Genomic DNA, 55,208 nt, shown 5'->3' with positions numbered 1-55,208 from the left:
AAATGGGTCGCCAGTTGCAGTCCCTCATGCACGAAGATCAGCGACAGAAGCAGGCGGCCGGCCAGCAGGACCGCGTCCCTGGCGTGAAGTTTTCCGGCAAGTTCGATCGGTGTCATGGTCGGCTCCAAACTTTGGAAAACGGGGGGCGCCGCGCGTCCATATCGACGCGCGCGTTGAAAGGTCGGAGCCGGCGCGAGGGAGAGGAACGCCGGCTCCGGTTTTCGGGCGCTACCGCCGTGGCGCCCAAAAGGCTGACGAGCCCTTATGGGCCGCCTACTTCGTCACCTTGGTGTCGATGGCCTGCTTGAGGTCCGAAAGCTCCTCGCAGCCGGCCGGGCAGAGTTTTTGCAGCGAGGCGAGCTGCTCGTTCGCTTTGGCCATGTCGCCGGTCTCGACATAGAGCTCGCCCAGATATTCATGCGCGGCCTTGTGATCGGGCTGAAGTTCCAGCGCCTTGGTGTAGTAGGTGAGCGAGGTCTGGTAGTCGCCGGTCTTGCGCAGCGTGAAGCCGAGCAGGTTGTAGACGTCGGCCTGCTGGGTGTCCTGCGCAAGGTCGCGCAGGTCGGTCAGCGCGCCCTTGTAGTCCTTGGCCTCGATCTTGGCCTTGACGGCCGTCAGGTCCGGCGCGCCGGCGCCTTCGATATCGTCCACCGCATAGGCCGGGACGGCGATGGCGATGGGGGCCGCGGTCAGCACCGCAATGGCGCCGAGCACCGCGAAAAGTGCGTGTTTCATTGGAGTTGTCGCTTTCTGTTCAGGATCCGATTCAGATCAGATCTGGGTTGGGGTGAAGGCGTAGGCGTTGCCGTCCTTGACGAAGCTGCCTGTGCCGGGGAACGGGAAGTGCGAACCGCAGATGCGGACATTGTCGGCGATCACCTGGTCGATGATCCGGTGGCGCGTGGTGATCGCCATCGGCCCATCCTGGTCATAAGCGCCCTGCCATTCGGGATGCGGGGCAAGCAGCGCCGGCACGTACATGGTGTCGGCCGAGACGAGGAACTGCTCGGAGCCGGCATCGACATGGTAGACGGAATGGCCGGGCGTGTGGCCGGGCGCCGCCATGAGGCGGATGCCGGGCACCACTTCCGCGCCGTCGTCGACCAGCTTCCAGTTCTTCCATTTCGGAAAGTTCTCGGCGATGCGCTTGCCCGCCGGCTTGCGGCCCTCGGGCAGCTTGGCGAGGCGGCTCGGATCCGTCCACCAATTGTATTCGGTGGCGTTGACGATCAGCTCGGCATTCGGGAACACCGGATTGTTGGTGCCTTTCTCCATCAGGCCCCAGACATGGTCGGGATGGAAATGCGAGATCGTGATGGTGTCGATCGCCTTGTAGTCAATGCCGGCGGCCTTCATGTTGGCCGGAAGATGCGTGGCGTTGGCCTGCCACTGGCCGACTCCTGAACCGGCGTCCATCATCATGGTGCGGCCGTTCATCTGGAGCACCACGACGGTGAGCGGGATCGGCATGAATTCGGTGGTCAGTCCGGCCTTGGCGAGTGCCGCCTTGGTGTCGTCGACCGACACATCCTTGATGAAGGCCGGGTCGTGCGGCTTGCGCCAGATGCCGTCATAGACGGCGGTGACCTCGAGCGAGCCCACCTTGTATTTGTAGAAGCCGACCAGCGGCTCGACCGGGGTTTCGGCGTAAGCCGCGGGCGCGAATTCCAGCTTGCCGGCAATGCCGAAGGCGGCGGCGGCGGCGGCGGAACCGAGCACCATGCGGCGTGTCATGTTGAACATCGGAAATCTCCTCTTGTGGCTTGGGCGTTTGCTTCAGGTTTCAGGCGGTATGAGAGGTTGGCGGAGGGCCCGGTGCGACCCTCCGCCGGCTGCGGAACCGGAGCCGGCCGGTCCGACTGAAGACCGGCCGGCTCCGGGGAGATCGGGACGTCTGGTCGTTGACCCAGGGCGAGGCGTGCCTTCCTCACACCGGCATCAGGACCTTCGATCCCGCCTCCTGGGCGAGGACCTTTCGGTCCCGCCGGCTCAGCGACCCCAAGTGGCCGGGCTCTTCCGCAGCAATCCTGGCCGCCGGCTTCATGTCGTGGCGGTCCATGTCGGCTTCGCGATGAAGCGGTGGTGGTGGTGTCGACGGCCGCGGCCTGCTGGCCGCCATTCGTCCAGGGGAAGCGGTCGCTGCCGGTAAAGGCGCTGCCGGTGGCAACGAGGATGGCGAGAGCGATGAAGACGGTTCTGTTCATACGCGTAGTCCTTCCGGATTGGTTGATGCATGCCTTGGGAGGACGGCCTCGCTACAGCCAAGACCCGGAAGGCCCGGGCTTTATTCCCGGACGCGGAAGATTCTTTTGGGAGCAACGGGAAATCGCGATTTTTGCGGGATGAACGGCCCAGTTGGCCGGCGTTAATCATGGCTTGAGTTTGTTGGCTCAAGGCAAGCCTCCAGGCCGCGAACGGCGCAATTTGAGGCTGGCATGGAAGTTCTAATTTAAGCACTTTCCTTTAACTCCGATCGATGGGGCGTCGTCCTCCGATCGATGGAGCGTCGTCCAGGAAAGCTATTCGGGTTGAATTGACCGGGAAAATTTTCAATATCGGCCGCATCAGGCAGGCCGTTTTCTCTTCCGCCAACGTGCCGGCGGCGATTGCTTTCGTCGTGCTCTTGATCTGCGCGATCTTCGTCGACCAGCAGAACAAAACGGTTTCCGATCAACTCACGCGCGCGGACGTCCTCTACAAGGTCAATATCATCCGCGCCAAGCTGGAAGGAAACATCAACGGCAATCTCCAGCTGGTTCAGGGCCTCGTCTCGGCCATCGTCACCGAGCCCTATATGGGGCAGCAGAGATTTGCCTCCCTCGCTGCCAATCTCTTCAAGCAGAAATCGCAGTTGCGCAACGTTGGCGGCGCGCCGGATCTCGTCATTTCGCTGATGTATCCGATGGAGGGCAACGAGAAGGCGATCGGGCTCGACTACCGCAAGAACGAGGCGCAACGCTTGGCGGCGCTCAGGGCCCGCGACCAGCGCATATCGGTCCTTGCCGGTCCCGTCGACCTCAGGCAGGGCGGGCGCGCCTTCATCGGCCGGATCCCTGTCTTCGTGCCGACAGCGGGGGGCGGCGATCGCTTCTGGGGCCTTGTCTCGGCGGCTATCGATATCGATCGGCTCTACGCCGCAAGCGGCCTCACCGACCCTGATCTCGATATAGATGTGGCGCTTATCGGAAAGGATGCGCTTGGCGGTGGCGGCCAGCGCTTCTTCGGCAGCGCCGACATCGTCAAGAACAATCCGGTGACGGCAGACGTGCAGCTGCCGTTCGGTTCCTGGCACATATCGGCAATCCCCAAGGGCGGTTGGCCGACCGTGCCGAAGAACGAGCGGGGCTTGCAGGCGCTCATGGCGCTCGCCGCTGTGCTGGTGGTGCTGCCCATCCTGGTGGCCGGACGGCTGTTCGGCGAAAGGCAGAAAAACTATGCTGAATTGAGGCGCCTGTCCGGGAGACTGGAACTGGCGCTGGAGGCTTCAGGCATCGGCGTGTGGGAGCAAGACCTCTTCACCGACGAGCTGCTGTGGGACGATCGCGTCAATGAGATCTACAACAAGCCCGCCGACGGGAAGCCGCGCGGCTATGACGACTGGGCACTGGCGATCCACCCCGAGGATGTCGCGCGGGCACGGCGCGAGTTCGACCTTGCCGTGGGTGCAAAAGGTCCCTACTCGTCGCAGTATCGACTGCTTCGCCCAGACGGCACCGTCCGCCATGTGCGCGCGCGCGCAAGCTACTTCCAGGACAGCGACGGCACGCCGAAGATGGTCGGGGCCGAATGGGACGTGACCAGCGACGTTCTGCTCAACGAGAATCTGGTGCGTGAACGGCAATTGTCGGAATCGAAGAATGCCGAACTCAAGACCGCCAAGGCGCGCATCGAGCATGTCGCGCTGCACGATTCACTTACCGGCCTGCCCAATCGCCGTTACCTCGATGAGATGCTGGCTAATTCGCCCGAGGATCGCACTGCGCTGCTGCATCTCGACCTCGACCGCTTTAAGCACATCAACGACACGCTCGGCCATGCGGCGGGCGACGCCATGCTCATGCATGCCTCGAAGGTCATCAAAGCAAACGCCCGGGCAGGCGACTTCGTGGCGCGCATCGGCGGGGACGAGTTCGTTGTGGTTTGCCAGGGGCGCGATGACAATGAGCTCGCCGCGCTAGCGGATCGTATCATCGAAGAAATGCGCCAGCCCGTCGACTATAAAGGCCACCAATGCCGTTTTGGGGTCAGCATCGGGATTGCGGCGCTTAGCGGCGTCGATGCGAAGCAGTTGCTGGTCAACGCCGATCTCGCGCTCTATCGAGCCAAGAGCCGCGGTCGCAACCGCTATGAGTTCTTCAACGAAGAGCTGCAGAGCGAGATCGTCAGGACCAAGCAGACCGCTGACGAGATCCTCAGCGGGCTGGAGCGCAACGAGTTTATCGCCTACTATCAACCACAGTTCGATGCCAAGACGCTCGAGATCGTCGGCGTCGAGGCGCTGTCGCGCTGGCGCCATCCACGGCGCGGCATCCTCGCCCCCGACATCTTCCTCAAAGTGGCCGAGGAATTGAATGTGGTCTCGCTGATCGACCGCACGATCCTCGAACAAACGCTGGAGAATTTCCAGCGCTGGTCGCGCGACGGCCTCAACATTCCGCGCTTTTCCGTCAACGTCTCAGCACGAAGGCTGGAGGACAAAGACCTGATCAACGGCCTGCGCATGCTGGCGATCAAGGAGGGAACCGTCTCGTTCGAGCTCGTGGAATCCATTTTCCTGGACGAAAATGACGAGCTTGTCGCCTGGAACATCGAGCACATCAAGGAGTTCGGGATCGACATCGAGATCGACGATTTCGGCACGGGCCATGCATCCGTCGTCAGCCTGCTCAAACTGCAACCGCGCCGTCTCAAAATCGACCGGCAGCTCGTCACGCCGATAACGGGCTCGGCGGCGCAGCGGCGGCTGGTGTCGTCAATCATCGAGATCGGCAAATCGCTCGGCATCGGGGTCGTGGCGGAAGGCGTCGAGACGATGGAACACGCGCGCATCCTGAAAGAGCTTGGCTGCGACATCCTGCAAGGCTACGCTTTCGGGCGTCCGATGGACCCAAAATCTTTCAGGACCTTCGCGATGTCGCGCAAATGGCTGGCGACTGGATAGGCAGGCGAAGCGAGCTGCCGTTTGATCGCAACGCCACGGCTGCGCAGCCAGTTCGGCCAACGATAGGACGGCTCTGTCGAGAGTGGCTGCAGCCGTAAAGACGGTCACCAAACTGTCACACTGGGCGGCAATCGCCATGGTAGGTTTGCACTGGCCGCCCCCCGCGACCCCTGACCGCACCAAGAGCCGGCGAAGCCGCCATGAACATCGCCCTCCCCGCCGAAGGCACCGACCTCTCGCCCTATCTGCCGGACGAGCACGGGCTGTTCTTCATCTATCATTTCAAGGCCGATGGCTCCCGCACCAAGGATCCCGCCGAGGCGCATTGGAGTTGGCGCAGCTACCAGATCACCGACATGCGCGCCCGCCAGGAGATCGGCGCCGAGCAGGCCCTGCCGCAGCCGGTGCGCGATGCCTTCCTGTCGCCCAGCCATGGCTGCCAGATCGATTTCGAGGACGACTTCCTCTATGGCGACCTGCCCGACCTCAGGCATGACTTCGCCGAGGCGCGCGGGCTCACGCATTTCCGTTTCGCCTTCAACGACAAGATGCTGGTCGGCGCCCGCAAGCAGCCGCTGGAATCGGTCGATAAGATCCGCAAGCTGGTGGAGGGCGGCACGCGAAAATTCCGCACGCCGGCCGAGCTGATCGAGGCGGTGATGGGCCAGTCGCTCGACGGCATGGCGGCCGAGCTTGACAAGATGGGCGATACGCTGGACGGCATCGAGGACCGGATCGTCGTCGATGCATGGCACAGCGAGCGCCAGGCGCTGGTCGATGCGCGCCGGCAGCTGGTTCTGATCCACCGGCAGATGGCGACGCTCACCAACCTCTTCCGCCACCTCGACCATTCGCATCGCAACGAGCTGCCGGACCCGATCAACGACATGGCGACGCGGCTATCGCACCGAGCGCACACGCTGCATCACGACGGCGAGCAGTTGCAGGCGCGCACGCGCCTGTTGCAGGACGAGCTGATGGCCAAGCTCACCGAACGGTCGAACCAGTTGCTCTATATCCTGTCCGTCATGACGGCGGTGCTGTTGCCGATGACCATCATCTCCGGCCTGTTCGGCATGAACGTCGGCGGGTTGCCGCTGGTCGACACGCCGCTGGGTTTCTGGGTGGTGACGGCGATCTCGGTCGTCATCGCCGGCATCGTCTATACGATCGTGCGGCGGCTGGGGCGGGTCTGAAGCAATCGCGTCAAGCGGTTGCCCGCAGATCCTCGACGATGGCGCCGGCGGCGGCGACTTCGGCTTCGTGGTCGGGTTCGCGCCACGTCTCGGCAAGTCCGGCCGCGTACCATTCGCGCATGGCCGGCAGGTCGAGCAGCCGCGACGGATAGGCGGCGGCTGCGCCTTCGAATGCCAGGCCATAGGACTGCGCCCTGAACGCGATGGGGGCGAAGAAGGCATCGACGGCACCAAAACGGTCGCCGGCCAGGAAAGGTCCGCCGAAACGCGCAAAGCCATCGTTCCACAAGTCTCCCATGCGGAAGATGTCGTACTTCAGCGCGCCGGACATGGGCGAAAGCTTTACCCGCACGCCGCAGCTCATCGGGCAGTCATTGCGCAGCGCGGTGAAGCTCGAATGCATCTCGGCGGCGGCCGAGCGCGCCCAGGCGCGCGCCTTCGTCTCCGACGGCCAGACGCCCTGATGGCGTTCCGCAAGGTATTCGACGATCGAGAGCGTATCCCAGACGGCCCAGCCATCATCGACAAGACAGGGCACGCGTCCATTTGGCGAGAACTGCCGGTAGAGGCCGAAACTCGATCCGGTCGGGAACGGCGTCAGCCGCTCCTCGAAGGGAATACCAAGGACACGCATCAGCAGCCACGGGCGCAGCGACCAGGACGAATAGTTCTTGTTGCCGATATGCAGAACGTACATCGGGCGTCCTCTGCTTCTTGTTTACGCATTCCGGACGGAAAACCGTCTCGCACTGTGCTTATCTCGTCGCGGGAGCCGGCGGGCGGACCTCGCGCCCCCTGAACATCGACCAGCTATACATGGCCAGAGCTGCCCAGATCAGCGCAAAGGCGACAGCCTGGGTGCCGCCGAACGGCTCGTCGAAGATCAGCACGGCGATCAGGAATACCATGGTCGGCGCGATATATTGCATGATGCCGATGGTGGACAGGCGCAGCAGCCTGGCGCCGAAGGCAAAGAGCAGCAGCGGCACTGCGGTGACCGGGCCGCAGCCGATCAGCAATGCGGTGTCGGCGCCTGTGCCGGAAATCAGATGATCCTGGCCGGTGGCGATCAGGTAGACGATGTAGCAGAGCGCCGGCACCGACAGCAAAAGCACTTCGAGCAGGAACCCCTGGCTCGGGCCGATCGGCAGTGTCTTGCGGAAGAAGCCGTAGGCGGCGAAGGAGAAGGCGAGCGCCAGCGACACCCAGGGCAATTTGCCGGCCTCGATTGTGAGCACCATCACCGCGACCGCGGCCAGCGCCACCGCGGCGATCTGCAACCGGTCGAGCCGCTCGCCGAGCAGCACCGCACCGACAACGACGACCACCAGCGGGTTGATGTAATAGCCGAGCGCGGTTTCGACGGTGCGGTCGACCGCGATCGCCCAGACATAGATGCCCCAGTTGATCGAGATCAGCACCGCCGTCAGCGCCGCCATGGCAAGGCTCTTCGGCGAGCGGATCGCCGCCTTGGAGTCGGCGGTGCGGCCGGCCCAGATGAGCACCGCCGCCGCGATCGGCACCGACCAGACGACGCGGTTGGCGATCACCTCGGCGAGCGGCAAATGCGCCACCGCCTTCATGTAGAAGGGCAGCAGCCCCCAGAGGAAATAGGCGCCGAGCGCCAGGAGGAAACCGCGGCGGGCCTTGGCATCCTGATCGAGATCGGCTGTAGCGGTGACCATGGCCTGACGCTATGGCCCAGCGGATCGCCCAAGACCATCACAAAATTATGATGGATCAACGGACTTTTCGTGATGGTTCAAACGCCTCGCGCAAGTTCCTCGCCCCACGCAGTGGGGAGAGGTGGCCCGGCGAAGCCGGGACGGAGAGGGGTTTTCGCAAAGTCTAGAAAATGGGGAATTAGCGACCCTGCTGCGCCCTTTCCTTCTTGGACCCTGGCTTCGCGCAGGTCGCTCTCCCGCTGCGTCCCGGCTGCGCCGGGCCACCTCTCCCCCGCTTTGCGGGGGCGAGGAAAGGAGCCCTATTCCGCCGCCACCAACCCCGCCATGTCGCGGTTCTTCATCAGCTTGTAGACGATCGAATCCATCAACGCCTGGAAGGAGGCGTCGATGATGTTTTCCGACACGCCGACGGTCCACCAGCGGGCACCGGTGGAATCGTGCGATTCGATCAGAACGCGGGTGATCGCCTCGGTGCCGCCGTTGAGGATACGCACCTTGAAGTCCGCGAGCTCGAGATCGGCGATCTCGCTCTGATATTTGCCGAGGTCCTTGCGCAGCGCGATGTCGAGCGCGTTGACCGGGCCGTGGCCTTCGGCGACCGACATCTTCTCCTCGCCGTCGACCTCGACCTTCACGATCGCCTCGGAGACGGTCTTCAGATTGCCGTTGGCGTCGAAGCGGCGCTCGACCATGCAGCGGAACGAGGTGACGTTGAAGAACTCCGGCAGGCCGTGCAGCATCTTGCGGGCCAACAATTCGAACGAGGCGTCGGCGCCTTCATAGGCATAGCCTTCGGCCTCGCGCTCCTTGACCACGGCGATCAGCGCGTCGAGCCGGTGATCGTCCTTCGGCACGTCGATGCCGCGCCGCTTCAGCTCGGCGAGGAAATTGGCCTTGCCGCCCTGGTCGGAGACCATGACGCGGCGGCGGTTGCCCACGGCTTCCGGCGGGACATGCTCATAGGTCGCCGGCTCCTTGGCCAAAGCCGAGGCATGGATGCCGGCCTTGGTGGCAAATGCCGATGAGCCGACATAGGGCGCCTGCGCTTCCGGCGCGCGGTTGAGCAATTCATCGAACGCACGGGAAAGCCTCGATATTCCGGTCAGTGCCTCGGCCGAAATGCCGGTCTCAAAACGATCGGCGAAGGCGGGCTTCAGCGCCAGCGTCGGGATGATGGAGATGAGATTGGCGTTGCCGCAGCGCTCGCCGATGCCGTTCAGCGTGCCCTGGATCTGGCGCACGCCGGCCTCGACCGCGGCAAGGGAATTCGCCACCGCCTGTCCGGTGTCGTCATGGGCATGGATGCCGAGATGATCGCCAGGAATGCCGTGCGCGATGACCTTGCCGACGATTTCGCGCACTTCCGAAGGCTGCGTGCCGCCATTGGTGTCGCACAGCACCACCCAGCGCGCGCCGGCTTCATAGGCCCTCCTAGCGCAGGCCAGCGCGTAGTCCGGATTGGCCTTGAACCCGTCGAAGAAATGCTCGCAGTCGACCATGGCTTCCTTGCCAGCCGCGACAGCGGTTTCCACCGAGGTCTTGGTCGACTCCAGGTTCTCCTCGTTGGTGCAGCCGAGCGCGACGCGCACGTGATAGTCCCAGCTCTTGGCGACGAAGCAGATGGCGTCGGACCTCGACTGCACCAGCGCCGCCAATCCCGGGTCGTTGGAAGCCGAGATCCCTGCCCGCTTGGTCATGCCGAAGGCGACGAATTTCGCGCGCTCAGTCCGCTTCTTCTGAAAGAAAGCTGTGTCGGTCGGATTGGCACCCGGATAGCCGCCTTCGACATAGTCGATGCCGAACTCGTCGAGCATTTTGGCGATGGCGATCTTGTCCTCGACGGAAAAGTCGATGCCCGGCGTCTGCTGGCCGTCGCGGAGGGTCGTGTCGAAGAGATAAAGGCGTTGCTTTGTCATGGCTGCGTGGGTGCTCAGCACCCTCCTCTGGCCTTGCGGCCGGTAATATCATCTCTTGCCGGCGAACCCATCCGTCGCCCGGATCAGCCGATCCAGAATCCCCGGCTCCGAATAGGCATGGCCGGCGCCTTCGATCAGGTGGAAGTCCGCCTTCGGCCAGGCCTTGTGCAGCGCCCATGCATATTTTGCCGGACACGGCATGTCGTAGCGGCCGTGGACGATGGTGCCCGGAATGTCCTTCAGCTTCCAGGCGTCGCGCAGCAGCTGGCCTTCCTCCAGCCAGCCGGCATGGACGAAGTAATGGTTCTCGATGCGGGCGAAGGCCACCGCGTAGTCGTCCTGGCCGAACGGCGTGCTGGTTTCCGGCTCTGGCAGCAGCGTGATCGTCTCGCCTTCCCAGAGGCTCCAGGCAAGGGCTGCCTGAACTTGAGCCTTGCGGTCGGACCCGACCAGCCGCTTGCGATAGGCGGCCATCATGTCGCCGCGCTCGGCCTCAGGGATCGGCGCCAGAAAACGCTCCCATTTGTCGGGAAACATTTCCGATACGCCGAACTGATAATACCATTCGAGCTCGGCGCGGGTCAGCGTATAGATGCCGCGCACGACCAATTCGCTGACGCGGTCCGGATGCGTCTCGGCGTAGGCGAGCGCCAGCGTCGAGCCCCAGGAGCCGCCGAAGACAAGCCATTTGTCGAAGCCCGCCATTTCGCGCAGGCGCTCGATATCGGCGACGAGATGCCAGGTGGTGTTGGCCTCGAGCGAAGCGTTGGGCGTCGACTTGCCGCAACCGCGCTGGTCGAACAGGATAACGTCGTAGAGCTTCGGGTCGAACAGACGCCGGTGTTTCGGCGAGATGGTGCCGCCCGGGCCGCCATGCAGGAACACGGCGGGCTTGGCGCCCTTGGTGCCGCAGCGTTCCCAATAGATGGTGTGGCCGTCGCCGACATCGAGCATGCCTGACTCGAACGGCTCGATCTCCGGATAGAGCATACGCAACGAACTGCCGTGGATCGTCATAGTTTCAAGCCCTGCTGCGGCCAGTTGGCCGTCTCGTGGTCGGGATGCTGGAAGGAAATGATCTGCTCCTGCCGTCGATAGAAGTCGGGATCGTCGAGGATCGGCGCCTCGAAGATCTTCTCCACCCAGGGCAGCCGAACCGCGTAGTTGACCTGGATCTGCGGCGCGAGGTCGGAGCGGTCGTCGAAGGCGCCGATCGCGATCTCCAGCGCGCCGGGCTGGCGATAGGTCAGCGGCGTGCCGCAGCGGGCGCAGAAACCGCGATCGATGTTGACCGAGGACTGGAAATAGCTCGGCTCCTCATGGGTCCATTCGACGCCGTCCTTCGGCACCGTCACCAGCGCGCCGAAGAAATTGCCGAACTGTTTCTGGCACATGCGGCAATGGCAGATGGAGGGGCGCCCGAGCTTGCCCTTGATGCGGAAGCGCACGGCGCCACACTGGCAGCCACCGGTTCGAACGTTTTCGGTCATCATCTTTCCTCCGGTGGCCATTGGTCGGTGTCGTGATCGGGATGCTGGTAGGAGACGAGCTCGGCGAGGTAAGGCGCCGAGGCGATATCGGCCATCGTGTCCTCGGACGGCAGCTTGGGGATGCCGTCGACATAGGGAAGTTTTGCCTCTGTCCCCCACTGGATGGTTGGCGCGATGCCGGTCGGGTCATCGAAGGCGGCGATCGCAAGCGCCACGCCGTCGGGGGCCTCGAAGGTCAGCGGCGTGCCGCATTCAGCGCAGAAGCCGCGCCAGGCGGCATTGGACGAGCGGAAGCGTTTGGGCTCGCCGCGCGTCCAGTCGAGCATGGCGCCGCGCACCGAGACCAGCGGCAGATAGAAGTTCCCGCTCGCCTTCTGGCACATGCGGCAATGGCAGACAGAGGCTTCGCCCAGCGCCCCTTCGACGCGGAAACGCACGGCGCCGCACTGGCAGCCGCCGGTGTAGACAGGCCGGTTGTCAAGGCTCATGACACACTCCCGATCATGGGCTGCTTTTGGGGCTCACTCCGGGTCATGGCAGACCGCCTCGACATTGTTGCCGTCGGGATCGAAGACGAAGGCGCCGTAATAGTTGGGGTGGTAATGCGGGCGCAGACCCGGTCCGCCATTGTCCTTGCCGCCGGCCGCAAGTGCTGCCGCGTGGAAAGCGTCGACCTCGGCGCGGCTGCGCGCGCTGAAGGCGACATGCTGGGTGGATCTCGGCTTGTCCGTGCTGTCGCTCAACCAGAACACCGGCCGGTCGCGGCCATAGCCGCCTACCTTGGCGCCGCCGGTATATTCCTGAGGCACCATGTAGAGCAGCGATGCCCCCAGCGGCGCCATCGCCTTGTCGTAGAAGGTCTTGGATGCGTCGAAATCGGATACGTTGATGCCAAGATGGTCGATCACGAGACGAGCTCCTCCGTTGGTGGCGCGGGCGCGACGGCCAGGCCGGCCACGATGACGATGTGCTGGCAGACATTGTCGATATCGCGGATCACGTCGTCGTTGACGATGTGCTGGCAGACATTGTCGATATCGCGGATCACGTCGTCGTTCCAGAAGCGCAGGATGGTCCAGCCAGTGGCGGCTAGATAGGCAGTTCTCTCCTCGTCGCGACGGGAGTGTTCCCCATCGCCATGCTGGCTGCCATCGACCTCAACTATGAGGCGATGCGCAGAACAAGCGAAGTCAACAATGTAAGGTCCAATCGGCACCTGCCGCCGAAAGCTCATGCCCATGAGCCTGTGCGCACGCAATTCGTTCCAGAGCTTCAGCTCGGCATCGGTCATCGCACGCCGCATCGATTTGGCGTTCTTGCGCTGATGAGAGGGAACGCGGTCGTGACCCATGCTCAGGCCGCCCTACGCTGGAGATTAGCGAAACCGCACGCGACATCTGATCTCCCCCCTTGCGGGGGAGATGTCCGGCAGGACAGAGGGGGGTGCTGTCCCGCCGGCGTAGCAACTAGGGAGCGCTGCACTCTCAGGAAATGGCTGGCATGAGAGTGGGGAAGTTTGAACGCTGGCGTTCCTTCACACCCCCCTCTGTCCTGCCGGACATCTCCCCCGCAAGGGGGGAGATTGGCCGTCGCCGATGGTTTCGCCAATCGCCGAAGTTGTCTCATCGCTTGATCTCCCACGTCGTCACGCGCTCGCCGGTGGCGGGGTCCTTGCCGTCCTTCAACTGCACGCCTTGCGCCAGCAACTCATCACGCAGGCGGTCGGCTTCGGCCCAGTTCTTGGCGGCGATCAGCGCGAGCCGATCGGCTATCGCCTTGGCGATCGCTTCCTCGTCCACCTTGGCCGTGCCGACGTCGAAGCCCAGGAAAGCCAGCGCCGCCTTCAAGGACCCGGCGGCTTTCTCGCCGCCGGCATCGCCCGCCTCGCCGGCAAGCTGCGTGAGCCGCTGGAAGGCCGTATAGGTGGCGAGGTCGTCGCACAGCGCTTCCACCACCTCGGCGGGAAGCTCCTTTGCCGCCGCCGGCGCAAGGTCCGCCGCGCGCTTCCATTTGCGCAATGTGTTTTCCGCCTCCTCCAGCTTGCGCACGGAAAAGTCGATCGGTTCGCGATAGTGCGTCATCAGCATCGCCAGCCTGAGCACCTCGCCAGGCCAGGTGCGGCCGCCGAAAGTGTCCGTCTCCAGGAGCTCGTGGATCGAATAGAAGTTGCCGAGGCTCTTCGACATCTTCTGGCCTTCGACCTGCAGGAAGCCGTTATGCATCCAGACATTGGCCATGACCTTGGTTCCGTGGGCGCAGCGCGACTGGGCGATCTCGTTCTCGTGGTGCGGGAAGATCAGGTCCAGCCCGCCGCCATGGATGTCGAAGACCTCGCCGAGATAGGCGGCGGACATCGCCGAGCATTCGATGTGCCAGCCGGGCCGGCCCCTGCCCCATGGGCTCTCCCAGCCGGGTTCCTCAGGCGAAGACAGCTTCCACAGCACGAAATCGCCGGGGTTCTTCTTGTGCGCGTCGACGGCGATGCGCGCGCCTGCCTGCTGCTCGTCGAGATTGCGCTTCGACAACTCGCCATAGTCCGGCATCGAAGCGGTGTCGAACAGCACCTCGCCGCCGGCGACATAGGCGTGGCCGCGCTCGATCAGCTGCGAAATCAGCGACAGCATGTCGGCCTTGCCGTCGGCCCGGGGCGCGACGAACTCGGTCGCTCGCGGCTCGTAGGTCGGCTGCAGGCAGCCAAGTGCGGCGACATCCTTGTGATACTGGTCGGCGGTCTTTTCGGTGACCTTGCGGATCGCATCGTTGAGCGAGAGCTTGCCGGCCGCGATCGCCTCGCCGAAGTCGCGCAGCGCCCTGGCATTTATCTTGTCGTCGACATCCGTGATGTTGCGCACATACGTGACATGCGTTTCGCCATAGACTTGGCGCAACAGACGGAAAAGCACGTCGAAGACGATCGCCGGACGCGCATTGCCGATATGGGCAAAGTCGTAGACGGTCGGGCCGCAGACATACATGCGCACGTTCAACGGATCGATCGGGATGAATCGCTCCTTCGTCCGCGTTAGCGTGTTGTAGAGGTTGAGGCCCTTCGATGCGTCAGACATGCGGTCCCGGTCCTTAATTTGTGTTTGCCGGAACCAACTTCGCGCCGAAGGCACAAATCAGGCTCCAGCCTGCTGGCCGGGGCGTTTTTCCGATCTGGGGAAAGATGAGGCGAAAACGTCCGGACCAGCGCGAGGCTAGCCAATAATGCAAATGCCACAAATGGCGAAAGACGTTTTCATGGGCGGCTTTATCGCGCTGGCAGGTGTTGCCGTCAAGTCGCTCAGCTGAGGAAAGATGTGGCTGAATCATAGGTAAAGACAGGACGAAACATTTTATTAAACATGTCGGCACAGTGATGAAACATTCGCCGGCTAGACCGTCAGATGTCACGATTTGGTCGGAATCGGCCGCCAAACGCTGGACACGAAACCGTTACCAGGGAAGAGAATCATGGCTCGCACCAAGCAGGAACAGAACCGACAAACGCAGCCCGCACTGGCCAGCCACTACCGCGCGATCGGCCCGGCAGCAATCGTCGCGGCCCTCCTCCACACCGCGAAGAAGAAGAAGCCCGCGCAGAAGATCGTTTCGCCGCGCGTTGCCTGAAAGGGCACGACCGGCACGGTCCCCGACAATGGGGACGCCGGCGATGAGGGCGCCAGAGAGCGCCCTGGAGATGAAGGCCTCCGGAAGCAGCCTCGCAAGGCTGATAACCTTCGCTAGAACAAGCTCATCTGGTTTTCGTCCGCGCCAGGCTTCTGGCGCCCGCGTTTTTCGGCCTGCGGCGAAACGATGCCGCGCTCCTGAATCTCCGGCCCGGTGTTGGCGACCTTGTTGACCAGGCCGGAAACCGGAATCGCCTCGAAGAAATCGGGTTCGGCGGGCTTCAGCAGATCGAGCACGTCGCGCGGCTCCTGCGTGCGGCAATCCAGCCAGCGGGCGAAGTCGCGTTCCTCGATCACCACCGGCATGCGGTCGTGGATATGGGCGATGCCGGCATTGGCCTCGATCGTGACGATCGCTCCGGTATCCATCTCCGAGCCGCCGGGCTCGGAAAAAGTTTCGATCAGGCCGGCGAAGGCGACCATGCCGCCGCGTCGCGGGCGGATCCAGTAAGGTTGCCCCTTGCCGCTGCCCGACTGCTGCCACTCGTAGAAACCCGATGCCGGCACAAGAGCGCGGCGGTGACGCATCGCGGTCTTGAAAGAAGCCTTTTGCAGCACACCCTCGGAGCGGGCGTTGATGAGCAGCGGAAACGCCTTGGTGTCCTCGACCCAGGCCGGAATCAGGCCCCACCGCACCAGCATCGCCTGGCGGTCCGGCAGATTCGAGCCCGGCTCCCGCTGCGGCCCGGCAAGCGCCATCAGCACCGGCTGCGTCGGCGCGATGTTGTAGCGCGCCGGAAATTCCTCCAGCTCGGCCAGGCCGAGGAAGGCGGCGGTCTGGTCCGGCGTGGCGGTCAGGGCAAAGCGTCCGCACATGGATCTGGCTCTTCGATTGACGTGCAATGAAAGTGGCGATGGAACCGCCACGCCGCAACGGCTAAAGCTTGTTTCACCCAATCGGTCCACAAAAGGCTGCGGAAAGATCGACACGCATGGAACAGCGCAAGCTCATACCGGCCGTTTCCGTCGCCGTCGTGCGCGGCGAGACGGTGCTTCTGGTCAAGCGCGCGCGGGCGCCATCGCAGGGGCTCTACGCCTATCCCGGCGGCAAGGTCGAAGCGGGCGAGACGCTGGCCCAAGCCGCGGCGCGCGAGTTGCAGGAAGAGACCGGGCTCGAAGCGACAGGTTACCGGCCGCTGCGCGACATCCATATCGACGGCAGCAGTGAAAACCACGCGGTCGACTATCTGCTGACAGTGTTCGGCGCCGCCTATGCCGGCGGCGAGCCCGTGGCCAGCGACGATGCCGAGACGGCGGCGTTCTACACGCTGGCGCAAATGACGCAGATGCCGCTGGCGGGCGACGTGTTCTCGGTCGCCGAGGAATTGCTCCGGCCCGCCGCAGGCGCGTAGACGCTGAAAAAAATCGCCTTGCGGGCGACAAAATGTTTCGCCACAAAGCTTTAACTCCCTCACGCCAAGGCTTTGATGACCCGCGCTTCTGCTCTTCTTGCCGCGTGCCTCGCTGTCAGCATGATCGCTGCGGCATCCCCGACCCCCGCCGCCGAGGCGCCGTTCGAGCCCGGCCTGATGCGGCTGGCGGAAGTGCTCGGATCGCTGCATTTCCTGCGCAACCTGTGCGGCGAGAAGGGCGACCAGTGGCGGGCCGAGATGGAAAAGCTGCTCGAATCGGAAAATCCCGATCCCGACCGGCGCGCCCGCTTCATCGCATCGTTCAACCGCGGCTACCGCTCCTTCAGCGGCACCTACACCCAATGCACGCCGTCGGCGACCGAGGCCATCGCCCGCTACATGAAGGAAGGCGAGACGCTGTCGCGCGACATCGCTTCCCGCTACGGGAATTGAGGCCGGCTCGGCCGCTGCGCGTTTTGCGCAGATTTTTTGCGGGCAATCGGCGCCAATGTGACGCGCCTTATTGTGTCCTGTCCCGCTCTGGTGCAACCATGTGTTGCACTTGCGCAACAGCGTTAATGAAACGTTAGCGCGCGATTGTGGAATTAACTCAAACTGAAGGTTTTGATGCCCCAAGCAGGTCTAATCGGCTAAGCTCGGCATCGATTGAGCGCAGTCCCGATCGGAATGTAGATTGCGACCGTAAAAATGTCGTATTTACAAAGACTTAAATGAGGCTGCGGACGAACTGACAGACCAAGCCTGATCCCTCGTCGGATCGATGCTTGCAGAAGTGGACATCGCAATGGAACATGGCGTCAGCGACATCGACGCGTTGGTCAGGGAAGAAAAGCGGCTGACTGCCGTGGAGAGTCACAGCGAAGCGTGGGCCGAAGGCCTATCGGCCGGCATCGAGCCGGAAATCATCGCCGAGGCAGCGCTGGAGACCGCTTTCGGCGAGATGTTGCGCGCCAATGGCGAGACCTCTGCGCTCGCGCTCCTCGACCGCATGCGGGAAAAGGTGATCGCCGGCGCCTTCGAGCCGGAACGGCTGAAGCACTAGCCACCTGTTTTGACAGCGACTTTGACCACGAGTTTTTGACGGCGACACGCCATTTGGGCATCATGCCATGCGCCTGGACGCTCGGAGCGCCGGCCGGGGCCGAACCCGGGAACCATGGAGAGGCAAGCGGTGAGATTTTCGATGTCAGGCCGGCCGCGCGGGCTGGCCCTCAGCATCCTGATCGCCGCTTCCTGCCTGACGCTGCCCCTGTGCCTCACGAGTACGCCTTCCTACGCGCTGAGCGAAATCCAGCGCGAGGACCTGCCTTCGCCGGGCACCCCGCCCGCAACTGGCGACAGCGCCGCGCCCGGCACCACCGTGCCGATGCCGGAGGCGCCCGGCACCAAGCCCTCGGACCAACCTGCCGACGATACGGACAAGTCGGAGCCGGAGACGCCGCCCGCCAATGGCGGCATCACCAGCCCGCGCACCGATCCGGACGCTCCGCCGCCTGCGGTCGTCTACGACCTCAACACGCTTCCCGAACCGGTCAAGCGCATGCATGGGCTGATCATCGAAGCCTGCCGGACCGGTGACATCGAGAAGCTGAGATCGCTGATCGGCAAGGGCGATTCCATGACGCAATTGTCGCTTGGCGACATCGACGGCGACCCGATCACCTTCCTCAAGAGCCTCTCGGGCGACGGCGACGGCCAGGAAATCCTCGCCATCCTGGAAGAGGTGCTTTCGGCCGGCTATGTCCATGTCGACACCGGCACGCCGCAGGAACTCTATGTCTGGCCGTATTTCTTCGCGCTGCCGCTCGACAAGCTCGATCCCAGGCAGCGTGTCGAGTTGTTCAAGCTGGTCACGGCCAGCGATTATGACGACATGAAGCAGTTCGGCGCCTACATCTTCTACCGCGTCGGCATCACGCCGACCGGACAGTGGCTGTTCTTCGTCGCCGGGGATTGAGACGCAACAGGTACGGCAATGTTGGCGGGACAGCGCAACGACAGCGGCTGGGATTGTCGCTACGGCTCAGGCTGTGGTCAGAAGGATACCGTGGCCAAATTCGTCGGCCAATTTCATGATAAGCAGCTTCTCCCGCGCCGTAAGGCGCTTTTGGTCGACAAAGCGTCAGTTGCGTTCGTAAAGCGCAAAGGCCTCTTTAGCGGGGATAGGACACGTGACATCGCGGTTCCAGGCGAGCGCCTGGAGTTCAGGAAACTCCGCAGGAATGATCGGCGCAATATTCGCGGTCATGGTGCATCCAAGATAATGCAGAGCGCTTAATAAATCCAATTCTTGGCAAGGGCCTAGGCCGGCAGCGCCTCGGAAAACTCCACCGCCCTGCCCTGGCCGGGCGTGACGATCTCGCCTTCCCACATGACGCGTGTGCCGCGCACGACCGTGCCGACCGGCCAGCCGGTGACCTCCCTGCCGTCATAGGGCGTCCAGCCGGCCTTGGAGCCGGCCTGGGCGTTGGTGATGGTCTCGCGGCGCTTCAGGTCGACGACCGTAAAATCGGCATCGTAGCCGGCGGCGATGCGGCCTTTCCTGGCCATGCCGAATATGCGCTGCGGACCATGGCTGGAAAGGTCGACGAAGCGCTGCAAAGTGAGCCGGCCTGCGTTCACATGATCGAGCATGATCGGCACCAGGGTCTGCACGCCGGTCATGCCCGACGGCGAGGCCGGATAGGGCTTTGCCTTTTCCGCCAGCGTGTGCGGCGCGTGGTCGGAGCCCAGCACATCGACGATGCCTTGCGAAATGCCATGCCAGACGCCGTCGCGGTGGCGAGCGGCGCGCACCGGCGGGTTCATCTGGATCAGCGTACCCAGCCGCGCATAGTCGTCGGCGCTCAGCGTCAGATGGTGGGGCGTCGCCTCGCAGGTCGCGACATCCTTGTGCTGTTCGAGGAAGACGATCTCCTCGGCTGTCGAGATGTGCAGCACATGGATGCGCGCGCGCGTCTGCCTGGCGATGCGCACCAGCCGCTCGGTGCAGCGCAGCGCCGCGATCTCGTCGCGCCAGACGGGATGGGACGACGGATCGCCCTCGACGCGCTCGCCGAGCCGCTCGCGCAGGCGGAATTCGTCCTCGGAATGGAAGGCGGAGCGGCGGCGGGTGTTGCGCAGGATCGAGGCGACGCCTTCATCGTCCTCGACCAGCAGGTCGCCGGTGGACGAACCCATGAACACTTTTATGCCGGCCGCTCCCGGCAGCCGTTCCAGTTCGCCGACATCGCCGGCATTGTCGCGCGTGCCGCCGACCCAGAAGGCGAAGTCGCAATGCATGCGCCCGGTGGCGCGGCGCACCTTGTCGGCAAGTGCTGCCTCGCTGGTGGTCAGCGGATTGGTGTTGGGCATTTCGAAGACGGCGGTGACGCCGCCCAGCACCGCGGCGCGGGAGCCGGTCTCCAGATCCTCCTTGTGTTCCAGCCCCGGTTCGCGGAAATGCACCTGGCTGTCGACGACGCCCGGCAAGATGTGCAGGCCCGTGCAGTCGATGGTTTCGCCGGCAGAAGCCTGGCCGAGATCGCCTATCCGCGCGATGCGTCCGGCCTTCACGCCGATGTCGCGCCGGCCCTCGCCGTCATGATTGACCACCGTGCCGCCTGTCAGGATGAGGTCGAAGGTGGTTGCCATGGCAGGTCCAATCTCTTGCGGGGGGAGTGTGGCCGGCTTACGTAATGGCCGAACGTTTTGCAAGATCAGGCCCGCCCATGCCCTTTGCCCAGCTCCAAGACCGCGCGCTCATTTCCGTGTCAGGCCCCGATGCCGAGCATTTCCTGCAGAACATCCTCACCACCGACCTCGACGCGCTTCGGCCCGGGGAAGCCAAACCCGGCGCGTTGCTTTCGCCGCAGGGCAAGATCCTGTTCGATTTTATGATCTCGCGCGCCGGCGAGAATGGTTTTCGCCTCGAATGCCGCACCGATATCGCGGACGATTTCGTGCGCCGGCTGATGCTTTACCGGCTAAGGGCGAAGGCCGATATTGCCAAACAGGATCAGGCGCTTGTCACGGTCGCGTGGGGCGATGATTCAACCGCCTCACCTTCCGATTCAATGGCGCTTGCCGACACGCGCTTCCGCGATGTGTCGGTGAGGCGCGCTTACGAAGGCGAGGCAAAGGACGGCGGCGACTCAAATGCCTGGCTGGTGCTGCGCATCGGCAACGGCATCACGGAGAGCGGTTCCGACTACCAGCTCGGCGATGCCTTTCCGCATGACGTGCTGCTCGACGAAACTGGCGGCATCGGATTCAAGAAGGGCTGCTATATCGGCCAGGAAGTGGTCTCGCGCATGCAGCATCGCGGCACCGCGCGGCGCCGTGTGCTGATCGCGTCGGCCGATGGTCCCCTGCCCGCTGCCGGCACCGAGCTCACGGTCGCCGGGCGGCCGGTGGGCACGCTCGGGTCTGTCGACGGCCGGACCGGTCTTGCCGTTGCCCGCATCGACCGTGTCAAGGCGGCGGTCGACGCCGGCGAGGCGATCATGGCGGGCGAGGTTCCGGTAAAGCTCGCGATTCCCGCCTGGGCGAAATTCGCCTTCCCTGAAGGTGCGGTCAGCGCGGAGGAGGCCTGATGGCGGCCGACCGGGCCGGAGCGCCGCCGCGCGCCTGGCAACGCATGCTGTCCGGCCGGCGGCTCGACCTGCTCGATCCCTCGCCGCTCGACATCGAGATCGCCGACATCGCGCACGGCCTTGCCCGGGTCGCCCGCTGGAACGGCCAGACCAGCGGCGACCATGCCTTCTCGGTGGCGCAGCATTCGCTGCTGGTCGAGGCGCTGTATGGCGAGTTGGCGCCGGAGGCGACGGCCGAAGCACGGCTTGCGGCGCTGCTTCATGACGCGCCCGAATACGTTATCGGCGACATGATCTCACCGTTCAAATCGGTGATGGGCGGTTCCTACAAGGATTGCGAGCTGCGCCTGCAGCGCGCCATCCATCTGCGTTTCTCGCTGCCGGCGGAGCTCGCCGCCTCCTTGCGCAACGACATCAAACGCGCCGACCAGATCGCCGCCTATTACGAAGCGACGCTGCTGGCTGGCTTTTCGACCGCTGAGGCGACCGAGTATTTCGGGCGGCCGCGCGGCTTCTCCGCCGACCGCTTCGACTTCACGCCAAAATCCGTGACCTGGGCGCAAACGGCTTTTCTCAAGCGTTTCAAGACGCTGGAAGCCAAGCGCCAGTCTTCGCTTGCCGTGAATACAACCCCATAAAAGAACGCTAAATTAACCCGCGACCGCGACAGTATTGCGTTCGGTCACGGTCCGAAGGCGTGCTCATGCCCGGCGCACATGTCAAGACTGCTTCCACCGCCGGCAAGCGAAGAACGGCCGCCATTGGTCCGGCACGGCGGATCGCGGAAGAATTGCGGGCTCAGAACGAGCGCTTCGCGGCGGCTGTCGAGAACATGTCGCATGGCCTGTGCATGTTCGATGCCGATGAGCGGATGATCATCTGCAACCACAACTACCTCGAGATCTTCAGCCTGGACGCCAAGGTGGTGAAGCCCGGCATTCCTTTCTTCGACATCCTGCAGCACAGCGTCGACATCGGCATCGCCTCGCAGAGCGCGAGCGAGCTTTATGCCATCCGCAAGCCTTACATCGACGGCGCCAAGGCCTCGACCTATGAGGAAGTCCTGTCGGACGGGCGCATCGTCGTCATTTCGCACCGGCCGATCGCCGTCGGCGGCTGGGTGTCGATCTACGAGGATGTGACCGAGGAACGGCGCGCCGAGGCGGAGTTGAAGGAGCAGCACCGCCGCTTCGACGCCGCGTTGGCCAACATGTCGCAAGGCCTGCTGATGTACAGCGCCAAGGGCCGGCTCATCGTGCGCAACCAGCGCTTTCTGGACCTGTGCAACGCCAAGGCGTCGGATTTCGCGCTGGGCATGACGCATCGCCAGATGCTGGACAAACTCATTCGCCTCGGCATCTTCGCGCCGCTGGAAATCGACGTCGAGGTCGGGAAGACGAGGGCCAGCCTGGATGCCGGCCAGTCGCGCTCCAGCTATCGCGAACTGGTCGACGGCCGAACGCTCTTCGTCTTGCGGCGGCCGCTGGCCGGCGGCGGCTGGGTGGCGACTTTCGAGGACGTCACCGAGCGCCGACGCACCGAAGAGCGCATGACGCATCTTGCGCATCACGACACGCTGACCAACCTGCCCAACCGCTCGATGTTTCGCGATCGGCTGGACCAGGCGCTTGGCGAGGCCAAGCCGCTGGCGATCTTCTCGCTCGACCTCGATCGCTTCAAGGCCGTCAACGACACGTTCGGCCACCCGGCCGGGGACTGGCTGCTGCAATGCGTCGCCAAGCGGCTGCAGCATTCGGTGCGCAGCAGCAAGGACGTGGTGGCGCGCTTCGGCGGCGACGAGTTCGCCATCATCCAGTTCGGCATCAGGAGCGTCGCCGACGCCGAAAAGCTCGCCAAGCGCATCGTCGAGATCGTCGGCAAGCCTTATCGCGACAAAGGGCGCGAAATGCATGTGGGCGTGAGCCTCGGCATCGCGCTCTATCCCGGCGACGGGCACGACGCCGACACACTGCTCACCAATGCCGACATGGCGCTCTACCGGGGCAAGAGCGAAGGACGCAATGTCTATCGCTTCTTCGAGCCGGGCATGGATGCGCTGATGCGCGAGCGCCGGGCGCTCGAGGCCGATCTCGAGGCGGCGCTCTCCAGGCGCGAATTCGAACTCGATTTCCAGCCGATCCTCGACATCGGCTCCGGCAGGATTGTCGGCGCGGAAGCCCTGATGCGCTGGCGCTCGCCGTCGCGCGGCCTGGTGTCGCCGGAGAACTTCATCCCCGTCGCCGAGGAAACTGGATTGATCGTGCAACTCGGCGACTGGGCGCTGCGCAAGGCGTGCAACGTGGCGGCGAACTGGCCGCCGGACATGCGCATGGCCGTCAACGTCTCGGCCGCGCAGATCAAGAGCGGCGGCTTCGCCCGCAGCGTGATCGCGGCACTTGCCTTCTCCGGTCTGCCGGCCAACCGACTGGAGCTCGAAATCACCGAAACGGTGATGATGGACGAGAGCGACGCCGTGCTGAAGACGCTAAGCCAGTTGCGCGGTCTCGGCGTGCGCATCGCGCTCGACGATTTCGGCACCGGCTATTCCTCGCTCGGCTACCTCCGGCGTTTCCCCGTCGACAAGATCAAGATCGACCGCTCCTTCACCAGCGATCTCGACAAGCGCGACACGGCGGCTATCGTGCGCACGGTGATCGGGCTAGGCGCCGAGCTCGGCATCACCGTCACCGCCGAAGGTGTGGAGACCGAGGCGCAGCTGGACATGCTTCGCAAGGCCGGCTGCGGCGAGGCGCAAGGCTATCTGATCGGCGTGCCGGCGAAGGCCGCCGAGGTGAGCCGGCTGCTGCGTGCGCAGGCGCTGCTGCGCCAATCGGGCTGATTTCCCGAGCACGTGTTGAGATTCGGGTTAGGCCGCGCCGAAAATGGCGGATTCCGAGAACCGGAGCGGAGCGTACTTGAAGTACGTGAGCACCGGAAGCGCAGGAAGCCGGCATTTGCAGGCCGGCATCACCTGAATATCAATACGCGCTAGCGCAGCGTCTCGATATATTTCTCATGGAAGCTCACATAGCCGGGCTCGACCACCTTGAGGTGCCGCTCGATCAGCCGGTGGAATTGCGGCAACTGGTGGAACGGCACGCCGGGATAGGCGTGGTGCTCGGCATGGTAAGGCATGTTCCAGGCGAGCTTGCGCACGAACCAGTTGGTCAGCGTCGTACGGGTGTTTTCCAGCATGTTGGCGACGAAGGGACAGCGGCCATGCTCGGCCAGCAGATAGAGCCTGAGGAACGGCTGGCCGAGCAGCGCCGGCACGATCCAGACATAAAGCAGCACCGATGCCTTGAACCAGACCGCAAGCGCCAGCAGGACGACATAGAAGGCGATCATCGCCCGCGCCTCGGCCTTCACCTTCGGCAAGCCCTTTGGCGGCACGTAGCTGTCGCGGCAGCGCCCCATTGCATTGGTGTAGAGCGTCTTGAAATGGCCCCACCATACCGGAAGACCGGAGACGTGAACGATGTATTGCCGCATCGTCTCGGGCTTCGGAAAGGCCAGTTCCGGATCGTTCTCGGGGTCCTGGGTGAAGCGGTGATGGGCGAAGTGGAAATAGCGGAACCAGTCGGCCGGCAGCGCGATCGCCAGGCTGCAGAAGCGCGCGACCATATCGTTCAGCCACTGTGTTTCGAACGCCGTCCTGTGGACCGTTTCATGCAGCAGCGTGAACAGGAACACGATCAGGGCGCCCTGCGGCAGCATCAGGACCGGCCAGAACGGCACCTTGGCCGCGATCAGCGCGCCGAGGAGGATGATCGCGCCGAGATGGAGCGCGAACTGGACAAGACCCGGCCCATCCGATTTTCCGGTCAGCCGGCTGCGCTCCTCATTCGTCAGCGAGGCTATCACGGAACGGTGGTCGATGGCTGCGTCGTGGTCGATTGCGTTCATGAGGCCACGATACCCAGAAATAAACCTTTCGAAAAACGAGGATTTCTGCGAAATAGATAAGGTAGACTTATCTTTCGGATTGCCATGGTCGCTCTTCCCTCCTTGCGCGGACTTCAGGCCTTCGAAGCAGCGGCGCGCACGGGCAGCTTCGCGGCCGCGGCGGAGGAACTGTCGATTTCAGCGGCGGCCGTCAGCCAGCTTATCCGCACCGTCGAGGAGCAGATGGGACGAAAGCTGTTCCATCGGGTCAACCGGCGGGCGGTGCTGACCGAGGCCGGGGTGGAGATGCTGCCGCGGCTCAGCATGGCTTTCCGCGAAATCGGCAGCGTCGCACGCGATGTCAGTGGCGATGCGTTCCGGCCGAGGCTCGTCGTTTCGGTGCCGCCCTCCATGGCGATGGGCTGGCTTTCCGAGCGCATCGCCGGCTTTGTCGCATCGCATGGCGCCGCCGACATATCGCTGAGAGGCGACGACGATCCGGTGCCGTTCGATCATGAACTGATCGACATCCGTCTCTCCTACGGTCCGCACTATCGCGAGCATCCGACCGAGGAGATCGTCAGGGATGCCGTCTATCCCGTCTGCGCGCCGACGCTGGCCGGCGCGACCGGATCCGACGGCCTTGCCGGTCTGCCGCTCATTCACACCGACTGGGGACCGACGGGGGCAGCCTTTCCATCCTGGCGCAACTGGTTCGACGCGGCGGGAAGCGAGTCCCGCGCGGCACAGCGCGGGCTTTCGGCCAACTCGTCTCGGGCAGCGCTCGATCTCGCCATTTCAGGACTGGGCGTGGCGCTGGCGCAAGGCATCTATTGCGCCCAGGCGCTGGAGGATGGCAAGCTGGTGCGGGCCGCCGCACAATCCCTGGAACTTCGCCAGCCCTATTGCCTGACGATCCCCGAACGCAGCGCGAGGCGCGATGCCGTGGCGGCGTTCCGGGAATGGCTGATCGGGGAATGCATGCGCGCGGTCGGCTCCCCGGCGCTGGTCACGCCGTCAATCTGACGGCCCGCGAAACATGCGTTCACAGATGCCCGGCCAACGCCGCTACCATGTCCTTGCTGTTGGCCACCGGAACGATCTCGAATTCGACCAAATCCGCCCATTCGATGACCCAGCGCTGCAGCACCGTCGCATCGTCGGCTTCCACCAGCATGAAGCAGCGGCTCATGTCGCCCGCGATCCAGCTGTGATGCACGACGAGCTCGTCGGGCTTCAGCCGGCCCTTGTCGCGGAAGCGGCGGTAGATCCCCTTGCGGTCCGAGCCGTGGAAATCCTCGATCACGAAAAACAGCATTTTGTTCCCTCCGCTATTTGTCCGGCCGCTACTTGTCCGGCCTCTCCAGGCGCTCCAGGAACCATTGCGTCAGCCGCACCCACAGCTCGTCCTTCTCGCCCGAATCCTCCCAGCCATGGTCGAGATTGGGATTGTCGTTGACCTCTATGACGAAGACGCCGTCCTTGGTCTCCTTGAGGTCGACGCCGTAGAGCCCGTCGCCGATGCATTTTGCGGCCTTGACCGCCGTCTCGACGACATGAGGCGGCGTCTGCTTCAGCGTGAACGTCTTGATCCCGCCCTGGTCGGGCTTGCCGCTGGCCTTGTGGTTGACGATCTGCCAGTGCTTCTTCGCCATCAGATAGTGCACGGCAAAGAGCGGCTGGCCGCCGAGCACGCCGACGCGCCAGTCATATTCGGTCGGAATGAATTTCTGCGCGATCAAGAGATCGGAATCGTCCAGCCATTCGGTCGCGAGCTTGGTCAACTCGGCCATGTTCTCGCATTTCTTGACGCCGCGCGAGAAAGACGAATCCGGGATCTTCAGCACCAGAGGGAAGCCGAGCGTCTGCGCCGCCACGTCGAAGTCGGACGTGCCGGCGATCATCACCGTCGGCGGCACCGGCACCTTGTTGTAGGTCATCAGCTCATTGAGATAGACCTTGTTGGTGCAGCGGATCATCGACAGCGGATCGTCGATCACCGGCATGCCTTCCTGCTGGGCGCGGCGCGCGAAGCGGTAGGTGTGGTTGGAGATCGAGGTGGTCTCGCGGATGAACAGCGCGTCGTAGTTGGCGAGCTTGGCCAAGTCCTTCCTGGTGATCGGCTCGACTTCGACGCCCATCTTCTCGGCAATCCTCGCCCAATAGCGCAGCGAGGAGATTTCCGACGGCGGCAGTTCCTCATGCGGATCGACCAGCGTGGCGAAAGTATAGCGCGCCGGCGTGCGGCCCTTGGTGTCGCGCCACTCGCGGTTGGTGTAGGTGTCCAGGCATTGCAGGAAGAATTCTTCCTCATCCTCGGTCATGCGGGCGAGCGGCAGGAAGCCGATCTTGCGGATCGAGGCCCATTCGGCGCTGTCCTTGATGTGGACCTCGAGCGCCGGCGCGCGGAACCAGTCGAACAAAAGCTTGGCGAAACGGTCCCAGACCTTCGACGGGCCGATGCCGAAGAAGATCGCGACCTTGGCCGGGAAAGTCCCGCCGAGATCCTTCCTGCATTTGTTCAAGGCAAGCTCTAGTTCCGGCAACGCGTGCTCGTAAAGCTTGCGCTCCGACAGGTCGATCATGGTCTCGACGGTCGGGATCACCCGGTGGCCGCGCGAGCCGGCCAGCAGCGAGGCGTAGTAGCCGCGGCTCTGGTAGCCGTAGTTGTTCGACAGGTTGATCACCTTCGGCCGTTGGCCGCGGAACAGCGCCGGATGCGCGAGATAGTCGCGGTTGGTGATGATCTTGTGGGGTGTGGCCACCTGATCGATGTCGTTCTGCCTGCCTGTGAGGATAACCCAGGTCATTGTCTCAGCGTTTTCCCAGAGTGATGGCGGCGCGTAAACCGTCGCGGCCGAACTGCGCCATGTTCATGAAAATGTCGTAAGGCACCGGAATGTTCGCGGCATCGAGGATCGTTTCCTGCCTTTCATCCTCCACCCATGGGTCGTGGATCAAGATATGATCGCCGTCGTCGCCGATGGCCAGCACCCAATGCGGCACCTTCTTGCCGAACATCAGGAAGCCGCTGACCAGCACGACCACCAGCTTGCCCTCGGCCAGGGCGTCGCGGATGTCGCCGATGCCGAACGGACGGTAATTGACGGGAATGCCGTAGAGTTCGGCGCGGCGGCGGAAATCGACCTGGGCGAGCTCCATCACCCGGCGCTTGTCCTCGCTCCTCACCGACTGCAGGAACAACGCGCCGTAGAAGGAGACGAATATCTCGGCCGCGAGCCCGCTCTCGTAGCCGGCGACCGCTAGGCCGAAAGGCTCGCAGCCGCCAGGGCCGGACATCATGAAGACCGTGGTCGCCTCGCGCCACAGGCGGATTTCCATGACCGGGTCGGGCACGAAGCCACGGTCGAAATTGGCCATCGCCATCATCAGGCAGCACGGGCCGCAGCTGAACTCGCAGGTCTGTTGGTAGAACGGCACCTTGGTCGCGGTCGGGGTGTCGCCGCGCAGCGTCTTTTCATAGCGCAGCGCCGTCGCGCCATCCTCGTAATAGTCGGGCTCGCGGCCCAGTCTTCGATAGCCGGCCTGCTCGTAGATACGGATGGCGCGGTCGTTGTCCTCGCGCACTTCGAGACGAAGCAGCAGCCGATCGTGCTCGAAGGCCGCTTCCTCGGCGGCCGCCAACAGAAGGCGACCGATGCCGAGCCGGCCGAAGAAGGGGCCGACGGCGATGGAATAGAGCCGCGCGACTCCGCTGCCCTTGCGAAACAGCACCACGGCATAGCCGGCGACTCGGCCCTCGTTCTCGGCCACCAACATCTCGGCGGTTTCACGTTCGATGAACTGGCGGAAAGAGCGGCGCGAGAGCCTGTCGCCCGGAAAAACGGCCTTCTCGATGGCGGCGAGGTCATCGACGTCTGACGCGCGGGCCTTGCGGATCTCGGCAGGCATGCGGGCTTGGGAGAACCTCGATTGGGTTTAAGAAAACGGCCCCGGTGGATGCGTCGCGAACACTGGCCGAAGCGCCGGCATTCATCAAGCGCTATCGCTCCTTGATTAGGGCCGAATTGTGACAGTTTCCGCCACGGCAGGAAAGGGCCAGGCGCTTGAACGGAATTGCCGTTCGACGGGTTGCCGGCCGCCGAAAAACGCAGCCGGTTCAGCTCGATATGCCGGCCACGAGCTGGCCATAGGCGCTCTTTGCGACATCCGACAATCGCTCAGGCGGCAACGAGCCGACGACGGCGCAGGCATAGCCCTTGTCCAGCCAGTAGACCGCCTCCGGACCGCCCGCCTCGGCCGTATAGGTGCCCTTCGATGTTTGAGCCGATTCGGCGGTGACGAAGAGCGAGATGCGCTCGCCCTTGGCGTCCTCGTAGAGCAGCATTGCCGCCTTGCCTTGCTCACCGGCCGGCAGCAGCCGGCCGCCGATCAATTCGAAGCCCTCGGCCGTCAGGTCGGGCGCAACCAGCTTCAGCCCGACGCGGTTCGACAGCCAGGTCTGGAGATGATCCTTGTCGCTCGCCGGAACCTCGACGGCATGACGCTTCTCGGCCGCGTAGACGACATGGGCGGCGATCGCCTGCTCGGCGAGCTGGTCGTCGCCGTCGCCGCCACGGGCGATGCCGTCGATGCCGGCGATATAGCCGCCAAACCCGCCGACGGCGAGCACCACGGCAGCCGCGGCCGAGAGCCACCAGCGCGAGCGCCAGGCCGATGCCTTTGTAGAAGCCTGGCCGAGCAATGCCTGCCGCAGCCTCGCCGGCACCGGCTCGTCCATCACGCCAGCGAAAGCAGCGCGCATGGCGGCGCGATCGGCGATGTAGCGCGCGGACTTCGCCTTCATCTCGGGATTGGCCTCGAGCCAGGCGTCATAGGCCATGCGTTCGTCGCCCGGCAGCTCGCCGTCGAGGGCCATGTGGATATCGCGTTCGGAAAAATCGCGGCGGGTCATTTCTCGACGATCCTCAGCGAGCGGCGGCGCAATGTGTCGTCGAGCAATCCTCGCAATTCCTCGCGGCCGCGCGCGATGCGCGACATCAGCGTGCCGGCCGGCACGCCAAGGATGTTGGCTGCCTCGGCATAGGAAAAGCCCTCGATGGCGACCATCACCAAGGCCGCGCGGCGATCGGGGCTGATCGCCTGCAAGGCATCCATGATCTCGCGCGAAGCGATGGTCTCGACCTGATCGGCGGGCGCGGACTGGGCCTCACCGGCTTCGAGAGGCAATATCGCCGCCTCGCCGCGCCGGTTGACCTTGCGCATCTGGTCGATGAACAAGTGATGCATGATCGTAAACAGCCACCTCCGGGGGCTCTCTCCAGTCTGCCAGTTGTCGAGCCGCACAAGCGCCCGCTCCAGGCAATCCTGGACGAGATCGTCGGCGGAATCGCGGTCGCGCAGCAGCGAGCGCGCATAGCGCCGCAACCGCGGTATTTCGCTCAGGATCGCTGCCTTCTTGTCGTCCATGACCGCTTGTTTCGAGGTCGCTTTCCATCCCGATAGAACGCGCCTTCCAGGCGCGGTGCAAGCAGTCAGCGCGAAGCGCCGAACCGCTGCGATTACCCAAGCAAATGAATAACGAAGGCGTGGGCCGGCTTATTCCCGTTCGAGTCCCAAACCGACTCATTGTTTAATTACGTAAGATACGTATATTGCGTATATCGCGTATGAGGCAATCGATGAAACAATTCACCTTTTCAGACATGAACCGCGTATCGGGCGAAATCCTCGAAACAGCAATGATCGAGCCTGTCGCGCTGACAAAACGCGGCAAGGAAAAGCTGATCATCCTGTCGGCCAGGCAATACCGGCAACTCGTTGGTTCATCTCATGCCGCGGCTTACACGCTCGAGAATGCGCCTGACGAGATCCACAACGAACTGATGTCGGGGTTGGAAGCCATCATAAGTGGCAATGAGCCGGATGTTTAAGCCCGGCGATCTGCTTCGATATTACTATTTGTGGGCACGGCAGGCTGACGCTGGTGAGGAGTCCGGCCGCAAGGCGCGCCCTGTCTGCATCGTGGTCAGAACGCCGACTACGCCGGCAGCGCTGTTCCTGTTCCCGCTCACCTCGCAGCAACCCCACGCGACCCGCACTTATATTGCCATCAGTGAGATCGAGTGTCGTAGGGGCGGCCTCGATTTTCCGTCATGGCTGATCCTCGACGAGTACAACCGTGCGCGTGTTGACGAAGCTTACGACCTCGTGACGACGAAGCCGATCGGTTCCTTCAGTCCGGCATTCGTCCGCAAGATTGCTGGCCTCATCAAAGAGGCAGCCGAAGAGCGCCGCCTGCGCGGCGTTGTCCGGAAATAGTGGCAGCAGTCCAGGAAACCCAGACTTTCACCCTTTCCTCGCCGCCCGCGTCAGCAGCCGCTGGTAGAACAGGCCGATGCCGATCAGCACGGCGCCGAGGCCGATGAAGGAGAGCGCGCGCAGCACGCCTTCCAGCTCCGACATATCGAACAGGAAGACTTTCAGCACCGCGACCGCGATCAGCACCGCGGAGCCGATGCGCAGCACTTGCGACTTCAGCCAGACGCCGGCGGTGAGCAACGCAACGCCGATGACCAGCCAGAGCGCCGAGTAAGTGTAGGTCTCGAGCTGGCCAAGCCCGCTCCACAAGGCGATGAACTCGCCTTTGAACAGGCGGCGCACCGAAAGCGTGGCATAGGCGAAGGCAAGCAGCGAGGCGATCAGCGCCAGCATCGCCGCATACCATCTCGGACGCTTGTCGCGGACATAGAGCGCCAGCGCGCCCGCCGCGATCGCCGGCAGCAGATAGGCGAGGAACAAAAGGTTGAAGACAGGAACCGTGCCGGTCGACTCGTCCGTCAGCAGCGGGTTCAGCACCACGAAATGCTGCACGGCGATCAGGCCCGCCGAGATCACGCCGGCGGCCATCGAGCCATAGCGCAGCACCGAGCTTGGCGAGCGCATGTCGATGGCGACCAGCATGGCGCCGGCGCCGAGCGCGATCAGCGTGTAGATCGCCTGTTCGGCAAGAGTCACGGTGCCGGTGTCGATGACGCCACCATGCATGGCGTGGCGCACCAGCATGGCGATGGTGAGCAGCGCGAACAGCGCCGAGGCTGCCTCCATGGCAAGGCGCGGCCGGCCATTGGTGGTGCGGGCGAGTTGCCAGGCGGCGAAGCCGAAGGCGAGCGCCGGCACGCCGTAGCCAGGCAGCAGCCAGTTGAAGACCGGCGTCCTGGACAGAAACGCCGCGCCGACGATGGTCGGATCGAAGGCGATACGGGCGAGCACGGCGACCGCCGCGCCCACCGCGACCCAGCCCAGCACGGGGTAGGACCGCCAGCGCGTCGCCAGCGCCGGGACGATCGCGGCGGCTCCAAGAAGCACGGTCGTCCAGCCCGAGCCGAAGGCCATGTGCAGCATCAACAGGCCGGCGACGCCGGCGCCGCCAAGCGCGAAGGACACAGCCGGGCCGCCGGTCAACGGCGGCTCCTCGGCGCGCGCGATCCATTCACCGCCGGCGGCAAATGCGAGCACCAGCAACAACGCCGGCAACGCGTAGCCGAGGTCGCGGTCGATATCGCCGAAGGTAAGCCACAGCGCGGTGAGCACCGTCAGCGGAGCAATGACGCCCCAGGCGGCCCAGCAGGCCGCGCGCAGCGAAGCGGTGGCGGCAAAGCGGCGCGCCGCCCAGAAACCGGCCGCGAGGAAGATCAGGCCAAGCGCGATGCCGATGCGGAAAGTAAGCGTGTCGGACGACGCCAGGGGCTGAGCGTCCAGCCCGACATCGAGCGCATTGGCGCCGATCGTGGCGGGCGGGATGATGCCGAGATAGATCAGCACTGTCGCGATGCCGGCGGCGAAGACCAGCGGCAGCGCGCGCGGCCGGTAGAGCGCCACCGCGACCAGCGCGGCCAAAAGGACCGCGCCGTGCAAGGCATCGCCGGCGCTGGCAAAGGCCGGATCGACGGACAGCCCAAGCGCGCTCAAGGCGATGAAGAAGCCGGGCGCGATCGACGGCCAGTCGAAGCCGCGCGCCGCATGGTCGCGGCCAGTAACCAAGAAAAGGCCGAGCCAGACGAAAGCCAGCACGGCGAGCGTCGCCAGGCTGATGAACAGGACGGCGGCAAGATTCACGTCCGGCGCGTCGACCATGTAAAGAATGGTCCAGATTCCGGTGCCGGCGAAAGCGGCGGCAACCAATGCCCTCCAGTCGCGGATGCGGGCGATTGCCGCCGTGGCGGCGAGCACGATCGCCAGATAGACGAACAGCGCCCAGGGATTGGGCGCCTGCGAGGCGACCAGCGCCGGCGTGACCATGGCGCCGACGAGGCCGATGCCGGCCAGCGCCAGGCCATGCAGGAGCGATGCGCCAATGGTCGCGACGCCGATGGCGCCAAGCAGCACGAAGGCCGTCGCCGGGCCGATGAAGCCATAGATGCCGTGCGCGGCGTAGACCGTGCCGAACAGGATGAAGGCGCCCGCCCCGGTCAGGATCGCGGGGATATAGGCGCCGGCGGCGCCTTGCACCGGCACCTTGAAGCCGGTGCGGCGGATGAATTCGGCGCCGCCAACCAGCACCAGGCCGAGGACGCCGGCCATCGTCAGGCGCACGCCGGGGCCGAAGATGCCGGCTTCGATGGTGTAGCGGATCAGGAACAGGCCGCCCAGCGCCAGTGCGATGCCGCCGACCCAGACCGCCCAGCGCGTGCCCAGCGCCGTCTCGACGTCGCTCTGGCGCGCCGCCTTCGCGGGCGCGGGCGGTTCTGCTCCGGGCGTCTCGGTGGCTGAGACAGGTTGCGCCGGGTCGGATGGCCCGGCGGATTGCGCCGCGGCCGCCTGGGCCTTCGTCCAAGGTCCTGCCGCTGCCGCCTGTTCGGTCGCCTCGGGCTTCGCGGCGATCTCTTCGGCCGCGCCATCCGCCGACCGCGCGGCAGGCGCCACGGCTGCGTTGGCCTCCTCGGGAAGATCCTCCTGCGTGGCGTCCGCCGCCTCGGGCGCGGACAGCGAAGCGCCCGACTGCACCAGGCCGCGCAGGACGCCGAGCTCGCGCTCGACCAGCGCGATGCGGTTCTGCTGGCGTGAAACGATGACGAAAAGAGCTATGACGGCGGCAATGGCGATCAGACTGAAAAACATGGCGGTTTCCCTCAAAACCAGACCAGACGTGGCCAACAAATGCGGCAATGGGACGGCTGGCTCAAATCAGCGTCTTGCCGACTAATAAGATCGGCCGACTGACAAGATCGAGCATGTTTCGTCGCCGATTGCCAGCAACTTGCCTGGTTATCCAAGGGCCGAGTTGCCGGCATTGCCGGCGAGATTGGGTGACCTCAGCCGCGAAATACCCATGCTATTCTCGCGCGGACGAAGAAGATGCTGCGAGGTGACCAATGCCGCAGATAAGCGCGGGCCTGCTGATCCACAGGCGCATTGCCGGTGTGTTCGAATTCCTGCTCGTCCACCCGGGCGGGCCGTTCTGGGCAAGAAAGGATGAAGGCGCGTGGTCCATCCCGAAAGGACTGATCGGCGGCAATGAGGATGAGCTGGAGGCCGCCAAACGCGAGGCCGAAGAGGAGCTCGGCGTCGCCGTCGACGGCGATTTCCGGCCGCTCGGCGGCTACAAGCAGCCGGGCGGCAAGATCGTCATCGCGTGGAGCGTCGAGGCCGACATCGATACTGATGCCATCAGGAGCAACATGTTCACCCTGGAATGGCCGCCAAAATCGGGACGCATAAAGGAATTCCCGGAAGTGGATCGAGCCGGCTGGTTTCCATTGCCCGAAGCCGGGCTCAAGATCCTGAAGGGCCAGCGCGCCATGCTCGACGATTTCCTGGAGAAACGCGGCGCGGACTAAGTGCCTTGCTATCCTGCTTCGCCCGCAATCGCCTTCACCGCCGTATGATGCCGGCGCAGCGCGGCCAGGAAGCCGGCGCGGGAGTCGGGCGGCTCGAGGCCCCGCGGCTCGTAGACATGGCGGGTGAAGAAGAAGCCGGTCAGCCGGAAGGCATCTTCCAGTGCTGCAGCATCGGCGCGCAGGCCGGAACCGCGCTGCAGGAAGGCGGGCAGCGCCAGCATCTTGTCATGCCAGGCCGCACCGGCTTCGCGCGACACGGCGCGTCCGGATCTCGGCGAGACATAGGCGAGATCCTGCCTGGAGCCGGTCGCCGCGCACTGGCTGAGGTCGAGGCCGAAGCCCAATTCATCGAGGATGAGCAACTCGAAGCGCGCCACCAGCTCGCCCGCCGCGTCGGCATCGCCCAGATGGGAGATCATCACGGCAAGCGCCTCGTAAAGGCCGCCATGGGCATCGCGCTCGGGCAGGAGCCTGAGATGCGCGGCCATGGTCAGCAGGCCGTAGACGGCGACCGCACTGTCCATCAGCCGCGCGGCGTTCATCTCGATCGCCTCGGCCTGGAAGATACCCAGATGCTCGTCGAGCCGAGCCCGCCACAGAAGGTCGACGCGGTTGCCGGGCTGCAGTACCGGCTGCTGCTTGCGCGAGCGCCCTCCCCGCACCAGTCCGAGATGGCGGCCATGCGCGCGCGTCATCACCTCGAGGATGGCGCTGGTTTCGCCATGCTTGCGAGTGCCGAGAACTATTCCCTCGTCGCGCCATTCCATGGGCGGAGCTTTTCAACTGTTGCGCGGCGAAATCAAGTTGGAGCGACGCAAACCGGCTTACCCCGGAAACTCCAGCCCCATCTCGCGGTAGCGCTCGGGGTCGTCGCCCCAGTTCTCGCGCACCTTCACGAACAGGAAGAGATGCACCTTCTGCTCGAGGATGCCGGCGATTTCCATCCGCGCGGCCTGGCCGATGGCGCGGATCGTCTCGCCCTTGTGGCCGAGCACGATCTTCTTCTGGCTGTCGCGCTCGACATAGATGACCTGCTCGATGCGCACCGAGCCGTCCTTCTTCTCTTCCCATTTCTCGGTTTCGATATGGGAGGAATAGGGAAGCTCCTGATGGAGCCTGAGATAAAGCTTTTCTCGGGTGATCTCGGCCGCGAGCTGGCGCATCGGCAGGTCCGAGATCTGGTCTTCCGGATAGTACCAGGGCCCCAAGGGAAGCGTCTCGGCGAGATAGTCGAGCAGGTCCTTGCAGCCGGAGCCGGTGAGCGCGGAGACCATGAAGGTGCGCTTGAACGGAACGCGTTCGTTCGCTGTCGCGGCCAGCGCAAGAAGCGTTTCCGGCTTGACGCGGTCGACCTTGTTGAGGACCAGAAGCATCGGCTGCCGCACATCCTTCAGCCGGTCGAGGATGGCATCGGCGTCACCCTTGATGCCGCGCTCGGCGTCGATCAGCAGCACCACGACATCCGCGTCCTTGGCGCCGCCCCAGGCGGTGGTCACCATCGCGGTGTCCAGCCGCCGCTTCGGCTTGAAGATGCCGGGCGTGTCGACGAAGACGATCTGCGCGTTGTCATGCGTGGCGATGCCGCGCACGATGGCGCGGGTGGTCTGCACCTTGTGGGTGACGATCGACACCTTGGCGCCGACAAGCTGGTTGACCAGCGTCGACTTGCCGGCATTGGGCGCGCCGATCAGCGCGACGAAGCCGGAGCGGGTGTTGGGGGGCTCGGGGGATTGGTTTGCGGTCATGCCGCGCTCCATACGCCCTCGCGCAGCAAAAGAGTAGCCGCCGCTGCCTGCTCGGCCTCGCGCTTGGAGCGGCCGCTGCCGGTCGCGGGAGCAAAAGAGCCGACCTCGACGCTGACCGTGAACAGCGGATCGTGGTCCGGTCCCTCGCGGCCGTCGATGCGGTAGGCCGGCACGGCGCCGGCGGCCGCCTGGTGCGCCCACTCCTGCAATTCGGTCTTGGCGTCGCGCCGCGCAGCCCCTGTCGCTTGCGAGCGCGGCCGCCAGTAGCGGTGGATGAACGCACGCGCCGCGTCCAGCCCGCCGTCGAGGTAGAGCACGGCTATCAGCGATTCCAGCGCATCGGCGCGTAGATTGGTGCGCTTGCGTCCCTCGAGATTGCGCACATCGGAACCGGCGCGCACGAGTTCCGGCAGGCCGATCTGTTCGGAGATTTCCGAGAGCGCCTCGGCATTGACCAGCGCGTTGAGACGCAGCGAAAGCTCGCCCTCGGCGGCATCGGGAAAGGCCGCGAGCAGCATGTCGGCCACGACAAGGCCGAGAACGCGGTCACCCAGGAATTCGAAACGCTCGTAGTCGACGCCGGCATGGGTCGAACGGGCGCTTGCATGGGTCAGCGCCCGCTGCAGGCGCTGAGGGTCGGCGAAGACATGGCCGGTGCGCTCGACAAGCGCTTCGGCGAGGGCATCGGCGGTCAAACGCTTGCTGGCCGCCATCGCTCTAGTGGACGAAATGGAACAGGCGCCCGGCGCGCATCAGCGACGGCCACTTCCATATCTCGAGCGGGCTCGCCTTGCCGGCGATCGAGAAGAAGATGACGTTGGCGCGGCCGACAAGGTTCTCGGCCGGCACATAGCCGACGGCAAAGCGGCTGTCGGAGGAATTGTCGCGATTGTCGCCCATCATGAAATAGTGCCCGGCCGGCACGACGAATTCGCGCGTGTTGTCGCCGATCGAATCGGAGTTGATGTCGAGCGTGTCGTAGCTGACGCCGTTCGGCAGCGTCTCACGATAGACATCGATCGGCCGGTTTTCCTCGGTGACATCGGGATTGTCGATCTGGCCGGTCTTTACGCGCGGCACGCCGACGTCATTGATGAAAAGCTGGCCGTCCTTCACCTGGATCTTGTCGCCTGGCAGGCCGACGACGCGCTTGATGTAGTCGACCGACGGATCCGGCGGGAACTTGAACACCACCACGTCGCCACGCTTGGGCTCGGCGCCCCAGATACGACCCGAGAAGAGATCGGGGCCGAAAGGCAGCGAGTAACGCGAATAGCCATAGGCCCATTTGGTGACAAAGAGATAGTCGCCTTCGAGCAGCGTCGGGCGCATAGAGCCCGACGGAATGGAGAAAGGCTGGAAGAGCAGCGTGCGGATGACGAGCGCGAGCAGCAGAGCCTGGATGATGACGGAGAAGGTTTCACCAAGCCCGCCGGATTTCTTCTGCGATTTTTCAGCCACGCTCATGTCGTCCTCGATTGTGCGATGTTGGTATAGAGTCTCGGCGGGCGCTGAGCAACGTCATGCCGCTCGTGGTCAAATGGAATCAATGTGGCGCTTGTTCGGCGGGCACTGCCTCGATGATCACAAAGGCTTGAGCAAGCGGGAAATCGTCGGTGATGGTGAGATGGATCAGCGCACAGTGGCCTTTCGGCAGGATTTTCTCCAGCCTGGCCGCGGCGCCGCCGGTCAGCGCCATGGTCGGCGCGCCGCTCGGCAGGTTGACCACGCCCATGTCGCGCCAGAACACGCCCTCGGCCATGCCGGTGCCCAACGCCTTGGCGCAGGCCTCCTTGGCGGCGAAGCGCTTGGCGTAGGAGGCAGCGCGGGCGGCGCGCTTTTCCGACTTGGCCTGTTCGACCTCGGTATAGATGCGCTGGACGAAGCGCCGGCCGTGCCGTTCCAGCGATTTTTCGATGCGTCTGATGTCGATCAGGTCGCTGCCGATGCCGATGATCATTCCGCCGGCACTTCCCGTCCACCCTGCCGCGCTTTCTTCTCGGCGCGCTCGACCATGCGCTTCCTGCGCTGCTCGCGAAACACGGTCATGCCCCAGCGCGTGATGGCGTAGAACACGAGCCCGAAGACGAGGCCAAGCGGCACCGCGCCAATGAGCATCGGCTCCAGAACGGGGTGCCAGAGCTTCGCGAAGGAGAGCTTGTGCATCATTTCGCCCAGATGCTCGGGCGGGCCGTGCTTCGGCAGGTGCTCATGCAGGAGCAGTTTGCCGGTTTCCCAGGACGCGCCCCACAAAAGCGGGAAGGTCAACGGATTGCCGAAGAACACGGCGCCGAGCGCCGCCGCGACCAGATTGCCGGCGATGATCCAGCACAAAACGGCAGCGACGATGAAGTGGAAGCCAAGCGGGAAGAAGGAAGCGAAAACGCCCGCGGCAACGCCGGCAGCGACGGAATGCGGCGTCGCCTTCAGCCGCAGGATGCGTTTGGAGAAATATTGCACGGAACGCGAGAACGAGCGGCGCGGCCAAAGATAAGTACGCACCCGCTCAAGGAGGCCATCAGGCTCTCGGCGTCGAAAAAGCACTCTGTTCCAGTTCCCGGTCCAACATGCGCTGCCCCTGCCACCACCGGGTCGCGCCAAACATATCTTGCGCTTCGATGGCGCAGAAAGGCAACAAGTCTTTGATATAGCGACGGCCAGGCCGCGTAACAACGAAACGCCGCCGCGATGGTCTGCCGCAGGCTGTAACAACGGCTTCATTCTGGCGAAACTGAGGAGAAGAACCAGGATACGGAGCCGATGATCACCATTCGACCGGCGCGGGCCGAGGACGCCGAGGCATTGCCGCCTATCGAACAATCGGCCGGGGAAGCGTTCCGCGCCATTCCGGAACTGGCGTGGCTTGCCGACGCAGACAATGTCAGCCCGGAGCGGCACCGCGCGCTGATCGCCGGTGGCGCATGCTGGGTGGCCGCCGACGAGAAGGACCGGCCGGTCGGCTTCCTGAGCGCCGGGATGGAGGGCGATACGCTGCATATCTGGGAGTTGGACGTTCGCCTCGACCGGCAGGGTTCGGGCATCGGCCGGGCTTTGCTTGAACGGGCGCTTGGGGACGCCAGGCAGCGCGGCCTGGCCGCGATGACCCTGACCACGTTTCGCGACGTCGCCTGGAATGCGCCCTTCTATCAGCGGTGCGGATTTCGCATCCTGGAAGGCGCCGACGTCGACAGGCGGCTGGCCGATCTGCTCAGCGACGAGGCCGATCACGGCATGGCTTTGGGCCAGCGCTGCGCCATGCGGCTCGATCTCAGTCGAGCCGGTACTCGCTGACCTCGACCAGATTATCGTCGGGATCGCGGAAATAGACCGACATCATCGGGCCGCGCGCGCCGGTGCGCAAGACCGGGCCGACTTCGATCGCCACGCCATTGGCTTCGAGGCTGGCCTGGACTTCTGCAAGCGGCACCGCCGCCACGAGGCAGAAATCGCCGGAACCGGGCGTCGGCGTCTTGGCCTTCGGCTCGAACGTGCGGCCGACCTCATGCAGGTTGATCTTCTGCGCGCCGAACAGAAGCGCGGTCGGCCGGCTCGGTTCATCCAGGCGCCGCATGCCGAGCACACGCTCGTAGAACTCGCAGCTCGCTTTCACCGAGCGGACCGTCAGCACGAAATGGTCGATGCCGGCTATCATTGCCGCCTCGGCGCGCGTCGCTGCGAAAGAGATTCAAGCGATGCGCTCAAGTGGTTGGTTTCATACATTTGGGAGTCAGATGTTGCGGCTTCCCGGCTTAACGGCGGGAATGGCGGCGAGTTCCGGCGGCAGGCGGTCGGCGGGATAGGCCGGCACTTCATATTCGGCAAGCGCGATCAGCGGCACGCCGACATCAGTCTTACCGGCCGAGCGGTCGATGATACAGGCGGCCGCCACCACGTCCGCGCCGATCTCGCGCAGGCAATCGATGGTCTCGCGGATCGACAGGCCCGTGGTGACGATGTCCTCAACGATGACGACGCGCGAGCCTTCGGCAATCTCGAAGCGGCGGAGCCTGAATTCGCCCCCTTCCCGCTCGACCCAAATCGCCGGCGCGCCGAGATGACGGGAGGTCTCATAGGCCGGGATCAGGCCGCCGATCGCCGGGCCGACAACATAGTCGATCCTGCCCGGCACCGCTTTCCGGATTTTCTCGGCCAGCGCCTTGCATAGACGCTCGGTCTTGTCGGCATGCATGAAAACCCGCGCCTTCTGCAGGAAGACCGGACTGCGCAGGCCGGACGTCAGGATGAAATGACCTTCGAGAACGGCGCCGGCCTCACGGAAAATGCCCAGCACTTCGTCGGTGTTCATTTTTATCCCCATTCAATCCCTGACCCGTTCCACTTTTCGCGGTCAGGGTCCAGTCATTTAGCCGTTAACGCGCCGCGCATCGCTGACGCTCGAATTGTCCTTCAGCTGCGACAGCAGCCGGTTGAGATGCTTGAGGTCCCAGACCTCGAGATCGATCAGCATCTCGGTGAAATCGGGCGCCGTGCGTACCATCGACAGCGTGTGGATGTTGGCGTCGTTGGACGCCACCACCTGGGCGATGTCGGCCAGCGAACCCGGCGCATTGATGGCAGTGACCGAGATGCGCGCCGGGAAACGTTCCTTGGTGCGTTCGTCGATGTCCCAGCGCACGTCGATCCAGCGCTCGGGCTGGTCGTCGAAGGCCTGAAGCGCCGGCGACTGGATCGGATAGATGGTAATGCCGGTTCCGGGCTGGATGATGCCGACGATGCGGTCGCCGGGCACCGCCCCTTCCGGGGCGAAGCGCACCGGCAGGTCGCCGCGCACGCCACGGATCGGCACCGCGCCATCGCGCGGCTGGTCCTTGTCCTTCTTCGCGGCGCGGGTGCCGGGCATCTGGAACAGCATGCCGGCGGCGTTGCGGATCTTCGACCAGCCTTCCTCGCGCTGCTTGGGCGGCGCGACGGTGACGCGCTCGTCCTTATAGTCGGGGAAGACCGCTTTCATGACATCGGTGGAGCTCAGCTCGCCGCGGCCGACCGAGGCCAGCACGTCCTCGATGTCCTTGCGCGCCAGCCGGTGCAGAACCGGCTTCAGGCTCTCCTTGGTGAAGGTCTTGCCGGCGCGCTCGAAGGCGCGCTCGAGGATGCGGGCGCCGAGGCCGGAATATTGCTTGCGTATCGCATTCTTGGTGGCGCGGCGGATGGCGGCCCGTGCCTTGCCGGTGACCACGACCGATTCCCAGGCGGCGGGCGGCACCTGCGCCTTGGAGCGGATGATCTCGACCTCGTCGCCGTTCTTGAGCTCCGTCATCAAGGGCATGATACGGCCATTGACCTTGGCGCCGACGCAGGTGTCGCCGACATCGGTGTGGACGGCGTAGGCGAAGTCGATCGGGGTGGCGCCGCGCGGCAGCGCGATCAGCATGCCCTTGGGCGTGAAGCAGAACACCTGGTCCTGGAATAGTTCCAGCTTGGTGTTTTCGAGGAAGTCCTCGGGATTGTCGCCTTCGGCCAGTTGCTCGATGGTGCGCCGCAGCCAGGCATAGGCGTTGGTCTCCCTGGAGATCGCGTGGCCGGCGCCGTTCGTCTTGCCGCCGCTGTCCTTGTAGATCGAATGCGCGGCGACGCCATATTCGGCGATCTTGTTCATCTCCTTGGTGCGGATCTGCAATTCGACGCGCTGGCGCGACGGGCCGACGATGGTGGTGTGGATGGAACGGTAGTCGTTCTGCTTCGGCGTCGAGATGTAGTCCTTGAAGCGGCCGGGCACCATCGACCAGGTGGTATGGATGGCGCCAAGCGCGCGGTAGCAGTCATCGACGGAATCGACCACGACGCGAAAACCGAAAATGTCGGAGAGTTGCTCGAAGGACAGCGCCTTGGCCTCCATCTTGCGGAACACCGACCATGGCTTCTTCTGCCGGCTCTTCACGCTCGCCTTGATGGCGCGCTTCTCGAACAGGCCGGAAAGCGCCGTCTCGATCTCCTGCAGGACGCCCTTGTTGCGCTCGAAAATCTCGGCGAGCCTTGCGGTGACGGCGCGATAAGCCTCCGGATTGATGTAGCGGAAGGCGATTTCTTCCAGTTCCTCGCGCATGCCCTGCATGCCCATGCGCCCGGCCAAGGGCGCATAGATGTCCATCGTCTCCTCGGCGATGCGCAGGCGTTTGGACTCGGGCATATGGTCGAGCGTGCGCATGTTGTGCAGGCGGTCGGCGAGCTTGACCAGAAGAACGCGAATATCCTCGGAGATCGCGAGCAGGAGCTTGCGCAAATTCTCCGCCTGCTCGGCCTTCTTCGAGACCAGGTCGAGCTTCTTCAGCTTGGTGAGGCCTTCGACCAGCTTGCCCATTTCCGGACCGAACAGCTCGTCGATCTCGGCTCTTGTCGCCGTCGTGTCCTCGATCGTGTCGTGCAGCAAGGCAACAGCGATCGTCGCCTCGTCCATATGCATGTCGGTGAGGATGGCGGCGACTTCGAGCGGATGCGAGAAATAGGGATCGCCCGAGGCGCGCTTCTGGTGGCCATGCTTCTGCATGGCATAGACATAAGCCTTGTTGAGCAGCGCCTCGTTGACGTCAGGCTTGTAGCGCTGGACGCGCTCGACAAGCTCATACTGACGCATCATGGGCGGGATCTCGCGGTGCTGAAATGATTGATGCGCCGCACTGGCGTGCGACGCACCTCATAGATAGCCACGAAACCTAAGATACGGAAGTCCTGGATGGTTGATCCAACCCGGACAAAAGCTCTTAGTAGTCGTCGCTCTTTTCGGGCGGCACCAGACCTTCGATGCCGGCGAGCAGATCTTCCTCGCTCATGCGGTCGAACGTAACGTTCTCCTCGGCGTCGTCGGTGTCGGCAGCAGCGACGGTCGCGCCGGTCTCGTCGGTGATCGCCTCGCCCTCGGCTTCCGGCTCGTCGACCTCGACATGCTTCTGCAGCGAATGGATCAGGTCTTCCTTGAGGTCGTCGGGCGACAGCGTCTCGTCGGCGATCTCGCGCAGCGCGATGACAGGGTTCTTGTCATTGTCGCGCGGAACGGTGATCTGCGCGCCCTGGCTGATCTGGCGGGCGCGGTGGCCGGCGAGCAGCACGAGTTCAAAACGGTTGTCGACCTTGTCGATGCAATCTTCAACGGTTACGCGGGCCATGGACTGCCCCTTTCATGCGATGGATTTGATGGAAAGCTGGCGCGCTCCATAACGCGGGCGCGGCCGAAATACAAGCTCCATGGCGTCGACGTCAGCTTTGCGGGTCGTTGCCTGGCTCATCACCGCGCTACGCCATGAAACTGCCCATATAGTGGCGATCACAATTGCTTGCAATGCAGGGGCCCGCCCTTGGATATCCACAAATTGCGCGTTATCTCGGATGTGACGGCACCGCGGCCCATTTGTCGGACCTATTCGTCAAACGCTTTTAGACGACAGAAATTTTCGAAAGGAATGTTTTTCAATGTTCGATCCCCGTGAAAAGATCGCTCTTTTCATCGACGGCGCCAATCTCTATGCCACATCCCGGGCGCTGGGCTTCGACATCGACTACCGCAAGCTCCTGTCGAGCTTCCAGAAGCGCGGCTATCTGTTGCGCGCCTACTATTACACCGCGCTGGTCGAGGATCAGGAATATTCATCGATCCGGCCGCTGATCGACTGGCTCGACTATAACGGCTTCAAGGTGGTGACGAAGCCCGCCAAGGAATTCACCGACTCGACCGGCCGCCGCAAGATCAAGGGCAACATGGACATCGAGCTGACCGTCGATGCGCTGGAGCTCGCAGATGTCGTCGATCACTATGTGATCTTCTCCGGCGACGGCGACTTCCGCACGCTGGTCGAAGCGCTGCAGCGGCGCGGCCGCAAGGTGTCGATCATCTCGACCATGGCTTCGCAGCCGCCGATGATCTCGGACGACCTGCGCCGCCAGGCCGATCATTTCATCGACCTGATGTCGCTGAAGAGCGAAGTCGGCCGCGACCCGTCCGAGCGGCCCGCGCGCCGGGCGGAACCTGCCGAAGTCGACGAGGACGATTATTGACGGGCGGTGGCGTTGAGCGCCGCGCCCTCCCCCGAACCCGGCCGTGACTGCCCGCTTTGCCCGCGGCTGCATGATTTCATCGCGGCTTGGCGCGAGCGCGAGCCCGGCTGGTTCAACGCGCCGGTGCCGACATTCCTGCCGCCGGAAGGCGAAGATTCAGTCCGCCTGCTGATCGTCGGGCTGGCGCCCGGCCTGCGCGGCGCCAACCGCACGGGACGCCCCTTCACCGGCGACTATGCCGGCGACCTGCTCTACGGCACGATGATCGCGCATGGCCTGGCGCGCGGCGAATTCAAGGCGCGGCCGGATGATGGGCTCCAGCTTGTCGGCGCGGCCATCACCAATGCGGTGCGCTGCGTGCCGCCGGAGAACAAGCCGGTTGGCGCCGAGATCGCCACCTGCCGGACCTTTCTGAAGCCGACCATCGCGCGCTTTCCCAATCTCAGCGCCATACTGACGCTGGGCTCGATCGCGCATCAGTCGACGGTGCGGGCATTGGGCGAGCGCGTGGCGGCCGTTCCGTTCCGCCATGGTGGCCGGCAGCAGGCCGGCGGCATCGCGCTGTTTTCCAGCTATCACTGCTCGCGCTACAACACCAATACGGGCGTGCTGACACAGGAGATGTTCGTCAATGTGTTCAAGGAGATTGCGGCGTTCCTGAAGACCTAGATTCAAGCGCCCTGGAGTAATCCCGCGCCGTTCATACCGGCAGCAGCGCATCCGGCTTGACCTCGCCGATCGAGGCGTAGGTGTGCGTCTCCTTCACTCCGGGCAACGGTAGGATGACCCGGGTCAGAAAATCCTGATAGGCGGCCATTTCCGAGATACGCGCCTTTACCAGATAGTCGAAGCCGCCCACGACCATATGGCATTCCAGCACCTCAGGCGCCTTGATCACCGCTTCGGCGAAGCGTTCGAAGATATGAGGCGCCGTGTGATCGAGGCGTACCTCGATGAAGACGAGCGTGCCGCGGCCGATCTTGGCGGGATCGAGCACGGCCCTGACCGCTATGATGTAGCCTTCCCGAAACAGCCGCTTCACCCGCTGGCTCGTGCCGGTCGGCGACAGGCCGACACGCGCCGCCAGATCAAGCGTGGTGCGACGCCCATCCTCCTGCAGCAGCCGAAGGAGATTGCGGTCGACGCCGTCGAGATCGCTTGCTTCTTGATTCACTTTAAAACTGCCTTTTTGATGTGAATTCCGCTATCATTTTCGAAAAACAGCGTATTTCAACACAGAGACCTGAACAATAGTCTGCGCTTTCGCCGCAGCGGTGGAGACAGTCTTCACCTCCGACGACCTATGGGTGGCAAGTCGTGGCAGACGCAGATGACGCAGGGAACACGAGACTGGCGATTATCGCCGGCCTCATCATGATCGGCATCTACGCTATCCAATTCGTCGCCGCTCGCTTCAGCCTCCGAGAACACCTGACGGCGACAGATTTGGCCGTTTTGCGCTTTGGCGGCGCGGGGGTGATCTTTCTGCCGATCGTCTGGCGCAGCGGCTTCGCTCCCATGAGGGCGCTGGGCTGGCGACGGGCTCTGGCGTTGGCGGCACTGGCAGGTTTGCCTTATCCGCTGATCATCAATTGGGGCCTGACCTATGCGCCTGCCGCCCACGCGGCCGCGCTCTGTCCCGCCTCTATCGTCTTCTTTTCGTCCCTGCTGTCGCGCGTCTTCTTCGACGACGGCGTTTCGCAACGACGGACAATCGGAGTCGGCGCGATCATCGCCGGGCTGTTGCTGTTCATCGCCGCGGCGCGTGGCGGCACCGGCGGCGCCCTGATCGGCGACGTGCTGTTCATCGGATCGGGCCTCATGTTTTCGACTTATGCCGTTCTCGTGAGATTATGGCGTGCCGATCCGGTCACGGCGACGGCCGCGGTGGTGCTCCTGTCGTGCCTGCCGTTGCCGGTTCTCCATCTCTTGGCGCCAAGCCATATCCATGCCGCGTCGGCTACCGAGATCGTCAGCCAGATCGTGATCCAAGGGATTCTGGCCGGCGCGGCGGCCATGTTCCTCTACACCTACATCGTCCGGCAAATGGGGCCGCAGGCGGCGTCCCTGTTCCTGCCCGGCATACCGATCGCGACGGTGATTGTCGGCATGGCGGTGCTCGGCGAAACGCCGATGGCCATCCAGTTCGCAGCCATCGCGATCATGGCAGCGGGAATGGCCTTCTCGGCGACCGGAAGACCCAGTGCCGGCGCAAGCCTGAATGTACCGGCGTCACGCGGATCATGAGACTTTTCAGCGATATACGAAAAACGCCGCAGAAACAGATTCGAGGCGCCGCCGGGCACTCACGGCGTCGGCGCAAACAACTCCGCCATCGTCCCGCGGCTGCCCTTCAAAACGTTGAGATCGACATCGCCTTCGATGCCGTCGACGCGGCCCATGTTGTGATACTGCCAGTAGATCCAGTCGTTCCCGCGCGGCCTGATCGCCAGTGACCGCAGCCAGTGCTGGCGGTTGAGGATGGTGTCGGAATAGGCGTCGGCCGCCTCGTCGGTCAGATAGAAAATCGCCTGCTTGCCGAACGCCGTCTCGACCGGGCCGAGGAAGGCGGCGAGCTCGGCGTTCAACTGTTCCGGAGACGGACGCTGCGGGCAGTTGCCGCCGAACTCGATGTCGACCACCGGCGGCAGAAGCGGCTCGCCGCGCGGCACCACCGAAATGAAGTTCCTCGCCTGATCGGCGCCGGGGCGGCAGAAGGTAAAGAAATGATAGGCGCCGACCGCCAGCCCGGCCGCGCGCGCTTCGCGCAGGTTGGTTGCGAATTGGGTATCGACATGGGTGCCGCCTTCGGTTGCCTTGATGATCGCGAAGGCGACATCGTCTGCCGCGACGCGTTGCCAGTCGATCTTGCCCTGATGGTGGGAGACGTCGATGCCTCGGATCGGGAACTCCGCGCGGTCCGGCGAAAAGCCACGGAACCACAAATAGGCGCCTGCCGCGACGGCGCAGGCGACAACCACGCCGGCAAGGCCCCAGAAAACAATCCGCTTCCCCAAGACCCGTCCCCGTCGGAAGGTGAGAATTGCGCCGGACCAGAGAGCCCGCCGGTGGCTTTTTTCAGGCGGCCTGTTTCCGCCGGCGGCGAAAGCTCTTTTGTTTTGACGCAATTCAGAACGGAAAACCGCTACGCACTTTTCCTGGAATTGCTTTAGCCGCGTTCTTTCAGCAGCCGGCCCTTTTCGCGCGACCAGTCGCGCTGCTTTTCGGTCTCGCGCTTGTCGTGCAATTTCTTGCCCCGGGCGATCGCCAGCAGCAGCTTGGCGCGGCCGCGGTCGTTGAAATAGATTTTCAGCGGCACCAGCGTCATGCCTTCGCGCTCGACGCTTTGCGAGAGCTTGGCCATCTCGCGCTTCGAGACCAGCAGTTTGCGGCGGCGGCGCGGCTCGTGGTTGAAGCGGTTGGCCTGCAGATATTCCGGCAGATAGGAGTTGATCAGCCAGATCTCGCCGCCTTCGGCCGAGGCATAGCTCTCCTGGATGTTGGCCTGGCCCTGGCGCAGCGACTTAACCTCGGTGCCGGTCAGCACCAAGCCGGTCTCGATCGTATCGAGCACCTCATAGGAAAAGCGCGCCTTGCGGTTTTCGGCGACCGTCCTGTTGTTGGGGTCGGCTTTCTTGACTTGATTCATAATGCGGAGAGGTGGCGCCTCATTCCTAATTAATCAAGCCGGCGTGCTTGAGCGCCGCGTCGATCTTTTGCGCGGTCGAAGCCTCGACCGTCACCAGCGGTGAGCGCACCACGTTCTCGATCCTGCCCAGCTTCGAGAGCGCGTATTTCGACCCGGAAACGCCGGGCTCCATGAAGATCGCCTCGTGGAGCGGCAGTAGCCGATCCTGCAGGTCGAGCGCCTTGGCGCTGTCGCCGGAGAGTGTCGCTTCCTGGAATTCGGCGCAGAGCCGTGGCGCGACATTCGAGGTGACCGAAATGCAGCCGACACCGCCATGGGCATTGAAGCCGAGCGCGGATGCATCCTCGCCGGAGAGCTGGATGAAATCCTCGCCGCAGTGCATGCGCTGATAGGAGACGCGCTCGACCTTGCCAGTCGCGTCCTTGACGCCGGCGATGTTCTTGAAGTCGTGGCGCAGCCTGCCCATCGTCTCCGGCGTCATGTCGATCACCGAACGCGGCGGGATATTGTAGATGATGATCGGCAGCCTGGTCGCCCTGGCGACGGCGGCGAAATGCTCATAGAGTCCGCGCTGCGTGGGCTTGTTGTAATAGGGCGTGACCACCAGCGCTGCATCGGCGCCGGCCTTTTCGGCGTATTGAACCAGCCCGACCGCTTCCTCGGTGTTGTTGGAGCCCGCGCCGGCCACGACGGGCACCCTGCCCTTGGCCACCTCAATGCAGACCTTGACGACCTGACGGTGCTCCTCATGCGACAGCGTCGGCGACTCGCCGGTGGTGCCGACGGGAACCAGACCCTTGGTGCCTTCGGCGATCTGCCATTCGACAAATGAGCGAAAGGCTTTCTCGTCGAAGCGCCCGCTCTTTTCGAACGGTGTCACGAGCGCAGTCAGCGAGCCTCTCAGCATGTCGTCCAAACTCCTTGGAACTTTGTCGGTTTATGCGTGTCGTCGTCCCAAAAACGGTTCCCACTTTTGGGCGACATGCATCGGTGTTCATTAGATCGGTTGGTTGCGCGCCTTCTACCCGAAAGCGAAGCCGCGCACCATAGTCTCGACATGGTTCAGCGGCAAGCATCGGCATAGTGCCAGTGTCGTGGTTTTCGATGTTCGCCAGACGTTGATATCAGGCTCGGGGCGAACATCGAAAACCAAAACGACACTGGATTCGACAGTTGGCTGGTGTCCCTGCGATTCTGAAATTCGCGCCGCGCCCGATATCAAGGTCATGCGAATTTCAGAATCGGGACACCAGCAAGCGCAATTCGAACGGCCTCGATAACCTTTTGTTTACGAGCCCTTCACGACCTAAGTTTAGGCTTCGCATCGGGTTCTCAAATGCCCGCGCCTGCTGACGATGTGCTAGGATCGTAAAATGCCGACGAGGCGGCCCCATCTTTTCGCGCTTTTGGGCGCGATCGTCGCGCTGATGCCCACCGTGGCGATCGGCGGCAGCGTCGATGTGCGCGCGACGGCCTCGATTCCGGTGCCCGATGCGCCGCAGGCGCCGGGCCAGATGTCGACCGCCCCCGACATAGCGCAACTGAAGAGCGGGCTCGATGCGCTCGCCGCCAACAACATCGCCGGCGCGCGCAATGCGCGCGACACGCTGCCCGCCACCTCGCTCGACCGGCACATCCTTGCCTGGGCGATCGCGCTTTACGGCGGCGACCAGGTACCGAGCGGCGAGATCGCCGACGCGGCCAAGATGCTGCCGGGATGGCCCGGCACGATCGCGTTGCGCAAGAACAGCGAGCGCGCGCTCTATCGCGAGAACCCGCCGCCGCAAGTGGTGGTGCAGGCCTTCGGCCGCAGCCAGCCGCTGACGCCCGAGGGTGTGATCATTCTTGCCCGCTCGCAGATGGCGCTGGGCAACCAGGCCGCGGCGCGCGCGGTGCTGGTGCCGTTCTGGCGCACCGAGAAGCTGGAAGCAAAGGACGAGGCGACCGTCATCAAGGAGTTCGGCGCGCTGATCCCGGCGGCCGACCATCGCTACCGCATGGAGCGCATGTTCTATGCCGACCGGCCGTCCTCGGCGCTGAGGGTCGTCGGCCTCGCCGGCGCACAGCCCCTGGCGGATGCCTGGGCGGCTGCCGACAAGGGCGACAAGAACGCCGCCAAGCTGTTGAAGGCGGTGCCCGCGGCGCAGCGCTCCGCCGGCTATTTCTTCGCCGAGGCGGAATATCTGCGCAAGCAGCAGAAATTCGCCGATGCCGCTGCTGTCGTGATGAAGGCGCCGACCGATCGCGATTCGCTGGTCGACCCCGATGCCTGGTGGGTCGAACGCCGCGTGCTGTCGCGTGAACTGGTCGACCAGGGCGACATGAAGACCGCCTACAAGATCGTCTCCATGCACGCCGCCGAGAGCCCGCTGAACGCCGCCGAAGCCGAATTCCATGCCGGCTGGTATGCATTGCGCGGCCTCAACGACCCGGCGACCGCCGCCGGGCATTTCACGCGCATCACCGAATTCGCCCAGGGACCGGTGTCGCTGTCGCGCGCCTATTACTGGCTCGGCCGCGCGGCGGAAGTCGGCGGCCCAGGCAACGCCAAGGATTATTTCACGCGTGCGGCCGGCTACGGCACGACCTTCTACGGCCAGCTCGCGGGCGAGCGCGTGGGCTTGAGAACGCTCAACATCGTCTATCCGAAACCGAGTGCCGCCGACCGACAGAGCTTTGACAATCGAGAAGCAGTCGGCGCGATCAAGCGGCTGCAGGAAGCAGGCTACGACCGCTACGCCGAGACGCTCTACCGCGACCTTGCCGGGCAGCTGACCAGCCCGGGCGAACTGGCGCTGCTTGCGGTGCTGGCCGAAAAGCAGGGCAACCATTTCATGGCGCTGAAGGTCGGCAAGATCGCCGCGCAGCGCGGCATCGATGTCGGCGCGCTTTCGCATCCGCTGGGTGTCATTCCCGATTCGGCCAACATTTCGGGGTCCGGCAAGGCGCTCGCCTATGCCATCGCCCGCCAGGAAAGCGAGTTCAATATCGGCGCCGTTTCGAGCGCCGGCGCGCGCGGCCTGCTGCAGCTGATGCCGGGCACCGCCAAGCAATTGGCGAAGAAGGCCGGCATGACCTTCTCGCAGGCGCGGCTGACGACCGATGCCGGCTACAACGCGACGCTGGGCTCGGCCTTCCTCGGCGAACAGCTCGACCGCTTCGGCGGCTCCTACGTGCTGACCTTCGCCGGCTACAATGCCGGCCCGAACCGCGCCGCCCAATGGGCGGCGAAATACGGCGATCCGCGCGGCAAGAGCATCGATGCGGTCGTCGACTGGATCGAGCGGATTCCCTACACGGAAACAAGAAGTTACGTGCAGCGCGTGATGGAGAATTATGAGGTTTATAAGATGCGTATTTCAGGGAAATACGACATCGTGGGCGACCTCGTGAACGGGCGCAGCTGAAGTTCTTTCCTTCTCCCCTTGTGGGTCTGTTGCGCTCCAGGAAACGCCGACGTCTCACTCCGCTGGAACACCCCTCATCCGTCTCGGCGCTGACGCGCCGATCCACCTTGTCCCGCAAGCGGAGAAGGGAAGAACTCCCTATTTGACGATCCCTGCCCTCGCCTGTAGCTGTCGATCACCCAGCGAGGAGCGGCATTGCGATGGCGAGCGACGAAGGTTTCTCCGACTTCTTTTATCCCGCGCCCGACGGACTGAAACTCCATGCGCGGATCTATGGCGAACCGAATGCCAAGGGCTGCCCGGCAGTCTGCCTGCCCGGCCTCACCCGCAATGCACGCGACTTTCATGAACTCGCGATCCATCTTTCCAGGAAAACGGAGAGCCCACGGAAAGTCATTGCCTTCGACTACCGCGGCCGCGGGCAATCCGGCCACGATCCCGATATCGGCCATTATAATGTCGGGGTCGAAGCCGGCGACGTGCTTGCCGGGCTGTCCGCGCTCGGCATCGAACAGGCCGCCTTCGTCGGCACTTCGCGCGGCGGCCTGATCATCCATGTGCTCGGCGCGTTGAAGCCGGCCGTACTAAGGGCCGTCGTCCTGAACGACATCGGCCCGGTGATCGAGGCGGAAGGCCTCGCCCATATCCGCTCCTATCTCGACCGTGCGCCGAAACCGAAGACCTTCGCCGAGGCGGTGGATGCCCAGCGGCGCGTGCACGGCGCCGACTTCCCCAACCTGACCGACGCCGACTGGGCGCGGATGGTCCGGGCAATCTGTCGCGAGACGGAGGCCGGCTGGGTGCCGGATTTCGATCCGGCCCTGGTCGACACGCTGGCCGGCATCGATTTCAGCAAGCCGCTGCCGGATCTGTGGCCGCAGTTCGACGCGCTCGCCGCCATTCCGCTGCTCGCCATTCGCGGCGCAAACTCAAAACTGCTTTCCACGGCGACACTTCAAGCGATGCAGGAGCGGCACCCCGGCATGGAACAGATCACCGTCGAAGGCCAGGGCCACGCGCCCTTCCTCGAAACCGGCGACTTGCCTGGGGAGATTGCCGCATTCCTCGATCGGGTCGAATATCGAGTAGAAATGAAATAAAGCCCGAGACTATGTCAGTCCCGGGCTTACCATCCAAATATAGATTTGCGCATGCCGGCGGAAGCGATCCGATCGGTCTACTCGCCTTTCGAGTGCTTGCGGGGCGCCTTGGCCGGTTCCGGCCGTTTCGCTTTCCGAGACGGCGAGGCAGAGGTCGGCGTCGTGAGGGGCGAAGCGAAGACGGAGGCTTCGGCCGAGCGGGACGACGATTCGTCGCCGCGCGGTTTCTCGAGAACGACGACACAGCCATCGAGATCGTTGGTGGCCAGATGCGCGTACCGCATGGTCATCGACAAAGTCTGATGGCCCAGCCACATCTGGACGCGCCTTATGTCGATACCGCCCTGGACCAGACGTGAAGCGCAAGTGTGACGCAGGATATGCGGCACCACCTGTTCGTCGGCGCCGAGACCGACTTCCGTCTTCGCCTCGTTCCAGATCGCGCGGTACTGCGCCTGTGTCAGCTTGGTGAACGGGCCTTTCGGCCGGCGTCCTTCCGTGTTCGGCGGCAGCTTGATGACTTCCTTGACGCGCTCGGTCATCGGAATGGTGCGGCTGCGGCCGGATTTGGTGATCCAGAAGGAGACCCGGTGTTCCTGGATGTCGTTCCAGATCAGGCCGAGCGCCTCGCCGAGGCGGCAGCCGGTATCGACCAGGAAGACGGAAAGCCTGTAGGCATCCTCGCTGCGGCTCCTGATCGCCGCGAACAGCCTTGCTTCTTCGTCCCTTTCGAGGAAACGAATCCGTCCCGCCCGCTCCTTCTGGCGGCGGAACTCGGGCAGGCTGTGGATATCTCCCATCTTATGCGCCTTACGCAGCAATTTGCTGAGGGCAGCCATCTTGCGATTGATGGTTGCGTTGCTGTTGCCGCGCTGGCGCAATGTACCGATAAGATTGTCCAGGGTGTTCTGGTCGAAGGTGCTGAAACGCTCTCCCAGAAGGATCTCGTCTATTTCACCGATGAAAGAGCTGACATTGTATTTATGCCGCCCATCATCCCAGAGTATATCTCGATAAGCTGTGAAAAGCTCTCCGATCCTATACGACTTTACTTCTCGGATCTTGTTATAGGTGTATCGAAAGTTCGAATTCTGAGAAGAAAATACCGCAAAATGACCAGAGGGCTCACCCTCTTGAACCGCTTCGTTCGACATTTTAGCCACACCCCCTGTGGTTAAGGGACCAGCCCTAACCGCTTGAGAGTGTCCTTTCAAGAGTTTTCGAATCTTGTCGACGATCTCATCCGCCAGCGCGGAACCCACAAGATCGATCAACAGACTCGATCAGCTTACCGTTTCACCCCCATCCTTTCGTTTGAATTGCCGCAACCGCGGAAAACAAAAACGGCCCGGGCGAGGAAGCGCCCGGGCCGGATTTCACCTGTAGGGTTCCAGCCCTTAGAAGTCGCGCTGGAAGCGGACGAAACCACCGAGGGCGTTCTTCTTGCCGTCAGGAATTTCGGTCCAGTTGAAGCCGTTGTTGTCGTGGTCGTTGTGGGCCCAGTCAAGTTCGGTGATGACCGAGAAGCCGGGAACGATCGTGTAGGCGACGTTCGCCGCAAGACCGAATTCCTTGGCTTCGTCATACGAAACCTGGAGGTTGAACGAGGTCTTCTCGTTGAACTTGTAGGTGCCACCGCCCCACACTGCCCAATTGCCGCCCCACGGCTTGTAGAAGTTGCGGTCGGAGTTCTTATCCGTGCCGTAGCCGCCGATGACGAACAGCGAGAAGGCGTCGTTGACGTTCACATCCAAGCGAACCTTGCCGGCCCACTCTTCCCAGTTGCTGTTGTAAGCGACGACGCCGCTGATGCCGCCCCAGCCCTGCGTCCACTTCACGCCGCCGACGATATGCGGCACGTAGCTGTCGATGAGCTCGCTGCCCGCATCAGGACGGCCGCCATCAATAGTGCGAAGGGTGCGATCGGCGTAGTGATAGCCACCGTAGGAATTGCCCTCTTCGAACGAGACAATGGCCGAGAAGCCGTTGCCAGCATCGAAGGTGTAGCTGATCAGGTTGGTGTCGAAGCCGCCGTAGGGAACGATCGTATCGTTGATGACCGATCCGGCATAGCCCTGGAAGGTGTCGAAGGCCGATTCATCAGCGCCGATGCGCAGGCCGCCGAGCTGAACCCAAGCAAAGTGAGAATTGACAGACGTCGCACCATCCGAGAAGTCGAAACGGGTCTCGGTATAGGTCTTCAAGGTGCCGAGTTCGGTTTCCTGGCCGGTCCAGGTCTTCAGCGCGAAGCGGGCGTTCTTGTGCCAAGAACGCTGATCGTCGCCATTCAAGACGTCGGTGGTGCCGCGGCCCGTGAACGAGCCCTCTTCACCAGCCGAGGCGTCATAACGGATATAACCGCCAACGCGCAGGCAGGTTTCGGTGCCCGGGATGTAGAAGTAGCCGGCGCCGTACACGTCGCAGATCTTGACGTATTCGGCCGGTTCCGGCTCGGCGACGGTCACTGCGTCCGCGGCGCGAGCACCGGAAACTGCGACCAGAGCCGCAGCTGAGCCGAGAAGAAGGCTCTTGATGTTCATTTTCTGACC

At 63.8% G+C, this 55,208-nt stretch carries 57 protein-coding genes and 1 pseudogene (1 of these 58 running past the window's edge); 20 read left to right on the top strand and 38 right to left on the bottom strand.

Annotated features, from left to right (window positions below):
* From FJ424_RS06265 to FJ424_RS06255, 3 genes are all read right to left on the bottom strand, one after another.
* Positions 1–116 carry the start of a DoxX family protein gene (locus FJ424_RS06265; protein WP_140651708.1) on the bottom strand. 367 nt of this gene lie to the left of the window's left edge, so 116 of the gene's 483 nt are visible here — the first part of the coding sequence; the start codon lies at positions 114–116; its stop codon lies off the left edge, out of view.
* A gap of 157 nt (positions 117–273) precedes the next feature.
* Positions 274–735, bottom strand: coding sequence for a tetratricopeptide repeat protein (locus FJ424_RS06260; RefSeq protein WP_140651706.1), 462 nt, complete (start codon positions 733–735; stop codon positions 274–276).
* Between the two features lie 36 nt (positions 736–771).
* A complete protein-coding gene (locus FJ424_RS06255; RefSeq protein WP_140651704.1) occupies positions 772–1,743 on the bottom strand; it encodes an MBL fold metallo-hydrolase in 972 nt (323 codons plus the stop codon).
* 790 nt (positions 1,744–2,533) lie between these two features.
* Here FJ424_RS06255 and FJ424_RS06245 point away from each other — a divergent pair.
* Entirely contained in the window at positions 2,534–5,161 is a 2,628-nt protein-coding gene (locus FJ424_RS06245) for an EAL domain-containing protein (RefSeq protein WP_226891930.1), read from the top strand.
* A 200-nt stretch (positions 5,162–5,361) separates the two neighbouring features.
* Positions 5,362–6,357, top strand: a complete 996-nt coding sequence (locus tag FJ424_RS06240; protein ID WP_140651698.1) for a transporter — start codon at positions 5,362–5,364, stop codon at positions 6,355–6,357.
* A gap of 10 nt (positions 6,358–6,367) precedes the next feature.
* Here FJ424_RS06240 and FJ424_RS06235 read toward each other — a convergent pair whose 3' ends face one another.
* From FJ424_RS06235 to cysS, 9 genes are all read right to left on the bottom strand, one after another.
* Positions 6,368–7,054 (bottom strand): glutathione S-transferase, encoded by a 687-nt coding sequence (locus FJ424_RS06235; protein ID WP_140651697.1) that lies wholly within the window; start codon positions 7,052–7,054, stop codon positions 6,368–6,370.
* A 58-nt stretch (positions 7,055–7,112) separates the two neighbouring features.
* Positions 7,113–8,042 carry an EamA family transporter RarD gene (gene rarD, locus FJ424_RS06230; protein WP_140651695.1) on the bottom strand — a complete coding sequence of 310 codons (930 nt, stop codon included), beginning with the start codon at positions 8,040–8,042 and terminating at the stop codon, positions 7,113–7,115.
* 299 nt (positions 8,043–8,341) lie between these two features.
* A complete protein-coding gene (gene cimA / locus FJ424_RS06225) occupies positions 8,342–9,958 on the bottom strand; it encodes a citramalate synthase (protein WP_140651694.1) in 1,617 nt (538 codons plus the stop codon).
* A 48-nt stretch (positions 9,959–10,006) separates the two neighbouring features.
* Entirely contained in the window at positions 10,007–10,975 is a 969-nt protein-coding gene (gene pip, locus FJ424_RS06220; RefSeq protein ID WP_140651692.1) for a prolyl aminopeptidase, read from the bottom strand.
* Complete coding sequence (locus FJ424_RS06215; RefSeq protein ID WP_140651939.1) at positions 10,972–11,448, bottom strand: GFA family protein; 477 nt, start codon at positions 11,446–11,448, stop codon at positions 10,972–10,974. Before FJ424_RS06215 ends, pip begins: the two co-directional genes overlap by 4 nt.
* Positions 11,448–11,936 carry a GFA family protein gene (locus FJ424_RS06210; protein WP_140651690.1) on the bottom strand — a complete coding sequence of 163 codons (489 nt, stop codon included), beginning with the start codon at positions 11,934–11,936 and terminating at the stop codon, positions 11,448–11,450. The genes FJ424_RS06215 and FJ424_RS06210 overlap by 1 nt, the downstream gene beginning before the upstream one ends.
* Positions 11,937–11,969: 33 nt before the next feature.
* Positions 11,970–12,356, bottom strand: a complete 387-nt coding sequence (locus FJ424_RS06205) for a VOC family protein (RefSeq protein ID WP_140651688.1) — start codon at positions 12,354–12,356, stop codon at positions 11,970–11,972.
* Complete coding sequence (locus tag FJ424_RS06200) at positions 12,353–12,799, bottom strand: endonuclease domain-containing protein (protein ID WP_140651687.1); 447 nt, start codon at positions 12,797–12,799, stop codon at positions 12,353–12,355. The genes FJ424_RS06205 and FJ424_RS06200 overlap by 4 nt, the downstream gene beginning before the upstream one ends.
* 271 nt (positions 12,800–13,070) lie before the next feature.
* Entirely contained in the window at positions 13,071–14,513 is a 1,443-nt protein-coding gene (gene cysS / locus FJ424_RS06190; RefSeq protein ID WP_140651685.1) for a cysteine--tRNA ligase, read from the bottom strand.
* 391 nt (positions 14,514–14,904) lie between these two features.
* Between cysS and FJ424_RS06185 the strand changes: the two genes are divergently transcribed.
* On the top strand, positions 14,905–15,060 hold the full coding sequence (locus tag FJ424_RS06185) for a hypothetical protein (RefSeq protein ID WP_140644414.1): 156 nt from the start codon (positions 14,905–14,907) through the stop codon (positions 15,058–15,060).
* 113 nt (positions 15,061–15,173) lie between these two features.
* On the opposite strand, the gene FJ424_RS06180 is transcribed toward FJ424_RS06185, so the two are convergent.
* Entirely contained in the window at positions 15,174–15,935 is a 762-nt protein-coding gene (locus FJ424_RS06180; RefSeq protein ID WP_140651683.1) for an SOS response-associated peptidase, read from the bottom strand.
* A 116-nt stretch (positions 15,936–16,051) separates the two neighbouring features.
* Between FJ424_RS06180 and FJ424_RS06175 the strand changes: the two genes are divergently transcribed.
* From FJ424_RS06175 to FJ424_RS06160, 4 genes are all read left to right on the top strand, one after another.
* Positions 16,052–16,471: an NUDIX domain-containing protein gene (locus FJ424_RS06175; protein ID WP_140651681.1), complete on the top strand. Its 420-nt coding sequence runs from the start codon at positions 16,052–16,054 to the stop codon at positions 16,469–16,471.
* A 75-nt stretch (positions 16,472–16,546) separates the two neighbouring features.
* Positions 16,547–16,924 carry a TIGR02301 family protein gene (locus FJ424_RS06170; protein WP_140651679.1) on the top strand — a complete coding sequence of 126 codons (378 nt, stop codon included), beginning with the start codon at positions 16,547–16,549 and terminating at the stop codon, positions 16,922–16,924.
* 352 nt (positions 16,925–17,276) lie between these two features.
* A complete protein-coding gene (locus FJ424_RS06165) occupies positions 17,277–17,534 on the top strand; it encodes a hypothetical protein (protein ID WP_040984202.1) in 258 nt (85 codons plus the stop codon).
* Between the two features lie 129 nt (positions 17,535–17,663).
* On the top strand, positions 17,664–18,449 hold the full coding sequence (locus FJ424_RS06160; protein WP_140651677.1) for a hypothetical protein: 786 nt from the start codon (positions 17,664–17,666) through the stop codon (positions 18,447–18,449).
* Positions 18,450–18,515: 66 nt separating this feature from the next.
* Here FJ424_RS06160 and FJ424_RS06155 read toward each other — a convergent pair.
* Together FJ424_RS06155 and FJ424_RS06150 are read right to left on the bottom strand one after the other, a co-directional pair.
* Positions 18,516–18,740: pseudogene (locus tag FJ424_RS06155) on the bottom strand (hypothetical protein).
* Between the two features lie 53 nt (positions 18,741–18,793).
* Complete coding sequence (locus tag FJ424_RS06150; protein WP_140651675.1) at positions 18,794–20,125, bottom strand: dihydroorotase; 1,332 nt, start codon at positions 20,123–20,125, stop codon at positions 18,794–18,796.
* Positions 20,126–20,202: 77 nt separating this feature from the next.
* Between FJ424_RS06150 and FJ424_RS06145 the strand changes: the two genes are divergently transcribed.
* The 3 genes from FJ424_RS06145 to FJ424_RS06135 all read left to right on the top strand — a co-directional run bounded on the left by FJ424_RS06145 (position 20,203) and on the right by FJ424_RS06135 (position 23,905).
* A complete protein-coding gene (locus FJ424_RS06145; RefSeq protein WP_140651674.1) occupies positions 20,203–21,066 on the top strand; it encodes a folate-binding protein YgfZ in 864 nt (287 codons plus the stop codon).
* Positions 21,066–21,704 (top strand): HD family hydrolase, encoded by a 639-nt coding sequence (locus FJ424_RS06140; RefSeq protein WP_140651672.1) that lies wholly within the window; start codon positions 21,066–21,068, stop codon positions 21,702–21,704. The genes FJ424_RS06145 and FJ424_RS06140 overlap by 1 nt, the downstream gene beginning before the upstream one ends.
* A gap of 65 nt (positions 21,705–21,769) precedes the next feature.
* Complete coding sequence (locus FJ424_RS06135) at positions 21,770–23,905, top strand: EAL domain-containing protein (protein WP_140651670.1); 2,136 nt, start codon at positions 21,770–21,772, stop codon at positions 23,903–23,905.
* A 149-nt stretch (positions 23,906–24,054) separates the two neighbouring features.
* On the opposite strand, the gene FJ424_RS06130 is transcribed toward FJ424_RS06135, so the two are convergent.
* Positions 24,055–24,945, bottom strand: coding sequence for a fatty acid desaturase family protein (locus tag FJ424_RS06130; protein ID WP_140651938.1), 891 nt, complete (start codon positions 24,943–24,945; stop codon positions 24,055–24,057).
* A gap of 111 nt (positions 24,946–25,056) precedes the next feature.
* On the opposite strand from FJ424_RS06130, the gene FJ424_RS06125 reads away from it, so the two are divergent.
* Entirely contained in the window at positions 25,057–25,977 is a 921-nt protein-coding gene (locus tag FJ424_RS06125) for a LysR substrate-binding domain-containing protein (RefSeq protein ID WP_140651669.1), read from the top strand.
* Positions 25,978–25,996: 19 nt separating this feature from the next.
* On the opposite strand, the gene FJ424_RS06120 is transcribed toward FJ424_RS06125, so the two are convergent.
* The 5 genes from FJ424_RS06120 to FJ424_RS06100 all read right to left on the bottom strand — a co-directional run bounded on the left by FJ424_RS06120 (position 25,997) and on the right by FJ424_RS06100 (position 30,381).
* Positions 25,997–26,269, bottom strand: a complete 273-nt coding sequence (locus FJ424_RS06120; RefSeq protein ID WP_140644404.1) for a DUF3303 family protein — start codon at positions 26,267–26,269, stop codon at positions 25,997–25,999.
* A 28-nt stretch (positions 26,270–26,297) separates the two neighbouring features.
* Positions 26,298–27,761, bottom strand: a complete 1,464-nt coding sequence (locus FJ424_RS06115) for a RimK family protein (RefSeq protein WP_140651667.1) — start codon at positions 27,759–27,761, stop codon at positions 26,298–26,300.
* Between the two features lie 4 nt (positions 27,762–27,765).
* Positions 27,766–28,863 (bottom strand): GNAT family N-acetyltransferase/peptidase C39 family protein, encoded by a 1,098-nt coding sequence (locus FJ424_RS06110; protein ID WP_140651665.1) that lies wholly within the window; start codon positions 28,861–28,863, stop codon positions 27,766–27,768.
* Between the two features lie 208 nt (positions 28,864–29,071).
* Positions 29,072–29,866, bottom strand: coding sequence for an anti-sigma factor (locus tag FJ424_RS06105; protein ID WP_140651663.1), 795 nt, complete (start codon positions 29,864–29,866; stop codon positions 29,072–29,074).
* Positions 29,863–30,381, bottom strand: coding sequence for an RNA polymerase sigma factor (locus FJ424_RS06100; RefSeq protein WP_140651661.1), 519 nt, complete (start codon positions 30,379–30,381; stop codon positions 29,863–29,865). Before FJ424_RS06100 ends, FJ424_RS06105 begins: the two co-directional genes overlap by 4 nt.
* A 212-nt stretch (positions 30,382–30,593) precedes the next feature.
* On the opposite strand from FJ424_RS06100, the gene FJ424_RS06095 reads away from it, so the two are divergent.
* Together FJ424_RS06095 and FJ424_RS06090 are read left to right on the top strand one after the other, a co-directional pair.
* Entirely contained in the window at positions 30,594–30,845 is a 252-nt protein-coding gene (locus FJ424_RS06095) for a type II toxin-antitoxin system Phd/YefM family antitoxin (protein ID WP_140651659.1), read from the top strand.
* Entirely contained in the window at positions 30,838–31,233 is a 396-nt protein-coding gene (locus FJ424_RS06090) for a hypothetical protein (RefSeq protein ID WP_181175229.1), read from the top strand. The genes FJ424_RS06095 and FJ424_RS06090 overlap by 8 nt, the downstream gene beginning before the upstream one ends.
* Positions 31,234–31,260: 27 nt before the next feature.
* Here the strand turns inward: FJ424_RS06090 and FJ424_RS06085 are convergent, their stop codons facing one another.
* Entirely contained in the window at positions 31,261–34,032 is a 2,772-nt protein-coding gene (locus tag FJ424_RS06085) for a DUF2339 domain-containing protein (protein WP_140651657.1), read from the bottom strand.
* A gap of 254 nt (positions 34,033–34,286) precedes the next feature.
* Between FJ424_RS06085 and FJ424_RS06080 the strand changes: the two genes are divergently transcribed.
* Complete coding sequence (locus tag FJ424_RS06080) at positions 34,287–34,751, top strand: NUDIX domain-containing protein (RefSeq protein ID WP_140651655.1); 465 nt, start codon at positions 34,287–34,289, stop codon at positions 34,749–34,751.
* A gap of 8 nt (positions 34,752–34,759) precedes the next feature.
* Here the strand turns inward: FJ424_RS06080 and recO are convergent, their stop codons facing one another.
* From recO to FJ424_RS06050, 6 genes are all read right to left on the bottom strand, one after another.
* Positions 34,760–35,518, bottom strand: a complete 759-nt coding sequence (recO, locus tag FJ424_RS06075; protein ID WP_140651653.1) for a DNA repair protein RecO — start codon at positions 35,516–35,518, stop codon at positions 34,760–34,762.
* A gap of 57 nt (positions 35,519–35,575) precedes the next feature.
* Positions 35,576–36,508, bottom strand: a complete 933-nt coding sequence (era, locus tag FJ424_RS06070; RefSeq protein ID WP_181181979.1) for a GTPase Era — start codon at positions 36,506–36,508, stop codon at positions 35,576–35,578.
* Positions 36,493–37,209 carry a ribonuclease III gene (gene rnc, locus FJ424_RS06065; protein ID WP_140644384.1) on the bottom strand — a complete coding sequence of 239 codons (717 nt, stop codon included), beginning with the start codon at positions 37,207–37,209 and terminating at the stop codon, positions 36,493–36,495. The genes era and rnc overlap by 16 nt, the downstream gene beginning before the upstream one ends.
* 4 nt (positions 37,210–37,213) lie before the next feature.
* Positions 37,214–37,963 carry a signal peptidase I gene (lepB, locus tag FJ424_RS06060; RefSeq protein WP_140644382.1) on the bottom strand — a complete coding sequence of 250 codons (750 nt, stop codon included), beginning with the start codon at positions 37,961–37,963 and terminating at the stop codon, positions 37,214–37,216.
* Between the two features lie 79 nt (positions 37,964–38,042).
* The gene (acpS, locus tag FJ424_RS06055) at positions 38,043–38,456 is read right to left on the bottom strand and encodes a holo-ACP synthase (RefSeq protein ID WP_140644380.1); all 414 of its coding nucleotides are present in this window, start codon (positions 38,454–38,456) and stop codon (positions 38,043–38,045) included.
* Positions 38,453–39,040, bottom strand: a complete 588-nt coding sequence (locus FJ424_RS06050; RefSeq protein WP_140644378.1) for a DUF2062 domain-containing protein — start codon at positions 39,038–39,040, stop codon at positions 38,453–38,455. The genes acpS and FJ424_RS06050 overlap by 4 nt, the downstream gene beginning before the upstream one ends.
* A 216-nt stretch (positions 39,041–39,256) precedes the next feature.
* Here FJ424_RS06050 and FJ424_RS06045 point away from each other — a divergent pair, with 216 nt between their 5' ends.
* On the top strand, positions 39,257–39,787 hold the full coding sequence (locus FJ424_RS06045; RefSeq protein WP_140651651.1) for a GNAT family N-acetyltransferase: 531 nt from the start codon (positions 39,257–39,259) through the stop codon (positions 39,785–39,787).
* On the opposite strand, the gene FJ424_RS06040 is transcribed toward FJ424_RS06045, so the two are convergent.
* The 4 genes from FJ424_RS06040 to rpoZ all read right to left on the bottom strand — a co-directional run bounded on the left by FJ424_RS06040 (position 39,765) and on the right by rpoZ (position 43,617).
* Positions 39,765–40,148, bottom strand: coding sequence for a VOC family protein (locus FJ424_RS06040; RefSeq protein WP_140651650.1), 384 nt, complete (start codon positions 40,146–40,148; stop codon positions 39,765–39,767). The two genes, FJ424_RS06045 and FJ424_RS06040, sit on opposite strands and share 23 nt — an antisense overlap.
* 75 nt (positions 40,149–40,223) lie before the next feature.
* The gene (pyrE, locus tag FJ424_RS06035) at positions 40,224–40,802 is read right to left on the bottom strand and encodes an orotate phosphoribosyltransferase (protein WP_140651649.1); all 579 of its coding nucleotides are present in this window, start codon (positions 40,800–40,802) and stop codon (positions 40,224–40,226) included.
* 57 nt (positions 40,803–40,859) lie between these two features.
* Positions 40,860–43,091 carry a bifunctional (p)ppGpp synthetase/guanosine-3',5'-bis(diphosphate) 3'-pyrophosphohydrolase gene (locus FJ424_RS06030; protein WP_140651648.1) on the bottom strand — a complete coding sequence of 744 codons (2,232 nt, stop codon included), beginning with the start codon at positions 43,089–43,091 and terminating at the stop codon, positions 40,860–40,862.
* Between the two features lie 124 nt (positions 43,092–43,215).
* Positions 43,216–43,617, bottom strand: coding sequence for a DNA-directed RNA polymerase subunit omega (gene rpoZ / locus FJ424_RS06025; RefSeq protein ID WP_140644367.1), 402 nt, complete (start codon positions 43,615–43,617; stop codon positions 43,216–43,218).
* A 304-nt stretch (positions 43,618–43,921) separates the two neighbouring features.
* Here rpoZ and FJ424_RS06020 point away from each other — a divergent pair, with 304 nt between their 5' ends.
* Together FJ424_RS06020 and FJ424_RS06015 are read left to right on the top strand one after the other, a co-directional pair.
* Complete coding sequence (locus FJ424_RS06020) at positions 43,922–44,503, top strand: NYN domain-containing protein (protein ID WP_140651647.1); 582 nt, start codon at positions 43,922–43,924, stop codon at positions 44,501–44,503.
* Positions 44,504–44,515: 12 nt separating this feature from the next.
* Positions 44,516–45,172, top strand: a complete 657-nt coding sequence (locus FJ424_RS06015; protein ID WP_140651646.1) for a uracil-DNA glycosylase — start codon at positions 44,516–44,518, stop codon at positions 45,170–45,172.
* Positions 45,173–45,203: 31 nt separating this feature from the next.
* On the opposite strand, the gene FJ424_RS06010 is transcribed toward FJ424_RS06015, so the two are convergent.
* On the bottom strand, positions 45,204–45,677 hold the full coding sequence (locus FJ424_RS06010; protein ID WP_140651645.1) for an Lrp/AsnC ligand binding domain-containing protein: 474 nt from the start codon (positions 45,675–45,677) through the stop codon (positions 45,204–45,206).
* Between the two features lie 143 nt (positions 45,678–45,820).
* Between FJ424_RS06010 and FJ424_RS06005 the strand changes: the two genes are divergently transcribed.
* Positions 45,821–46,750, top strand: a complete 930-nt coding sequence (locus FJ424_RS06005; RefSeq protein ID WP_140651644.1) for a DMT family transporter — start codon at positions 45,821–45,823, stop codon at positions 46,748–46,750.
* Between the two features lie 59 nt (positions 46,751–46,809).
* Here the strand turns inward: FJ424_RS06005 and FJ424_RS06000 are convergent, their stop codons facing one another.
* The 3 genes from FJ424_RS06000 to dapA form a co-directional block, all read right to left on the bottom strand.
* The gene (locus FJ424_RS06000; RefSeq protein ID WP_140651643.1) at positions 46,810–47,520 is read right to left on the bottom strand and encodes a GH25 family lysozyme; all 711 of its coding nucleotides are present in this window, start codon (positions 47,518–47,520) and stop codon (positions 46,810–46,812) included.
* A 152-nt stretch (positions 47,521–47,672) separates the two neighbouring features.
* A complete protein-coding gene (gene smpB, locus FJ424_RS05995) occupies positions 47,673–48,152 on the bottom strand; it encodes an SsrA-binding protein SmpB (RefSeq protein ID WP_041002108.1) in 480 nt (159 codons plus the stop codon).
* A 25-nt stretch (positions 48,153–48,177) separates the two neighbouring features.
* Entirely contained in the window at positions 48,178–49,059 is an 882-nt protein-coding gene (gene dapA, locus FJ424_RS05990) for a 4-hydroxy-tetrahydrodipicolinate synthase (protein ID WP_140644357.1), read from the bottom strand.
* A gap of 466 nt (positions 49,060–49,525) precedes the next feature.
* On the opposite strand from dapA, the gene FJ424_RS05985 reads away from it, so the two are divergent.
* Both FJ424_RS05985 and FJ424_RS05980 read left to right on the top strand, forming a co-directional pair.
* Entirely contained in the window at positions 49,526–51,559 is a 2,034-nt protein-coding gene (locus FJ424_RS05985) for a lytic transglycosylase domain-containing protein (RefSeq protein ID WP_140651642.1), read from the top strand.
* A gap of 200 nt (positions 51,560–51,759) precedes the next feature.
* Complete coding sequence (locus FJ424_RS05980; RefSeq protein WP_140651641.1) at positions 51,760–52,659, top strand: alpha/beta hydrolase; 900 nt, start codon at positions 51,760–51,762, stop codon at positions 52,657–52,659.
* Between the two features lie 77 nt (positions 52,660–52,736).
* On the opposite strand, the gene FJ424_RS05975 is transcribed toward FJ424_RS05980, so the two are convergent.
* Both FJ424_RS05975 and FJ424_RS05970 read right to left on the bottom strand, forming a co-directional pair.
* Positions 52,737–53,813 (bottom strand): site-specific integrase, encoded by a 1,077-nt coding sequence (locus tag FJ424_RS05975; RefSeq protein ID WP_140651936.1) that lies wholly within the window; start codon positions 53,811–53,813, stop codon positions 52,737–52,739.
* 243 nt (positions 53,814–54,056) lie between these two features.
* Positions 54,057–55,199 carry a porin gene (locus tag FJ424_RS05970; protein WP_140786348.1) on the bottom strand — a complete coding sequence of 381 codons (1,143 nt, stop codon included), beginning with the start codon at positions 55,197–55,199 and terminating at the stop codon, positions 54,057–54,059.
* Between the last annotated feature and the right edge of the window lie 9 nt (positions 55,200–55,208).

Origin of the sequence: Mesorhizobium sp. B3-1-8 (assembly GCF_006439495.1) — a bacterium.
Classification (GTDB): Bacteria; Pseudomonadota; Alphaproteobacteria; order Rhizobiales; family Rhizobiaceae; genus Mesorhizobium.
Note: the sequence above shows the minus strand (reverse complement) of the source record. Positions and strands in the feature narration are given on the sequence as shown.

Excerpts from the sequence above, each read along its gene's own strand:
- FJ424_RS06260 (WP_140651706.1), bottom strand. The coding sequence starts at position 735 with ATGAAACACGCACTTTTCGCGGTGCTCGGCGCCATTGCGGTGCTGACC.
- FJ424_RS06255 (WP_140651704.1), bottom strand. The coding sequence starts at position 1,743 with ATGTTCAACATGACACGCCGCATGGTGCTCGGTTCCGCCGCCGCCGCC.
- FJ424_RS06240 (WP_140651698.1), top strand. The coding sequence starts at position 5,362 with ATGAACATCGCCCTCCCCGCCGAAGGCACCGACCTCTCGCCCTATCTG.
- FJ424_RS06235 (WP_140651697.1), bottom strand. The coding sequence starts at position 7,054 with ATGTACGTTCTGCATATCGGCAACAAGAACTATTCGTCCTGGTCGCTG.
- rarD (WP_140651695.1), bottom strand. The coding sequence starts at position 8,042 with ATGGTCACCGCTACAGCCGATCTCGATCAGGATGCCAAGGCCCGCCGC.
- cimA (WP_140651694.1), bottom strand. The coding sequence starts at position 9,958 with ATGACAAAGCAACGCCTTTATCTCTTCGACACGACCCTCCGCGACGGC.
- pip (WP_140651692.1), bottom strand. The coding sequence starts at position 10,975 with ATGACGATCCACGGCAGTTCGTTGCGTATGCTCTATCCGGAGATCGAG.
- FJ424_RS06215 (WP_140651939.1), bottom strand. The coding sequence starts at position 11,448 with ATGACCGAAAACGTTCGAACCGGTGGCTGCCAGTGTGGCGCCGTGCGC.
- FJ424_RS06210 (WP_140651690.1), bottom strand. The coding sequence starts at position 11,936 with ATGAGCCTTGACAACCGGCCTGTCTACACCGGCGGCTGCCAGTGCGGC.
- FJ424_RS06200 (WP_140651687.1), bottom strand. The coding sequence starts at position 12,799 with ATGGGTCACGACCGCGTTCCCTCTCATCAGCGCAAGAACGCCAAATCG.
- cysS (WP_140651685.1), bottom strand. The coding sequence starts at position 14,513 with ATGTCTGACGCATCGAAGGGCCTCAACCTCTACAACACGCTAACGCGG.
- FJ424_RS06185 (WP_140644414.1), top strand. The coding sequence starts at position 14,905 with ATGGCTCGCACCAAGCAGGAACAGAACCGACAAACGCAGCCCGCACTG.
- FJ424_RS06180 (WP_140651683.1), bottom strand. The coding sequence starts at position 15,935 with ATGTGCGGACGCTTTGCCCTGACCGCCACGCCGGACCAGACCGCCGCC.
- FJ424_RS06175 (WP_140651681.1), top strand. The coding sequence starts at position 16,052 with ATGGAACAGCGCAAGCTCATACCGGCCGTTTCCGTCGCCGTCGTGCGC.
- FJ424_RS06170 (WP_140651679.1), top strand. The coding sequence starts at position 16,547 with ATGACCCGCGCTTCTGCTCTTCTTGCCGCGTGCCTCGCTGTCAGCATG.
- FJ424_RS06165 (WP_040984202.1), top strand. The coding sequence starts at position 17,277 with ATGGAACATGGCGTCAGCGACATCGACGCGTTGGTCAGGGAAGAAAAG.
- FJ424_RS06150 (WP_140651675.1), bottom strand. The coding sequence starts at position 20,125 with ATGGCAACCACCTTCGACCTCATCCTGACAGGCGGCACGGTGGTCAAT.
- FJ424_RS06145 (WP_140651674.1), top strand. The coding sequence starts at position 20,203 with ATGCCCTTTGCCCAGCTCCAAGACCGCGCGCTCATTTCCGTGTCAGGC.
- FJ424_RS06140 (WP_140651672.1), top strand. The coding sequence starts at position 21,066 with ATGGCGGCCGACCGGGCCGGAGCGCCGCCGCGCGCCTGGCAACGCATG.
- FJ424_RS06135 (WP_140651670.1), top strand. The coding sequence starts at position 21,770 with ATGCCCGGCGCACATGTCAAGACTGCTTCCACCGCCGGCAAGCGAAGA.
- FJ424_RS06125 (WP_140651669.1), top strand. The coding sequence starts at position 25,057 with ATGGTCGCTCTTCCCTCCTTGCGCGGACTTCAGGCCTTCGAAGCAGCG.
- FJ424_RS06120 (WP_140644404.1), bottom strand. The coding sequence starts at position 26,269 with ATGCTGTTTTTCGTGATCGAGGATTTCCACGGCTCGGACCGCAAGGGG.
- FJ424_RS06115 (WP_140651667.1), bottom strand. The coding sequence starts at position 27,761 with ATGACCTGGGTTATCCTCACAGGCAGGCAGAACGACATCGATCAGGTG.
- FJ424_RS06110 (WP_140651665.1), bottom strand. The coding sequence starts at position 28,863 with ATGCCTGCCGAGATCCGCAAGGCCCGCGCGTCAGACGTCGATGACCTC.
- FJ424_RS06105 (WP_140651663.1), bottom strand. The coding sequence starts at position 29,866 with ATGACCCGCCGCGATTTTTCCGAACGCGATATCCACATGGCCCTCGAC.
- FJ424_RS06100 (WP_140651661.1), bottom strand. The coding sequence starts at position 30,381 with ATGGACGACAAGAAGGCAGCGATCCTGAGCGAAATACCGCGGTTGCGG.
- FJ424_RS06095 (WP_140651659.1), top strand. The coding sequence starts at position 30,594 with ATGAAACAATTCACCTTTTCAGACATGAACCGCGTATCGGGCGAAATC.
- FJ424_RS06090 (WP_181175229.1), top strand. The coding sequence starts at position 30,838 with ATGTTTAAGCCCGGCGATCTGCTTCGATATTACTATTTGTGGGCACGG.
- FJ424_RS06085 (WP_140651657.1), bottom strand. The coding sequence starts at position 34,032 with ATGTTTTTCAGTCTGATCGCCATTGCCGCCGTCATAGCTCTTTTCGTC.
- FJ424_RS06080 (WP_140651655.1), top strand. The coding sequence starts at position 34,287 with ATGCCGCAGATAAGCGCGGGCCTGCTGATCCACAGGCGCATTGCCGGT.
- recO (WP_140651653.1), bottom strand. The coding sequence starts at position 35,518 with ATGGAATGGCGCGACGAGGGAATAGTTCTCGGCACTCGCAAGCATGGC.
- era (WP_181181979.1), bottom strand. The coding sequence starts at position 36,508 with ATGGAGCGCGGCATGACCGCAAACCAATCCCCCGAGCCCCCCAACACC.
- rnc (WP_140644384.1), bottom strand. The coding sequence starts at position 37,209 with ATGGCGGCCAGCAAGCGTTTGACCGCCGATGCCCTCGCCGAAGCGCTT.
- lepB (WP_140644382.1), bottom strand. The coding sequence starts at position 37,963 with ATGAGCGTGGCTGAAAAATCGCAGAAGAAATCCGGCGGGCTTGGTGAA.
- acpS (WP_140644380.1), bottom strand. The coding sequence starts at position 38,456 with ATGATCATCGGCATCGGCAGCGACCTGATCGACATCAGACGCATCGAA.
- FJ424_RS06045 (WP_140651651.1), top strand. The coding sequence starts at position 39,257 with ATGATCACCATTCGACCGGCGCGGGCCGAGGACGCCGAGGCATTGCCG.
- FJ424_RS06040 (WP_140651650.1), bottom strand. The coding sequence starts at position 40,148 with ATGATAGCCGGCATCGACCATTTCGTGCTGACGGTCCGCTCGGTGAAA.
- pyrE (WP_140651649.1), bottom strand. The coding sequence starts at position 40,802 with ATGAACACCGACGAAGTGCTGGGCATTTTCCGTGAGGCCGGCGCCGTT.
- FJ424_RS06030 (WP_140651648.1), bottom strand. The coding sequence starts at position 43,091 with ATGATGCGTCAGTATGAGCTTGTCGAGCGCGTCCAGCGCTACAAGCCT.
- rpoZ (WP_140644367.1), bottom strand. The coding sequence starts at position 43,617 with ATGGCCCGCGTAACCGTTGAAGATTGCATCGACAAGGTCGACAACCGT.
- FJ424_RS06020 (WP_140651647.1), top strand. The coding sequence starts at position 43,922 with ATGTTCGATCCCCGTGAAAAGATCGCTCTTTTCATCGACGGCGCCAAT.
- smpB (WP_041002108.1), bottom strand. The coding sequence starts at position 48,152 with ATGAATCAAGTCAAGAAAGCCGACCCCAACAACAGGACGGTCGCCGAA.
- dapA (WP_140644357.1), bottom strand. The coding sequence starts at position 49,059 with ATGCTGAGAGGCTCGCTGACTGCGCTCGTGACACCGTTCGAAAAGAGC.
- FJ424_RS05985 (WP_140651642.1), top strand. The coding sequence starts at position 49,526 with ATGCCGACGAGGCGGCCCCATCTTTTCGCGCTTTTGGGCGCGATCGTC.
- FJ424_RS05980 (WP_140651641.1), top strand. The coding sequence starts at position 51,760 with ATGGCGAGCGACGAAGGTTTCTCCGACTTCTTTTATCCCGCGCCCGAC.
- FJ424_RS05975 (WP_140651936.1), bottom strand. The coding sequence starts at position 53,813 with ATGTCGAACGAAGCGGTTCAAGAGGGTGAGCCCTCTGGTCATTTTGCG.
- FJ424_RS05970 (WP_140786348.1), bottom strand. The coding sequence starts at position 55,199 with ATGAACATCAAGAGCCTTCTTCTCGGCTCAGCTGCGGCTCTGGTCGCA.